Annotated in this window: 57 protein-coding genes and 3 pseudogenes (2 of these 60 running past the window's edge); 28 read left to right on the forward strand and 32 right to left on the reverse strand. The window is 61.6% G+C overall.

Annotated features, from left to right (window positions below; all coding sequences use genetic code 11):
* Window positions 1-1,146, reverse strand: the 5' portion of a protein-coding gene (locus tag LB533_RS17995) for a metal-dependent hydrolase family protein (protein WP_224677861.1). 93 nt of this gene lie to the left of the window's left edge; only the first 1,146 of its 1,239 coding nucleotides appear in the window; it begins with the start codon at window positions 1,144-1,146; the stop codon falls past the left edge of the window.
* A gap of 35 nt (window positions 1,147-1,181) precedes the next feature.
* Window positions 1,182-1,934, reverse strand: a complete 753-nt coding sequence (locus LB533_RS18000) for an SDR family NAD(P)-dependent oxidoreductase (protein WP_224628808.1) — start codon at window positions 1,932-1,934, stop codon at window positions 1,182-1,184.
* A 253-nt stretch (window positions 1,935-2,187) separates the two neighbouring features.
* Here LB533_RS18000 and LB533_RS18005 point away from each other — a divergent pair, with 253 nt between their 5' ends.
* The 4 genes and pseudogenes from LB533_RS18005 (at window position 2,188) to LB533_RS18020 (ending at window position 5,985) form a co-directional block, all read left to right on the forward strand.
* Window positions 2,188-3,081, forward strand: a complete 894-nt coding sequence (locus LB533_RS18005; RefSeq protein WP_224677862.1) for a LysR family transcriptional regulator — start codon at window positions 2,188-2,190, stop codon at window positions 3,079-3,081.
* 191 nt (window positions 3,082-3,272) lie between these two features.
* Window positions 3,273-4,367 carry a 3-isopropylmalate dehydrogenase gene (gene leuB / locus LB533_RS18010; protein WP_224677863.1) on the forward strand — a complete coding sequence of 365 codons (1,095 nt, stop codon included), beginning with the start codon at window positions 3,273-3,275 and terminating at the stop codon, window positions 4,365-4,367.
* A gap of 113 nt (window positions 4,368-4,480) precedes the next feature.
* Window positions 4,481-5,322: pseudogene (locus LB533_RS18015) on the forward strand (fumarylacetoacetate hydrolase family protein).
* Window positions 5,323-5,376: 54 nt separating this feature from the next.
* Complete coding sequence (locus tag LB533_RS18020) at window positions 5,377-5,985, forward strand: flavin reductase family protein (RefSeq protein WP_224677864.1); 609 nt, start codon at window positions 5,377-5,379, stop codon at window positions 5,983-5,985.
* Between the two features lie 63 nt (window positions 5,986-6,048).
* Here the strand turns inward: LB533_RS18020 and leuD are convergent, their stop codons facing one another.
* The 6 genes from leuD to LB533_RS18050 all read right to left on the reverse strand — a co-directional run bounded on the left by leuD (window position 6,049) and on the right by LB533_RS18050 (window position 13,149).
* Window positions 6,049-6,675 carry a 3-isopropylmalate dehydratase small subunit gene (gene leuD / locus LB533_RS18025; protein WP_224677865.1) on the reverse strand — a complete coding sequence of 209 codons (627 nt, stop codon included), beginning with the start codon at window positions 6,673-6,675 and terminating at the stop codon, window positions 6,049-6,051.
* 7 nt (window positions 6,676-6,682) lie between these two features.
* Complete coding sequence (gene leuC / locus LB533_RS18030; RefSeq protein ID WP_140643125.1) at window positions 6,683-8,089, reverse strand: 3-isopropylmalate dehydratase large subunit; 1,407 nt, start codon at window positions 8,087-8,089, stop codon at window positions 6,683-6,685.
* Between the two features lie 386 nt (window positions 8,090-8,475).
* On the reverse strand, window positions 8,476-9,168 hold the full coding sequence (locus LB533_RS18035) for an ABC transporter ATP-binding protein (RefSeq protein WP_140643123.1): 693 nt from the start codon (window positions 9,166-9,168) through the stop codon (window positions 8,476-8,478).
* A gap of 2 nt (window positions 9,169-9,170) precedes the next feature.
* Window positions 9,171-9,968 (reverse strand): ABC transporter ATP-binding protein, encoded by a 798-nt coding sequence (locus LB533_RS18040; protein WP_140643121.1) that lies wholly within the window; start codon window positions 9,966-9,968, stop codon window positions 9,171-9,173.
* Window positions 9,961-11,856 carry an ABC transporter permease gene (locus tag LB533_RS18045; RefSeq protein WP_140643119.1) on the reverse strand — a complete coding sequence of 632 codons (1,896 nt, stop codon included), beginning with the start codon at window positions 11,854-11,856 and terminating at the stop codon, window positions 9,961-9,963. Before LB533_RS18045 ends, LB533_RS18040 begins: the two co-directional genes overlap by 8 nt.
* 78 nt (window positions 11,857-11,934) lie before the next feature.
* Entirely contained in the window at window positions 11,935-13,149 is a 1,215-nt protein-coding gene (locus LB533_RS18050) for an ABC transporter substrate-binding protein (RefSeq protein WP_181169521.1), read from the reverse strand.
* A 523-nt stretch (window positions 13,150-13,672) separates the two neighbouring features.
* Here LB533_RS18050 and LB533_RS18055 point away from each other — a divergent pair.
* Window positions 13,673-13,966 (forward strand): annotated as a pseudogene (locus LB533_RS18055) (NAD(P)H-dependent oxidoreductase); the annotation flags it as partial.
* Window positions 13,967-14,019: 53 nt separating this feature from the next.
* On the opposite strand, the gene LB533_RS18060 reads toward LB533_RS18055, so the two are convergent.
* The 3 genes from LB533_RS18060 to LB533_RS18070 form a co-directional block, all read right to left on the reverse strand.
* Window positions 14,020-15,225: an ROK family transcriptional regulator gene (locus LB533_RS18060; protein ID WP_224677866.1), complete on the reverse strand. Its 1,206-nt coding sequence runs from the start codon at window positions 15,223-15,225 to the stop codon at window positions 14,020-14,022.
* A 139-nt stretch (window positions 15,226-15,364) separates the two neighbouring features.
* The gene (locus tag LB533_RS18065; RefSeq protein ID WP_140643112.1) at window positions 15,365-16,387 is read right to left on the reverse strand and encodes an SIS domain-containing protein; all 1,023 of its coding nucleotides are present in this window, start codon (window positions 16,385-16,387) and stop codon (window positions 15,365-15,367) included.
* Window positions 16,388-17,311 carry a BadF/BadG/BcrA/BcrD ATPase family protein gene (locus tag LB533_RS18070; RefSeq protein ID WP_224557523.1) on the reverse strand — a complete coding sequence of 308 codons (924 nt, stop codon included), beginning with the start codon at window positions 17,309-17,311 and terminating at the stop codon, window positions 16,388-16,390.
* 152 nt (window positions 17,312-17,463) lie between these two features.
* Between LB533_RS18070 and LB533_RS18075 the strand changes: the two genes are divergently transcribed.
* The 5 genes from LB533_RS18075 to LB533_RS18095 are packed head-to-tail and all read left to right on the forward strand — an operon-like array spanning window position 17,464 to window position 22,536.
* On the forward strand, window positions 17,464-18,714 hold the full coding sequence (locus LB533_RS18075) for an extracellular solute-binding protein (RefSeq protein WP_140643110.1): 1,251 nt from the start codon (window positions 17,464-17,466) through the stop codon (window positions 18,712-18,714).
* Between the two features lies 1 nt (window position 18,715).
* A complete protein-coding gene (locus tag LB533_RS18080) occupies window positions 18,716-19,651 on the forward strand; it encodes a carbohydrate ABC transporter permease (protein ID WP_140643108.1) in 936 nt (311 codons plus the stop codon).
* Window positions 19,652-19,656: 5 nt separating this feature from the next.
* Window positions 19,657-20,496, forward strand: a complete 840-nt coding sequence (locus tag LB533_RS18085; protein ID WP_224557531.1) for a carbohydrate ABC transporter permease — start codon at window positions 19,657-19,659, stop codon at window positions 20,494-20,496.
* A 30-nt stretch (window positions 20,497-20,526) separates the two neighbouring features.
* A complete protein-coding gene (locus LB533_RS18090; RefSeq protein ID WP_140643104.1) occupies window positions 20,527-21,459 on the forward strand; it encodes a 3-keto-5-aminohexanoate cleavage protein in 933 nt (310 codons plus the stop codon).
* 12 nt (window positions 21,460-21,471) lie between these two features.
* A complete protein-coding gene (locus LB533_RS18095; RefSeq protein WP_140643102.1) occupies window positions 21,472-22,536 on the forward strand; it encodes an ABC transporter ATP-binding protein in 1,065 nt (354 codons plus the stop codon).
* 576 nt (window positions 22,537-23,112) lie between these two features.
* On the opposite strand, the gene LB533_RS18100 is transcribed toward LB533_RS18095, so the two are convergent.
* Both LB533_RS18100 and LB533_RS18105 read right to left on the reverse strand, forming a co-directional pair.
* Window positions 23,113-23,535: a BA14K family protein gene (locus tag LB533_RS18100; RefSeq protein ID WP_224677867.1), complete on the reverse strand. Its 423-nt coding sequence runs from the start codon at window positions 23,533-23,535 to the stop codon at window positions 23,113-23,115.
* Window positions 23,536-23,561: 26 nt separating this feature from the next.
* Window positions 23,562-23,984, reverse strand: coding sequence for an EF-hand domain-containing protein (locus LB533_RS18105; protein ID WP_140643099.1), 423 nt, complete (start codon window positions 23,982-23,984; stop codon window positions 23,562-23,564).
* Between the two features lie 234 nt (window positions 23,985-24,218).
* Between LB533_RS18105 and LB533_RS18110 the strand changes: the two genes are divergently transcribed.
* The 10 genes from LB533_RS18110 (at window position 24,219) to LB533_RS18150 (ending at window position 31,513) form a co-directional block, all read left to right on the forward strand.
* Window positions 24,219-24,653, forward strand: a complete 435-nt coding sequence (locus LB533_RS18110) for an EF-hand domain-containing protein (RefSeq protein WP_140643097.1) — start codon at window positions 24,219-24,221, stop codon at window positions 24,651-24,653.
* A gap of 29 nt (window positions 24,654-24,682) precedes the next feature.
* The gene (locus LB533_RS18115) at window positions 24,683-25,066 is read left to right on the forward strand and encodes a hypothetical protein (protein ID WP_140643095.1); all 384 of its coding nucleotides are present in this window, start codon (window positions 24,683-24,685) and stop codon (window positions 25,064-25,066) included.
* Window positions 25,067-25,124: 58 nt separating this feature from the next.
* Window positions 25,125-25,754, forward strand: a complete 630-nt coding sequence (locus LB533_RS18120; protein ID WP_224557521.1) for an RNA polymerase sigma factor — start codon at window positions 25,125-25,127, stop codon at window positions 25,752-25,754.
* Window positions 25,751-26,182, forward strand: coding sequence for a hypothetical protein (locus tag LB533_RS18125; RefSeq protein WP_140643093.1), 432 nt, complete (start codon window positions 25,751-25,753; stop codon window positions 26,180-26,182). Before LB533_RS18120 ends, LB533_RS18125 begins: the two co-directional genes overlap by 4 nt.
* A complete protein-coding gene (locus tag LB533_RS18130) occupies window positions 26,179-26,583 on the forward strand; it encodes a periplasmic heavy metal sensor (RefSeq protein WP_140643091.1) in 405 nt (134 codons plus the stop codon). The genes LB533_RS18125 and LB533_RS18130 overlap by 4 nt, the downstream gene beginning before the upstream one ends.
* Window positions 26,580-27,803 carry a hypothetical protein gene (locus LB533_RS18135; protein WP_224557518.1) on the forward strand — a complete coding sequence of 408 codons (1,224 nt, stop codon included), beginning with the start codon at window positions 26,580-26,582 and terminating at the stop codon, window positions 27,801-27,803. Before LB533_RS18130 ends, LB533_RS18135 begins: the two co-directional genes overlap by 4 nt.
* On the forward strand, window positions 27,796-28,533 hold the full coding sequence (locus tag LB533_RS18140; protein WP_140643089.1) for an ATP-binding cassette domain-containing protein: 738 nt from the start codon (window positions 27,796-27,798) through the stop codon (window positions 28,531-28,533). The genes LB533_RS18135 and LB533_RS18140 overlap by 8 nt, the downstream gene beginning before the upstream one ends.
* Window positions 28,534-28,783: 250 nt before the next feature.
* A complete protein-coding gene (locus LB533_RS30160; protein WP_411970897.1) occupies window positions 28,784-28,858 on the forward strand; it encodes a hypothetical protein in 75 nt (24 codons plus the stop codon).
* A gap of 17 nt (window positions 28,859-28,875) precedes the next feature.
* Complete coding sequence (locus LB533_RS30165) at window positions 28,876-29,190, forward strand: hypothetical protein (protein WP_348641710.1); 315 nt, start codon at window positions 28,876-28,878, stop codon at window positions 29,188-29,190.
* 787 nt (window positions 29,191-29,977) lie between these two features.
* Window positions 29,978-31,513, forward strand: coding sequence for an FAD-dependent oxidoreductase (locus tag LB533_RS18150; protein WP_140643289.1), 1,536 nt, complete (start codon window positions 29,978-29,980; stop codon window positions 31,511-31,513).
* An 828-nt stretch (window positions 31,514-32,341) separates the two neighbouring features.
* On the opposite strand, the gene LB533_RS18160 is transcribed toward LB533_RS18150, so the two are convergent.
* The 3 genes from LB533_RS18160 to LB533_RS18170 all read right to left on the reverse strand — a co-directional run bounded on the left by LB533_RS18160 (window position 32,342) and on the right by LB533_RS18170 (window position 35,376).
* Entirely contained in the window at window positions 32,342-32,962 is a 621-nt protein-coding gene (locus tag LB533_RS18160) for a Tim44/TimA family putative adaptor protein (protein ID WP_224677868.1), read from the reverse strand.
* 55 nt (window positions 32,963-33,017) lie between these two features.
* Window positions 33,018-34,613 (reverse strand): cytochrome c oxidase subunit I, encoded by a 1,596-nt coding sequence (gene ctaD / locus LB533_RS18165; RefSeq protein WP_224677869.1) that lies wholly within the window; start codon window positions 34,611-34,613, stop codon window positions 33,018-33,020.
* 100 nt (window positions 34,614-34,713) lie between these two features.
* Window positions 34,714-35,376, reverse strand: coding sequence for a 5-formyltetrahydrofolate cyclo-ligase (locus LB533_RS18170; RefSeq protein WP_140643075.1), 663 nt, complete (start codon window positions 35,374-35,376; stop codon window positions 34,714-34,716).
* A 125-nt stretch (window positions 35,377-35,501) separates the two neighbouring features.
* On the opposite strand from LB533_RS18170, the gene LB533_RS18175 reads away from it, so the two are divergent.
* A complete protein-coding gene (locus tag LB533_RS18175; protein ID WP_140518333.1) occupies window positions 35,502-36,347 on the forward strand; it encodes a LysR family transcriptional regulator in 846 nt (281 codons plus the stop codon).
* A 65-nt stretch (window positions 36,348-36,412) separates the two neighbouring features.
* Window positions 36,413-36,958, forward strand: a complete 546-nt coding sequence (locus LB533_RS18180) for a DUF488 family protein (protein WP_224677870.1) — start codon at window positions 36,413-36,415, stop codon at window positions 36,956-36,958.
* Here LB533_RS18180 and LB533_RS18185 read toward each other — a convergent pair.
* Together LB533_RS18185 and rnk are read right to left on the reverse strand one after the other, a co-directional pair.
* Window positions 36,941-37,522, reverse strand: coding sequence for a nucleoside-diphosphate kinase (locus LB533_RS18185; RefSeq protein ID WP_224677871.1), 582 nt, complete (start codon window positions 37,520-37,522; stop codon window positions 36,941-36,943). The genes LB533_RS18180 and LB533_RS18185 overlap by 18 nt on opposite strands.
* A 160-nt stretch (window positions 37,523-37,682) precedes the next feature.
* On the reverse strand, window positions 37,683-38,147 hold the full coding sequence (gene rnk / locus LB533_RS18190) for a nucleoside diphosphate kinase regulator (protein WP_224677872.1): 465 nt from the start codon (window positions 38,145-38,147) through the stop codon (window positions 37,683-37,685).
* A gap of 702 nt (window positions 38,148-38,849) precedes the next feature.
* On the opposite strand from rnk, the gene LB533_RS18195 reads away from it, so the two are divergent.
* From LB533_RS18195 to LB533_RS18210, 4 genes are all read left to right on the forward strand, one after another.
* Window positions 38,850-39,176 carry a low affinity iron permease family protein gene (locus LB533_RS18195; RefSeq protein WP_224677896.1) on the forward strand — a complete coding sequence of 109 codons (327 nt, stop codon included), beginning with the start codon at window positions 38,850-38,852 and terminating at the stop codon, window positions 39,174-39,176.
* 93 nt (window positions 39,177-39,269) lie between these two features.
* Window positions 39,270-40,520: a phospholipase D-like domain-containing protein gene (locus tag LB533_RS18200; protein WP_224677873.1), complete on the forward strand. Its 1,251-nt coding sequence runs from the start codon at window positions 39,270-39,272 to the stop codon at window positions 40,518-40,520.
* A gap of 166 nt (window positions 40,521-40,686) precedes the next feature.
* Window positions 40,687-40,866: a hypothetical protein gene (locus tag LB533_RS18205; RefSeq protein ID WP_140643065.1), complete on the forward strand. Its 180-nt coding sequence runs from the start codon at window positions 40,687-40,689 to the stop codon at window positions 40,864-40,866.
* 85 nt (window positions 40,867-40,951) lie between these two features.
* Entirely contained in the window at window positions 40,952-41,161 is a 210-nt protein-coding gene (locus LB533_RS18210) for a hypothetical protein (protein WP_140643063.1), read from the forward strand.
* A 467-nt stretch (window positions 41,162-41,628) separates the two neighbouring features.
* Here LB533_RS18210 and LB533_RS18215 read toward each other — a convergent pair whose 3' ends face one another.
* Window positions 41,629-41,928: a DUF1236 domain-containing protein gene (locus tag LB533_RS18215; RefSeq protein ID WP_224677874.1), complete on the reverse strand. Its 300-nt coding sequence runs from the start codon at window positions 41,926-41,928 to the stop codon at window positions 41,629-41,631.
* A gap of 92 nt (window positions 41,929-42,020) precedes the next feature.
* Window positions 42,021-42,236: a hypothetical protein gene (locus LB533_RS18220; protein WP_181169516.1), complete on the reverse strand. Its 216-nt coding sequence runs from the start codon at window positions 42,234-42,236 to the stop codon at window positions 42,021-42,023.
* A gap of 617 nt (window positions 42,237-42,853) precedes the next feature.
* Here LB533_RS18220 and LB533_RS18225 point away from each other — a divergent pair.
* A complete protein-coding gene (locus LB533_RS18225; protein ID WP_140643057.1) occupies window positions 42,854-44,821 on the forward strand; it encodes an AI-2E family transporter in 1,968 nt (655 codons plus the stop codon).
* A gap of 282 nt (window positions 44,822-45,103) precedes the next feature.
* Here the strand turns inward: LB533_RS18225 and LB533_RS18230 are convergent, their stop codons facing one another.
* From LB533_RS18230 to LB533_RS18265, 8 genes are all read right to left on the reverse strand, one after another.
* A complete protein-coding gene (locus LB533_RS18230; RefSeq protein ID WP_140643055.1) occupies window positions 45,104-45,784 on the reverse strand; it encodes an HAD family hydrolase in 681 nt (226 codons plus the stop codon).
* 26 nt (window positions 45,785-45,810) lie between these two features.
* The gene (locus LB533_RS18235; protein WP_140643053.1) at window positions 45,811-46,596 is read right to left on the reverse strand and encodes an inositol monophosphatase family protein; all 786 of its coding nucleotides are present in this window, start codon (window positions 46,594-46,596) and stop codon (window positions 45,811-45,813) included.
* Entirely contained in the window at window positions 46,593-47,426 is an 834-nt protein-coding gene (locus LB533_RS18240; protein WP_140643051.1) for a phosphodiesterase, read from the reverse strand. The genes LB533_RS18235 and LB533_RS18240 overlap by 4 nt, the downstream gene beginning before the upstream one ends.
* A 110-nt stretch (window positions 47,427-47,536) precedes the next feature.
* On the reverse strand, window positions 47,537-48,811 hold the full coding sequence (locus tag LB533_RS18245) for an ABC transporter substrate-binding protein (protein WP_140643049.1): 1,275 nt from the start codon (window positions 48,809-48,811) through the stop codon (window positions 47,537-47,539).
* Between the two features lie 120 nt (window positions 48,812-48,931).
* Window positions 48,932-49,792, reverse strand: a complete 861-nt coding sequence (locus LB533_RS18250; RefSeq protein ID WP_140643085.1) for a carbohydrate ABC transporter permease — start codon at window positions 49,790-49,792, stop codon at window positions 48,932-48,934.
* A 29-nt stretch (window positions 49,793-49,821) separates the two neighbouring features.
* Window positions 49,822-50,736 (reverse strand): carbohydrate ABC transporter permease, encoded by a 915-nt coding sequence (locus LB533_RS18255; protein WP_411970898.1) that lies wholly within the window; start codon window positions 50,734-50,736, stop codon window positions 49,822-49,824.
* 2 nt (window positions 50,737-50,738) lie between these two features.
* Complete coding sequence (locus LB533_RS18260; RefSeq protein ID WP_224677876.1) at window positions 50,739-51,944, reverse strand: ABC transporter ATP-binding protein; 1,206 nt, start codon at window positions 51,942-51,944, stop codon at window positions 50,739-50,741.
* A gap of 39 nt (window positions 51,945-51,983) precedes the next feature.
* Window positions 51,984-52,790 (reverse strand): metallophosphoesterase family protein, encoded by an 807-nt coding sequence (locus LB533_RS18265; RefSeq protein WP_318012455.1) that lies wholly within the window; start codon window positions 52,788-52,790, stop codon window positions 51,984-51,986.
* A gap of 354 nt (window positions 52,791-53,144) precedes the next feature.
* Here LB533_RS18265 and LB533_RS18270 point away from each other — a divergent pair.
* Window positions 53,145-53,350 (forward strand): annotated as a pseudogene (locus LB533_RS18270) (glycerol-3-phosphate dehydrogenase); the annotation flags it as partial.
* Window positions 53,351-53,519: 169 nt separating this feature from the next.
* Here LB533_RS18270 and LB533_RS18275 read toward each other — a convergent pair.
* From LB533_RS18275 to LB533_RS18290, 4 genes are all read right to left on the reverse strand, one after another.
* On the reverse strand, window positions 53,520-54,446 hold the full coding sequence (locus LB533_RS18275; RefSeq protein ID WP_224677878.1) for an alpha/beta fold hydrolase: 927 nt from the start codon (window positions 54,444-54,446) through the stop codon (window positions 53,520-53,522).
* Window positions 54,424-55,104, reverse strand: coding sequence for a GntR family transcriptional regulator (locus tag LB533_RS18280; protein ID WP_224677879.1), 681 nt, complete (start codon window positions 55,102-55,104; stop codon window positions 54,424-54,426). The genes LB533_RS18275 and LB533_RS18280 overlap by 23 nt, the downstream gene beginning before the upstream one ends.
* A gap of 81 nt (window positions 55,105-55,185) precedes the next feature.
* Window positions 55,186-56,166 carry an aldo/keto reductase gene (locus tag LB533_RS18285; protein WP_140643037.1) on the reverse strand — a complete coding sequence of 327 codons (981 nt, stop codon included), beginning with the start codon at window positions 56,164-56,166 and terminating at the stop codon, window positions 55,186-55,188.
* Window positions 56,163-56,357 carry the end of a GntR family transcriptional regulator gene (locus tag LB533_RS18290; RefSeq protein ID WP_181169513.1) on the reverse strand. It continues 528 nt past the right edge of the window, so the window shows 195 of its 723 coding nt (coding positions 529-723); its start codon lies beyond the right edge, outside the window — the gene reads right to left on this strand; it ends in the stop codon at window positions 56,163-56,165. Before LB533_RS18290 ends, LB533_RS18285 begins: the two co-directional genes overlap by 4 nt.

A 56,357-nucleotide genomic window follows, 5' to 3' on the forward strand; every position in this document is an offset into this window, starting at 1 on the left:
CGGATCGCCGTCGATTACGATCATGTCAGCATAAGCACCCGCGGCAATGGTGCCGACCTTGCCGGGCATCAGGCACAATTCAGCCGCGTTAAGGGTGGTCGAGCGTATTACCTCGATGGCCGGCAGCGCCTCTGCGCGGATATTGAATTCCAGGTTCTGGTACGGGTGCAGGAAGCCGAGATGGTCCGAGCCGTGGCAGATCTTCACGCCGGCCTTGTGCATAATCTCCAGCGATTCCGGTCCACGATCGCGCACCCACTTCAGGCGCTCGACGGCACCCGCGTCAAGTCCCAGCCTTTCTGCTTCGATGATCTGCGCCTCGTACGCGCTGATCGTCGGTGTCGAATAGGCTCCCTTCTCGGCCATGATCGCGGCCGTCTCGGGGGTGATCAGCGTACAGTGCTCTATCGATTTGATCCCGCAAGCCAACGCGCGTGCTATCGATTCGTCGGAGTGGGCGTGCACGCAAACATAGGTCTTGGCATTGTCCGCCTCCTCCTGGAAGGCGCGAAGCTCGTCCATCGAATAGGCATTCCATGAGCGTGGCATCCGCAGCTGCGCCGCGCCACCGCCGGCCATCACCTTGATGAACTGCCCTCCCTTGCGGATCTCCTCGCGCGCAGCGCGGCGGCATTCGTCAACGCCGTCGACGATCTTCGACACATTGCCGAGCCGGTTGTTGAAGGTCTCGGCCGAGATCAGTTCGCCCCGCTCGCGCGGGTCGGTATGGCCGCCGGACTGGACAAAGGCCTTGCCGCACATGGTCAGCCTCGGTCCCTCGATCAGACCAGTCTCGAGCGCATGTTTGAAGCCGAGCGTTGCGCCTCCCACATCGCGGATCGTCGTGAAGCCGCGCGTCAGCATGCCCTTGACGATCTTGGCCGCATGCAGCGCAACCAGTTCGTTGGGCATACGCGAACTGGTGGACGGATCTTCAGCCGCCGAATAGACGTGGACGTGGCAATCGATCAGGCCGGGCATTAGCGTCTTGCCCCTTAGGTCGATCCTGATCGCGTTTGTGTCCTTGATCGGCGCGTCGGAAACTTCGTCGATCAGACCTTCCGAAACCCGCACGTGACGGTCGTACTCCCCTTCCTGCGAGGAACCGTCAAGCACGCGCGCGTTTTCGAAAACATATGAATGCATGGGGATCTCCTCTTCGATTGTCTGTTATAGCCGACCTAGTACGTCGCCCGTCCACCCGACAGGTCGAAGACCGCACCGGTGGTGAATGAATTCTCCTCGGTCGCCAGCCAGCAGATCATGGACGCTGCCTCCCTCAGTTCGAGCATGCGCCCGCGCGGGATCTTTCCAAGGATGTAGGCAATGTGTTCGGGCGCCTGGGCCATCGCCCCCGGTGTCTTGGCGACGGCGGGGGTCACGCAGTTAACGGCGATGTTGCGGTCTGCCAACTCCTTACCCAGCGACTTGGTCAGCGCGATCACGCCGGCCTTCATCGACGAATAGGCGACCGCGTTGGGATTGCCTTCCTTGCCGGCGATGGAGCTGAGATTGACGATGCGTCCGTAGCCCTTCTCCATCATGTGCGGCACGATGGTACGGCAGCAGTGGAAGGTGCCATTGAGGCCGACCTGGAACACCTCTGCGAAGGCGTCCGGCGGATACTCCCAGGTCGGCATATTAGGGCCAACGACAGCGGCGTTGTTAATTAGGATGTCGACCCTGCCATAGCGCTTGAGCGTCGCCTTCGCCGCCGCCTCCACCGAGGCAAGCACACCGATATCGGCTTTCAGGCAGTGCACACGGTCGTGCTGTCCCAGTTCGTCAGCGCAGGCGCTCAGCACCGTCTCATCGCGGTCCCAAATGGAGACATGCGCACCCGACTCGAGCATACGCTCAACGACGGCAAAGCCGATACCTTGAGCACCGCCCGTGACGATCGCGGTGCGGCCTTTGAGATCATATTGGTTCATGTATGGATGGATCCTGTCCTTTCCGGTGGCATCCCGGCTTCACCGCATCGGGCAATTTCGTTTTGTGTTTTCTGCCAAACCGGAATACGACCTTATTGGAGACAGGGCGGCCAGCGCGAAGACTTGATTGGGAATGCGTGCGTCGTGATCCGCGATGAGCCCGCGCAACTGAACGGTCGCGATCGTCGGTCCCTTCCTGGCGTGAGGATCGTGAATAGCGGTCGGGCAATCCAAGCATGGAGCTGTGTGACGAGTGCGTTTCGACCTGTTGTCATTGGAATTGTTCGTTGCCGTTTGTGAAGAGCAAAGCATAGCCAAGGCCGCCGATCGCGAACACATAGCTGCGTCGGCAGTCAGCAAGCGCATTTCCGATCTCGAGGTCCGGCTGAAGACTCCGTTGTTCGTGCGCAATTCCAAGGGGCTGGAGCTGACCGCAGCCGCCTATTCGCTGCTGCATCACGCGCGTGTGGTCTTGCGCGATCTGCGCCAGATGGAATCCGAACTGTCCCACCATGCCAGCGGCATGCGCGGCCACGTCCGCGTCCATGCCAGCGTTTCCACGATCATCCAGCACCTGCCGCGCGATCTTGGCGAGTTCCTCGCCCTGCATAACGGCGTGCGCATCGACTTGCAGGAAGGCACCAGCCAGCAGGCCGTCGAGGCAGTGGCGGAGAACGCCGCAGACATAGGCGTGTTCGGCGGCGTTGTGCCGCGCCAAGGCTTGAAGGTCATTCCCTATCGGGTCGACCGCATTGTCGCTCTCGTTCACAAGGACCATCCGCTGGCGGACCGGGCGATCATCAAGTTTGCCGAATTCACGGATTTCGATCTCATCGGACCGATGAAGGGATCCTTCCTCGACTCGCTCGTGCTACGCGCTGCCTCCGAACTCACCCGCTCGTTGCGGATGCCGGTCCGCGTCAACGGTTTCGAAACCGTATTCAGCATGGTCGAAGCCGGGCTGGGCATCGGCCTGGTGCCCGAGAAGTGCGCCGAGCGCTACGTGACCAGCGGCAACACCGTCGCCATCGTCCTTGACGAATCCTGGGCCGAGCGACAGTGGAACCTTTGCGTGCAGGAAAGCCAGACCATGCCGGCGCCCGTGCGCCTGCTGCTCAACCACCTTACCAACAGCGAGAGCCGGTAAGGCGCGCTCATCTCAGCCACCTTCGTCGTCGGAGCGGTGGGCCGGCGGCCGTCGAGGCGCATTCGCCTATGGCGATGGACGGCTTCCGAAGGACGACTTCGAGAATTCTAGCGGCAGACCTATAAGACGCCGGACAGGGCGCGGGCCGTGGTGGATTGCGCTCCTGTGAAATCTATCTGGAGAAACAGGACGTGAAAATCGCGGTACTTCCCGGCGACGGAATCGGCAAGGAGGTGACCGCCGAGGCGGTCAAGGTGTTGCGCGTACTCGCCGGCGAGGGCCTCGCCTTCGAGATGATAGAAGGCGTCATCGGTGACGAAGGCATTCAGACGGTCGGTGATGCGTTGCCGAAAAAAACGCTTGAGCTCTGCCGCGAGGTCGACGCCATTCTGCTTGGCGGCACCGGTGTGCCCGCCGACGAACACCGTCCGCCGGCCGAGGGTGCTGGCAACGGGCTGTTGCGGCTCCGGCGGGCACTGTCGCTTTATGCCAATTTCCGTCCGGTGCTGCTCTATCCCGAATTGCTCGACGCATCCACACTGAAGCCGGAAGTGGTCGAGGGGGTCGATATGTTGATCCTGCGGGAGTTGAATGGAGACCTCTATTTCGGCGAGCCGCGCGGCATCTCGGTCAATTTGGCCGGCGAGCGCGAAGGCATCAATACAATGCGCTACACCGAGAGCGAGATAGAACGTATCGCCCATGTGGGATTTCAGGCGGCGCGGAAGCGCAGCAAAAAGCTGTGCTCTGTCGACAAGTCGAATGTGCTGGAGACAATGATGCTGTGGCGCGAGGTGATGACCCGCGTCGGCAAGGACTATCCGGATGTGGAACTGACACATCTATATGTCGATGCGGCTTCCATGGCGCTGATCCGCAATCCCAGGCAGTTTGACGTCATCGTCACCGGCAATGTCTTCGGCGACATCCTCTCCGATGCCGCGGCGATGCTGGCCGGTTCGATCGGCATGCTGCCGTCGGCCTCGTTGGGTGCGGGGAACAAGGGGCTCTACGAGCCCGTCCACGGCACCGCGCCGGACATTGCCGGCCGTAACATCGCCAATCCGCTTGCGGCAATTCTCTCGGCAGCGCTGATGCTTCGCTATTCCTTCTTCCTGGAACACGAGGCGGCGCGTATCGAGGCGGCAGTCCGCTCGGTGCTTGGCGCCGGCTACCGCACCGCCGACATCATGCGGCCCGGCTGCCGTCAGGTCGCCACCAGCGAAATGGGCGACGCCGTTGTGGAAGCCTTCCAGGCTCAAGCCAGCACGCGGGCGGTCGGCTGAGCTTACCCTATCACGCGCGTCGGGAGGAGGCTGCCCTGCCCGGGCATATCGATTTCACGCTTCCTGACAGACCGAAAATCCCGGGCAGAAATTCAACTGGAGTGGGACACGCGATGAAATTGCTGCGTTATGGCGAGCCGGACGCGGAAAAGCCCGGCATTCTCGACAGCGATGGCCGGATTCGCGACCTTTCCGGTCATGTCGCCGACATTGCCGGCCGGACGCTGTTTCCCGAGGGGCTCGATGCGCTGCGCACCCTCGATATGGCAACCCTCCCGGTCGTCGGCGGCAATCCGCTCGTCGGTCCTTGTGTTGCCGGCACCGGCAAATTCATCTGCATCGGGCTGAACTACTTCGACCACGCGGAAGAAACCGGCGCTGCGGTGCCGCCTGAGCCGATCATCTCATGAAGGCGACGTCGGCGATCATCGGGCCGTGTGACCGGGTCGAGATTCCGCGCGGTTCCGAGAAGACCGACTGGGAAGTCGAACTCGGCGTCATCATCGGCAAGATGGCGACGTATGTCTCCGAAGACAACGCGATGGACCATGTCGCCGGCTATTGCGTGGTCAACGATCTGTCAGAACGCGCCTTCCAGGCCGAACGACAAGGCCGGTGGACGAAGGGCATGTCAGCCGACACTTTCGGCCCGATCGGTCCATGGCTGGTCACAGCCGACGAGATCTCCGACCCGCAAGCCCTGAAAATGCATCTCGAGGTCCAGGGCAAACGCTTTCAGCACGGTTCGACGGCGACCATGGTCTACGGCGTGCGCTACCTGGTTTCCTATCTGTCACAGTTCATGAGCCTTCGTCCCGGCGACATCATCTCCACCGGCACGCCGCCCGGCGTCGGGCTCGGCCAGAATCCCAATGTCTTCCTCAAGGCTGGCGACATTATTACCTTGGGCATCGAGGGCCTTGGCGAACAGCGACAGGAATGCATACAGCCGTAGCGGACCCGGCGAACGGACGCCGAGACCGCCGATTTCGAACCTACCGGAGCAGGCATGCATTTCAATTTTTCCGACCTGAAGCCCATCGAGCGGTACAAGCTCCTGTCCTCCACCATCACGCCCCGTCCGATCGCCTGGGTTTCCACCATCAGCGAAACCGGCGAGCGCAATGCCGCGCCGTTCTCCTTCTTCAATGTCTTCGGTGAGGAGCCGCCGGTGGTCGGATTCTCGATCAACGACCGGACGCCGGGTGACCGCAAGGACACCGGCCGTAACGTCCGTGCCACCGGCGAATTTGTCGTCAACCTGGTCGATGAGGACCGGTTGCAGGCGATGAACGCCACAGCGACCGAATACGGCCCGGGCATCGATGAATTCAGCGCCTCGGGACTGACCTCCAGCCCGTCGCTGTCGATCGGCGCGCCACGGATCGTAGAAAGCCCGGTATCCTTCGAGTGCAAGCTGATGCAGATCGTCGAGCTCGGCCCGTACCGGTCCCTGATCCTCGGCCTCGTGCAAGTCATGCATATCCGCGACGATTTGCTGATCGATTCGGAACGATTCTATGTCGACACAGAGAAGATGCGCATCGTCGGACGCATGCAGGGTAACGGCTACATCATTTCCGACGACATTTTCGACGTCGCCCGCCTGCTGCCCTGAGCCGGACCACCGTTCAGGTTTTGGATATGGGACGCGGCCGGCAACGCCGCTCGGCTCTTGGGATTATTTGACTGGAGAGCCGAGATTGAGCCATGGCACCGCTTCCGCCGAGGCTTTCTCATGATTTTCGATCGCCGGAAGTTCCGCCAGCGTATCGTCGATAAAATCGTTGCCCTTGAGCAGCCGATCGCGGTCGGAATCTGAAATCTCGAACGGCACTGTGCCGAGCCGTCGATTCCTGAGCTCACGCCTTTCCAGGTCTACGGTGAAGTGCGCCTCCTGCGGGTTGGCGGCCGCGCGCAGGCATTCTGCCAACGCCTCTTCGCTGATGGTCGCGGGAACAATGCCGTTGTTGATGCAGTTCGCCTTGAAGATATCGGCGAACATGGAAGAGATCAGGCAGCGTATGCCGAACGATTTCAATGCCCAGGGCGCGTGCTCGCGCGACGAGCCGGAGCCGAAATTGCGGCCGGCGATGAGGATCGTCGCCTCGTCGTAGGGTTCCTTGTTGAGTATGAAATCCGGATTCGGCGTGCCGTCCGATCTGTAACGCAGGCTGTGGAACAGGAACGGTGCCATCGCGTTGCGATCCGGCTTACGCAGGAATTGCTGGGGATAGATCAGGTCCGTGTTGACGTCGGACATCGGAAAGGGCGCGGCGATGCCGCTGTGCCCGGAGATCGGTTCCATGTTTGCCTCAGATCAGTTCGCGCACATCTGTTAGGTGGCCCGTGACCGCCGCGGCGGCGGCCATGGCTGGGCTCATGAGATGCGTGCGCGCCCCGCGCCCCTGTCGCCCTTCGAAATTGCGGTTCGATGTCGAAGCGCAGCGTTCGCCGGGCTTCAGCCGCTCGCCGTTCATCGCCAGACACATCGAGCAGCCGGGCTCGCGCCAGTCGAAACCGGCCTCGATGAATATCCGGTCGAGACCCTCCTGCTCCGCCTGCTCCTTGACCGACCCCGAGCCGGGCACGATCCAGGCGCTCGTGCCATCGGCCACCTTGCGCCCCCGCACCACGGCGGCCGCGTCACGCAAATCCTCGATGCGGCCGTTGGTGCATGAGCCGATGAAGACGTGGTCGATGCGGATGTCGGTCAGCGCCTGCCTGGGCTGCAGGCCCATATAGTCGAGCGCCCCCTGGGTACTGGCCCGCTCGCTCTCGCTATCGCAGGACGATGGATCTGGGACCTTGCCGACGATCGGCAGCGATTGACCGGGGTTGGTGCCCCAGGTGACGAAAGGTATCACGTCGGCCCCGGCGATTTCGACATCCGTGTCGAAGATCGCGTCCGGATCGGATTTCAGTGAGCGCCAGCATTCCGCCGCCCGCTTCCACATGTCGCCCTTCGGGGCGTATTTGCGCCCCTCCAGATAGGCAATGGTCTTCTCGTCGGGTGCCACCATGCCGGCGCGCGCACCGCCCTCGATCGACATGTTGCACAGCGTCATGCGCTGTTCCATGGTCAGCGCCCGAACCGCCTCGCCCTGGTATTCTATGACGTGGCCGGTGCCGCCCGACACGCCGATCGTGTGCAGGATCGACAGGATCAGGTCCTTCGCCGTGGCGCCGCGGGGAAGCTCGCCCTTCACGTTGACACGCATCGACTTGGACTTGCGCTGCACGATGGTCTGTGTCGCCAGCACATGCTCGACTTCGGAGATGCCGATGCCGAAAGCGAGTGCCCCGAAGGCGCCGTGGGTGGAGGTGTGGCTGTCGCCGCACACAAGCAGCGCGCCAGGCAGCACAAAGCCAAGTTCCGGCCCGATCACGTGGACGATGCCCTGGCTGCGGTTGCCGACCGAATAGACGTCGATGCCGGCCTCGCGGCAATAGGCCTCGATGTCCTGCACCATCTTGCGGGCGTCCTCGTCCTCATAGGCGATCCCATTGACGCGGGGAGTCGTGGGGACGACGTGGTCGGCAACGCCGATGGTCAGGTCGGGGCGATGCACCTTGCGCCCGTGCGTACGTAGGCCTGAAAACGCGTAGGTCGCGACACCTTCGTGAACCAGATGCCGGTCGACGAACAGAATGGCCCTGTTGTCGCTCAGCGGCTTGACGACATGTGCATCCCAGATTTTTTCATACAGTGTCTTCGCCATGGTAACCTCTTCGCGACGGCGCCTGGCTGCACACGTCGCGGACGCTCGCTGGACGGCGCTTGCGGCTGGACACCAGACGCTCGTCGCCGGCGAGTTCCCCGCAGGTAGCAGGCCACCAGCAATCTAGAAGTCGGCTCAGACGTCTTGAAGGCTCATTTCGACATGCGTCCGTCGCGAACCACGATGCAGATCACGTTATCGCCCAGTCGATCGTGCCGGCCCAATCGCCTCGGTAAGTCAGCAAGTTGGCCGGATGGGTTCGCTCTCTCCGGCCCCATGAAACGCATAGCGCCGGCATTGCCCTGGTAAGGCTCCCAGCGACCTTGGAAGATTGGTCCCAAGGTCAATTCGGGCGCGGCTTTTCAATGGGAAATCCGACGAAGCTGTCAAACGCCAAGATGATCGAGCAGGCTTTGTTCCTCGTCGGCCATCTGGAGCTTCGTCAGTTCCTTCAGGATTTTCCCGTTCTCGATCACGTAGTACCTGTCCGCGACCTCGGCCGCGAACTGAAGATTCTGCTCTACGAGCAGAATTGTCAGCCCGGTCGACTTGACATCCTTGATGATCGCGCCGATCGCATCGACGATCACCGGGGCGAGGCCCTCTGTCGGCTCGTCAAGCAGCAGGAACGACGCGCCCATGTAAAGAGGGCGCGCTATCGCCAACATCTGCTTCTCTCCTCCGGAGAGCGACGCCGCCTTTTGCGAGCGCCGGGCCTCGAGGATTGGAAAATGCCGGTAGATCCGCTCGAGCGGCCATCCCATGCTTCCATGTGGCCGACCGATCGTCAGGTTCTCGTAGACGTTCAACGTCGAGAATATGCCGCGGTCCTCCGGCACGAAGCCGATCCCCGTCCTGCAGATTCGCTCGGGTGAAAGGTCGATAATTTCCGAACCGTCGAAATGGATGCTCCCCGTTCGGCGCGGTATATCGCCGATGATGGATTTCAGCAGAGTGGTCTTGCCGGCGCCGTTGCGACCCACCAGCGTAACGACCTCGCCCGCTTCGACGGACAGTTCGACGCCCTGCAATATATGGCTTTCGCCATAATAGGCATCGAAATTTCTTATCTCCAGCATGCTCAATGGCGTTTTCCCAGGTAGGCTTCGATCACGCGGGTGTCTTTGCGCACGTCGTCATAGCGCCCGCGAGCGAGGAGAGCGCCCTGTTGCAGCACGATGATTTCGTCGGCGACGTCGGCGATAACTCCAAGGTTGTGCTCCACGACGATGATCGTGCGCTCGGCTGACAGCTGAGCGATCAGCTCGGTCGTGCGGGACACGTCCGTGGTCGTCATTCCGGCAGTCGGCTCGTCGAGAAGAAGGATCTTCGGGTGTGCCGCCAGTGATATCGCGAGTTCCAGAGCCCGCTTGCGACCGTAGGGAAGATCACTCGCCGGCCGCCCGCGCAGAGATGGCGGAATGCCGACCTGATCCAGCAAGGCGTTCGCTTCAGGTCTGTGATTGTCGTGCCAGTCGGCCTTCGCGAATGCCTTTATGCCTCCATCCGCCCGCTGCTGCACCGACAGGACGACATTGTCGATGACCGTCAAGTTGGGAAAGATGCTGGTAATCTGGAAACTTCGCACGATCCCGCGCCTGGCAAACTGCTCGGAACGAAAAGGCGTCATGTCTTCACCGTTGAACAGCAGACGGCCACGCCTGGGTCGATAGAAACCGCTCAGGATATTGAACAGGGTCGTCTTGCCGGCGCCGTTCGGCCCGATGATCCCGTAAACCGGCTTCTTCTCGAACGTCAGGCTGATGTCGTTGATGGCTGTGAAGCCACCAAAGCTCATTGTGACAGATTGCAATTCGAGCAGGGGCATGTCCGTCGGCCCCACCCCGCGCACGGAGCTACTAACGCCAGGATCAGGCATCGGCCACGTCTCCGGTTGCTACGATGCGCTTCGGTTTTTCCGCCATATCGGATGAAGCGGCGCGGTCGACCGAATGATGCACGAGTTCGCCCAGTATCCCGCGCCGGAACAGCAGCACGACGGCCACGAACAGAAGGCCGAGGAACAGGCTGCCGTTGTCTGTGATCGACGACAGCGTGTTGCGCATGAGCAAGACGATGCTGCTGCCGAGAAACGGGCCGAAGATGGTGCCGGCACCGCCGAGAAGCGTCATCATGATAGGCTCGCCCGAGGCGCGCCATCCGACCATCTCAAGCGTGACGAATTGATGGTTGAGGGCATAGAGGCCACCACCGATCGAGCACACCAGGGCCGAAGACACATACGCCTTCACCCTCAAGCCGTAGACGCTGTAGCCGACACTCGTCATGCGCTGCTCGTTCTCGCGGGCGCCGAGAAGCGCAAGGCCGAAAGGCGACTTGAGAAGCCGGAGGATGGCGTAGATCACCACCACTGCGGCGGCCAGGCAAAAATAATAGAAGATCCGGTCGTTCTTGAGATCCAAACCCAACAGGGTCGGGCGAACAAGTCCGTGCAGCCCGTCCTCGCCGCCCGTGTAGTCGGGGAACTGATTGACGACGAAATAGACGATCGACGCGAACGCAAAGGTGATCATGGAGAAATAGATCCCCTTCTTCCTTGCGACGACGAAGCCGAAAAGCAGGCTGACGATCGTACTCAGGACGACACCGCAAAGCAGCGACAGCACCATCGGAACCCCGAACTTGACCATCAGGATCCCGGTGACATAGGCGGAGGTGCCCCAATAGGCGGCCTGTCCGAACGAGAGCAGCCCGCCGAACGCGAACAGCAGATCGAAGCCGAGCGCAAACAGTCCCCAAAGAACGATGTCGGTCGCAAGGACCGGATAGACCAGCCAGGGAAGCACAAGGGCCGCCGCCAAGGCGATGAGAGCGGCAGGCCGACTAAGGAACACACGCCGGGCACGCTCGGTCATGGGCGTGTAATGCAGTGCGAAATGCGAGATGTCGATGCCTTGGAAAATCCCGCCGGGACGCACCAGAAGCACGCCGAGCATGAGGATGTATATGACCGCGGAGGCCGCCGGCGCGTAGAAGATCGCCGCGATGGCCGAGACTAGGCCCGACGCAAAGCCCATGATCGCCGATCCGGCGATCGAGCCCATTCCGCCCGCGACGACCACGGCGAAGACGAAATTGATCATCTCCTGTCCCATGAACGGCGACACGTTGCGCATCGGGGCGGAAAGCGCTCCCGCCAGTCCTGCCAGGGCGGAGGCGAAGAAGAACGTGCCGGAAACAAGAAGGGGCACGTTGCCGCCGAAGCATTTGAGGAGATTGGGCCGCTCCGACGCCGCCCTGATCAGCGCGCCCAGGCGCGTCCGTTCAAGCGCGAAATACGTGCCCACGCACAGAACGATCGACACCACGACGACGAAGAGACGGTACTTCGGATACGAGGCGAAGCCGAGGCTCACGGCGCCCTTGAGTAGGTCCGGCACAAGGTACGGTGCCGACGTTACGCCGTAGAATATCCGAACGACGTCCTCGATGATGAGCGAGAGACCAAAGGTCAGGATCAGGATGTAAGCGAGATCCAGGCCATAAAGACGGCGGATGAGCAGGCGCTCCATAAGCACGCCGAACAATCCGACCAGAACAGCCGAGATAAGAAAGCCCAGCCAAAGCGAAACACCGAGATGCGACCCCAGAATCACCGCGATGATTGCGCCCAGCATGAACATGGCGCCATGCATGAAATTGACCACGCGCATCATGCCGAAGATGATGCTCATTCCCAGGCTCATCAACGCCAGGACGCCTCCCGTCACAAGTCCGTTGAAGAGCAAAATCGCATAATAGGACATTAGCCGGCCTCGGTTGCGTTACGGATGAATGCGCCCCGCCTTCGGTGGTAAGCCGACGGCGGACCACATGTTCTTCCGTTACCAATCGTGCTTGCAGGTGCTTTCTGCTTCCGGGTAATATGCTTCGCCGCCTGGAACCGATCCGACGATGTTGAAGAAGTCGCTGTCCTTCTTGACCTCCGACGCGGGCTTGACCTGGCCGATGAAGGTACGCTTCACCACAAGGTGGTCGCGTTTGCGCATGAGCGCGTCCTTCGTGAACATGTCGCTGAAACGCCGGCCTTCGAGGGCCTCCGTCACCTTGTCGGGATCATCCGTGCCGATGTCCTGGACGGTCTTCAGTACTTGATAAACGGCGGAATAGTTGCCCGCGTGTATGTCACCAGGATAGAAGTTCAGCTTATCGTGGAAACGTTTCGCGAATTTTCGGGCTTCGTCGTCTAGATCCCAATACCAGATCAGAGCGGCGTTCACGCCGGCCCAGGTGTCGGGCCCGAGAGCCTTGACATCGGACAGGTTCAACTGCCCTGGAACGATCTTAATGCCGGCATCCATCAAGCCGAATTCCCGAGCCTGCTTCACCGCGTTGCGCAGATCCTGCCCAGACTCGAGTATGCCGATAGCCTCGGCGCCGGCCGCCTGCGCCTTGAGAAGATAGCTCGAGAAATCATCGTTCGGAAACGGCACCATGTCCACGCCGACGATCTCACCACCATTCTCCTTGACGGCCTTGGAGAATGAATCCAGCAGCGACTTTCCGAAGGCAAAGTCGGCCGTGATAAAATACCACTTTTTTGTGCCGTCCTTGGTCATTTGCTTGACCGGCGCCGACATGGCCGAGGTATCGTACCCGTAGTGCCAAGTGTATTTGCCGCAGGCTTCATTGGTTAGCGCCGTGGTGCCCGGGCTGACAAAGGTCGTCAGAATGTGCCTTTCGTTGGCCAGCTTGGCTATGGCGATGGCGGCAGCGGAACTCGACACGTCGGTTATGAGATTCACACCCTGCGAGTCTATAATTTCGCGCGCCTTGTTAACCGAGAGTGCCGGATCAAGCTTGTTGTCAACGACGATGACGTTGATCGGCACGCCATTGACCTTTCCGCCGAAGTCGTCGACAGCCATCTTCGCAAATTCGACGTCACCGGGACCAGATGTCTCCGAATAGACCGACGAAAGATCGGTCAACATCAGAATATTAAACTGCTTGCTCTTCATCTGGGCGGACGCCGGGACAACACCGGCGGCAGCGGCAGCCACCAGAAGACCAGCGGCGGCCAATGATTTTATCTGCATTTCAACTCCTCCTCCTTGGAAATGGGCATCCCCAGCCGTGAGCCACTCCAGTGACCTCATCTTATTGTCATCCAGTTTCTAGCGGCAACGGAAGCAACGGGAGAAGTCGCATATGGGCAGCACGTCATCGCGTTTGGAGATGCACCGTACGGTGCCCATCGCATCGCCGTGACAAGTTCTGCAACATCAGCGGTAGAACCTCCAAATAATTTGCACGTGCGCTGAGCGTTGCCGCGTTTCGCTGCTCGCGGCGACCCTCCGATGGCCTAGCCACACTGGCAGGCGGGCCGTGGCCGTATGTAGTTTTGCGGGCCGACCCGGCGGCAGGCCGCGTGACGGATCATTGGAATCCACTCGCTAGGACGTGGAGCAGAAAGTGACGGATAAGCTCCTGGACATGACTCGAGAGGAGGCTACGCCACCAAGCGTGAAGGGAGCGAAGAAGGAGTGGGTTCCGTAGCGATAGCGCTTGTAAACGCCGCGACCGGCATCTAAACGCCGGCCGATGCCCCGCATCCTGGGCCGGGCTGAAGCGATGGGCGTTTCCAACGCCGTGCTGGACGAGTTGTTTGCCGCCGAAACAGTGATCCTGGCCACCGGCTTCATCAACTTCAACATCTCCTCGACGCTGAAGTTCTGGGTCGATCACTTCGCCCGTTCCGGCAAAAGTTTTGCGTTGGCGACGACGGCCACAAGGCCTCGTCATCCACCTCGAAGGCGTCGCCCAGGAACCTGAGGCGGTCACCGAAGCATTCGCCAAGCGACCGCCAAGGTCGACGCAGTGGTGGCCAGCCAGCAGGTTGCTGCGGCTGCGTAAACCACCGACCATCCGATCTCGAAAGGCAGGCGCTCCGCGCCTGCCTTTTTTCATCAAGTATCCCTTGCGTCCGCCTGCAACCCGGACAACGGCGGCAGCACGACAGCCGGATGCCGGCCTTCGCGTAGCATCAGTCCGAGGCTGTAGTCGACGGCCAGTTTCACCGCCCCCAGCGCCGTGCCGCCATCTTCAAGCGAACTGACGGCGATCCGTGTGGGCCATGCAAGTTCCGCTGCCACGTTTCTAACGCTTTCCGTCATCAGCGGGTTTCTGCCGACGCCGCCGCCAAGCACGATCAAGCCGGGGTCAAGCATGCCGATGCAGCCGGCCGCCAGCCTGCCGATATCGGCGGCATGACGCTCGACGGCCATCATAGCCGGCTGTGAACCTTCAAGCGCGCGCGCGAACAGACCCTTCGCCGAGTCCGGCGGCGGACCGTCCCCTGTGGGCCAGTCGACACGGCAGCGCTCGATCAGCGCCCGCGAGCCGAGATAATGTTCGAGCCCCTCACGATAGGGCGTTTCGTTGGCTGACCACGGAAACGGCATGCGGCCAATTTCGCCGGCCGCACCCCCGGCGCCGCGAAATAAGCGTCCCTCGGTGATGAAGCCGAGCCCGACCCGCACGCCAACCTGCAGGAAGGCGAAGGTCTGGTGGCCTTGCGCGGCGCCAAAATGCATTTCGCCGATGGCCGCGCAATTAACGTTGTTCTCCAGGATGATCGGCACCTCGATGCTACGGCGCAGCAGGCCAAGCACGGCCGCCGGCCCACCGGGGCGGTCGAAACGATCGTTGGAGACAATGCGTGGCACCGCCACGGCAATGGCGCGCAGCGCGCGAAAACTCTTGCCGACCTTGGCCATTGTGGCATGCGCCACCGACAGGACGATGGCGCCGACCTCGTCGGCATCGCCGGCCTTGGCTTCTGGAATCGGTTCTTCTGCCGACGCCAGCTTCTGTGTGTCCATCGAATAGGCAATCGCCCGCACCTGGGCGGCGCCGACATCGACGCCGATCGCGTAGCCCGCACCCGGGCCGATGCCGTAGATCGTCGCCGTGCGGCCAATGGCGCCGCGTTCCAGACCGCGCGAGGCAACGAGGCCGAGCGCGCTCAGTTCCGACACGGCGGCCGACATGGTCGGCTTCGACAGGTCGAGCATGGCGCCGAGCTTCGGCCGCGTGACCGGCCCATGCGCGGCGAGCACGCGCAGCACGGCTCGGGCGCTGTCGGTCAGATTGGGGATTTCCGCAGCCGCCATCTCAGCCGTTCGACCTTTGCCCTGGAATCCTGTCTTGGGTCGGTGCAGCCAATACGCCGCCACGACTCAAAGTCGCATCCCGTCCTCAATGCCCCATTGACGACCGGTTTGGCAATTTCCCCGATGTCCGCAAAGGATGTCAGACTTCCGTCGGCGACCATGGCTTCAGCTTGGTATCGGTCTGCCGGTAACGGAAAACGATGTCGGTCAGGCCGGCAGCGTCCTGCATGTCGCCGACGACAAGCTGGATGGCGATGATCTCCAGAATGGCATCGGCGATGTTATTGCCAAGGGCCGGGATGGAAATCACCACCAGCCTGCCGGTCGAAACGACATCCATACGCCGCGTGATCAGCACCGATGAGCAGCCGAAGCCGGCGACATCCTGCGCGATCTTCACCTCACGGCCATCGCCGATGGCGATCAATCCCGTCGCCGCATCCTGCGATTCCATCGGTCCATGCAGATAGTTAAGCGTATCCCATCCGGATGCCGGCACGCGGACCGCCTCGCGGATCAGCATCGCCGCCTCGCCGGCATTGGCGAAGCCGACGTTGGCGCCGACGATATCGATCGACGTTCTGCCCTGCAGCAGCCGTGCCGCCTGGCCGGCAACGTGTTCCGCACCGGAGAGGAGGGTGGTGACCGCGCCGGGCAAACGCGACCAGTCGAAGCTGTTGCCGGCAAGCCGGTCGATCAACATGCCAAGCCCAAGCAAGGTTCCGGTATAGCCGGTCGAGCTGGCGCCATTGTCGTCGCCCGAATCCGTGGCAAGAACGGCACCGATCAAATCAGCCAGCGGATTGTCGCTGCCACGGCAGACTGCCAGGCGTGGCGACGCGGATGCCTCGTGCATGACATCGAAAATTTCACGGCTCTGCCCGGAGGCCGACAACGCGATAAAGGCATCGGCGGCCACATCCGTGCAGCCATAGAGATCTGTCGGCGTATATGCGAAGGCCCTTATGCCGGAGGCGCGCAGATAAAGCGCGCCGGCCAGCGCCGCCTGGTAGCTGGCGCCAATGCCGGCAAGCCCGATCGTCTTGCCGGCAAAGGCTTGGAGGTCGAGGCCTTCGAGAGCCGCGGCGACTGAGCGCCTGCCGATCTCGAGGCTTTCCGTCTGGCGCGCCACCGCCTGGCGATAGCCAATACGCTTCATCATTCAAACAGCTCCAATGTGTGAGGATAGCCCTTGGTCGACGAGCAGCCGCCGGGCCAGGGCGACGCCGCCGAGCACCGGCGGCTCGCGCAGCAGCAAAATCTGGCTCGACGGCGACACTTTCGCCATGGCCTCGACGAATGCCGTCATCAACATCGGCTGCTCCGAGATGACACCGCCGCCGGCCACGACCAGGGCAGGATCGGCGCCGCGTTCGATCAACAGTTCGACCAGCGCGGCAAGTCCTGCCCCACCTTCCCTGATAACGCGGATGGCCAGAGCCGATCCTGCGATGGCCGCGCCGAACACGGCATTGGCATAGCGCCCCCAGACCGCGGCACCGCGCGTTTCGTTGAGCAGGATGCCGAGCTTGGTCTGGTCGTCGGTATTGAGTTCGCGCATCAGTGCGGCAATCAGCGGGTCACCATCCTCGCCCCTGTCGAGGCTGTGGCGGATCGCCTTGGCGGCTTCGCGTACCAAGGCCGGCGCACTGCCCTCATCGCCGAGGATCCAGCCCCAGCCGCCCGCCGCCAGCATCTTGCCTTGGGCCGTGCGCGCCACCGCGATGGAACCTGTGCCGGCGACGACGCCGATGCCGTCGGCATGGCCGGCGGCGGGCACCATCAGTTCGGCATCGTTGACCACCTGCACCGCGCCGCCGGTCCTGCTCGCCAGCAGCGCCTCGAAGCGCAGGCATTGTTCACCCGTATCGCAGCCATGCGCGCCGACCGCCAGCGCGGCGGGCGAGACGCCACCACACAACCCGGCAACGATGTCGGCGAGCCTCGTGGCATCGGTCTCCATCTGGCGAATACGCCAACTCTCCGTCACCAGCACCTCGTCGGCGATCGTGCGCTCACCCAGGCACGCCATGATGCGCGTCTTGGTGCCGCCTATATCCACGCCTGCAATGATTTTCTCAGCCACCGATATCCACCGCGCATGCCGGACGAAGCGGGCTGCCGCGTCCGATTTCGTATTAGTTAGGAAACTTTACAAACTATCTTTGCAGACGGCAAGAACTATGATTTGATAATCGTCGTAAAAAGCGCATCAAGCGCGATTGGGAGATTGCAAACATGAGCAGGAGAAGGATTGGTCTGGGCCTCGCGGCCGCTTCTTTCGCATGGGGATTGGCAGCCGGCGTGGCGCATGCAACCGACATCTCGTTCTGGACCTGGCGCCAGGAAGACAAGGCCGCCTACAACGAACTTTTCGCCGATTTCACCAAGGAGAACCCGGACATCCATGTGAAGTTCGAGTCGTTCCCGGATGAGAACTATCCGACCATCGTCTCGACGGCGCTGGCCGCCGGCAAGGGCGGCGACGTCATCCATACCCACGCCTACGGCTGGCTCGAGCAGTTCGTGAAAGCAGGCTATTTCGAGCCGCAGGATCTGACCACAGTTCCTTCACTCGCCAACCAGCCCGCCGATGCGCTGGTGGCCGGCACCTACCGCGCCGACAAGAAGGTCTATTCCCTGCCCTTCGCTTCGCAGACGCTTGGCCTGTTCATCAACAAGGACGTCTTTGCCAAGGCTGGGCTGACCCCGCCGACCACATGGGACGAGTTCATAACCGTCAGCAAGGCGCTGAAGGACAAGGGCATCTATCCCCTGGCCAACGGCATGGGCACAAGCTGGTTCAACGAGATGTTCGTCGCCATCTTCACCAACCCGTTCCTCGGCCAGGACTTTGTCACAGACCTGACGTCGGGCAAGACTACTTTCAAGGACCCACGCTACGTCGCGGCACTCGGCAAGCTGCTCGAATTGCGCGACTACATGCCTCCTGGATTCGAAGGCATCGATTACGACACCGCTGGCCAGCTGTTCATCAGCGGTAAAGCGGCGATGCTGGCCGGCGGCAGCTTCGACATCGCCAGCTACCGGACCCAGAACCCGGCCATCAACATGGACTTCGTCGCCCCGCCGATGGCCAAGGCCGGCGACGTGCCTGAGGTGACCAAATTCTTCGACGGGGGTTATGCCGTCAACGCCAAGTCGGCCAACAAGGAGGCCGCGCTCAAGCTGGTCACCTGGATGGGCACCAAGGAGTTCGGCGACAAGTTCTCGGCATTGCTCGGCAACATCTCGCCGATCAAGGGCGTGGTCATCAAGGACGAGCTGCTGGCCCACGTCGCCAAGTTGAACGAGACCGCCATGCCGCATATCAATGTCGTCTACTTCCGTTTCGAGAAGCCGACGGGATCGGAGCTGCTGCAGGGCGACATCACCAAGATGATGTCGGGTTCGATCACCCCGGACCAACTGGCCGCCGACCTGACCGACGGCCTTGCCAAATGGTACAAACCTTTCCAGGGCAAGTGAAATGAACAGCGGCCGGCGCCACACCACAAAAGCCTTTCCCTGGCGCCGGTCACTCTGGATCGCGTCCCTGCTGACACCGGCCCTGGTGGTCATGGTACTCTTCGTGCTGTGGCCGCTGCTCTCAGCCTTCCGCCTTGCCTTTTATGAGTTCAACGGCCTGCAGCCGACCGGATTCATCGGCTTCGAAAACTTCCGCAAGGTGCTGTTCGAACAGCCTTATAGCGGCTGGACCTACAATGCGCTGAAACACAACATCATCGCCTTCGTGGCCCTGATGGTGTTCGAGAACGGCACCGCCTTCCTGCTTGCCTACGCATTGCTGAAGGCGTTGCCCGGCCACCGCATCCACCAGGTCATCGTCTTTCTGCCTGTCGTGCTGTCGGCCGTCATCGTCGGCTTCCTGTGGAAACTGTTCCTGCATCCGCTGTTTGGTCTGGTCAACCAGACACTGGCGCTTGTCGGCATCGGCGCCATCCCGTGGCTCGGTAATGAAAACACCGCGCTGGGCAGCATCCTGTTCGCCAATGTCTGGCACTGGCTCGGCTTCCCGACGCTGGTGTTGCTCGCCGGCATGCAGCGCGTGGGCAGGGAGGTGATCGAGGCCGCCCGCCTCGACGGCGCAGGCGATTATGTGCTGATGACGCGCATCATTTGGCCGCTCATTGCGCCGAGCGTCACCATCGTCACCATCCTGACCTTCATCGGCAGCTTCAACTGGTTCGAAATCCCCTATGTGATGGCCGGCCTCACCGGTTCGCCCGGCGGCGCGACGGATGTCCTCGGCCTCTATTTCTACCGCACGGCCTTTGGCTCGACGACAACAGGCATCCAGGATTTCGGCCAGGGCAGCGCGCTGGCGGTGATGATGTTCATCATCGTTGCCGGCGTCACCGCAATCGCGCTTCGCTATCTGCGCCGTCGCGAGATCGAACTGTGAGCGCAATGGTCGGCACCCGGGAACCCGGCGAGTTGTTGAAGAACGGCGGCATCCAGCTGATGCTGGCGATCAACGCTGTCATCATGATCTATCCGCTGTTCGTTATGGTGATGTCGTCCTTCAAGACCAATGCCGAGATCTTCAGCTCGCCCTTCGCCCTGCCGGCGCACTTTTCGCTGGCCAATGCCGAGCGTGTGTGGAGCGAAACCAATTTCGTCCGCTACCTCGCCAATTCCCTCGGCATCACCATGGCCGCGGTAGCACTGATCCTTCTGTTCAGCACCATGGCCGCCTATGCCATCGCCCGCTATCAATTCAGGTTGAGCGCACTGGCGCTGATGTTCTTCCTCAGCGGCATGACCGTGCCGCTGAAACTGGCGATCATTCCATTGTTCATCCAGCTGGATTCGCTTGGCCTGGTCGACAGCTATGCCGGCCTGGTGCTGGTCTATGTTGCCATGGGTATTCCCTCCGCGGTGTTCATCATGACCGGCTTTCTCAGAACCTTGCCGCGCGAACTGGAGGAGTCGGCGCGCATGGACGGTGCCAGCGAATTTCGCATCATGCGCTCGATCATGCTGCCGCTGGCGCGCCCGGCGCTGGTCATCGTCGCAATCCAGAATGCGGTGCCGATCTGGAACGATTTCTTCTTTCCGCTGGTGCTGATCACGTCGGACAATCTCAAGACGCTGCCGCAGGGCCTCACGGTCTTCGTCGGCGAATTCACCACCGATTGGGGCGTGCTGTTCACCGGGCTGACGCTGGCGGCCCTGCCGATCACCTTGCTCTATATCGTGCTGTCGAAGCAGTTCATCTCAGGCATCACGCAAGGTGCGGTGAAATAAGGCGCGATCAAAGGACGAGGATATTTTCAAGTGGCGAACCAGAACAAGATCATCATCACCTGCGCGGTCACCGGCTCGATCCATACGCCATCGATGTCGCCGTATCTGCCGGTGAGCGCGCAAGAGATCGCCGACGCCGCGATCGGGGCGGCGGAGGCTGGTGCAGCCATCGTCCACCTGCATGCGCGTAATCCCGTCAACGGCCGGCCCGACCAGTCGACCGAAGCCTTTGCACCCTTCCTGAAAGTGATCAAGCAGCGCTCCAACTGCGTCATCAACATCACCACCGGCGGAGCTGCGACGATGACCGTCGAGGAGCGGGTCAAGCCGGCAGCCACCTTCGCGCCGGAAGTCGCCTCGCTGAACATGGGCTCGATGAATTTCGGGCTCTATCCGATGCTTGAGCGCTTCAAGACCTTCGAGCATGATTGGGAGCGCCCCTATCTCGAAGGCTCCCGCGACCGTATCTTTCGCAACACCTTTGGTGACATCGAGCATATCCTGCGCACCTGTGCGGAAAACGGCACGCGTTTCGAGATCGAGTGTTACGACATCGGCCATCTCTATACGCTTGCCCATTTCGTCGAACGCGGCCTGGTCAAGGCGCCGTTCTTCGTCCAGAGCGTGTTTGGCATCCTGGGCGGCATCGGCACCCATCCGGAGGACATCGCGCATATGAAGCGCACCGCCGACCGCTTGTTCGGCAATGACTATCATTGGTCCGTGCTGGGCGCCGGGCGCAGCCAGTTGCCGATCGCCACCCAGGCCATCGCGCTGGGCGGCAATGTGCGCGTCGGGCTGGAGGACTCGCTCTGGATCGGCAAGGGCCAGCTGGCAAAATCCAACGCCGAGCAGGTGAAGAAGGTGCGCCAGATCATCGAGGGGTTCGGCGCCTCGGTGGCCACCCCTGACGAGGCGCGGCAGATCTTGCAGCTCAAGGGCGGCGACACGGTTTCTTTCTAGGGGAAAACACCAATGAGCGCGGTCACCATATTGGGTGTCGAGAAGGCCTATGGCAAGGCGCGGGTCATCCACGGCGTGTCAGTGGATATCGCGTCGGGTGAATTCGTCATCCTGGTCGGTCCGTCCGGTTGCGGCAAGTCGACCCTGCTAAGGATGATCGCCGGCCTCGAAGACATCAGCACCGGCGAGATCGCGCTCGACGGCAAGGTCATCAACGACGTCGCCCCAAAATCCCGCGATATCGCCATGGTATTCCAGAACTATGCGCTCTACCCGCATATGACGGTCCGCGAGAACATGGCTTTCGCGCTGACGCTGAAGAAGACCGACAAGGGCGAGATCGACGCCAAGATCGTGCGCGCCGCAACGATCCTTGGACTGCAAGATTTGCTGGAGCGCTATCCGCGCCAGCTTTCCGGCGGCCAGCGCCAGCGCGTCGCCATGGGGCGCGCCATCGTGCGCGACCCGAAAGTCTTCCTGTTCGACGAGCCCCTCTCCAACCTCGACGCCAAGCTACGGGTGCAGATGCGGTCCGAGGTCAAGGCGCTGCACCAGCGCCTGGGAACCACCATCGTCTACGTCACCCACGACCAGGTCGAGGCCATGACCATGGCCGATAAGATCGTTGTCATGAATGGCGGTGTCGTCGAACAGGTCGGCGCCCCGCTCGACCTCTACGACCAGCCGGCCAATCTGTTCGTTGCACAGTTCATCGGCTCGCCGTCGATGAACATCCTGCAAGGCAGCACCACAGCCGATGGGTTTACCGCCAGCGACGGCACGGTCTTTCCTTTACCGCTATCGGGAAAGACGGAAAGTGCTCTCGCCTGGGGCATCCGGCCCGAACATCTCAGGCTAGCCGACAGCGGTGTGCCGGCCGTGGTCGAAGTGGTCGAACCGACAGGTGCGGAAACCCTTGTCATGGCCAAGGCCGGCGACAACACGCTAAGCGCACTGCTGCGCGAACGGATTCGTGTAGCGCCAGGTCAGCTTGTTTTCCTGGCGCCGGACCTGACCCAACTCCATCTGTTCAATGCCCAGGGTGGGCGTATCCCGTCCACGGTCCAACAGACATAGCCGCGCGCGCCGGCTTTGATTGGACGCCATCCGATGAAATTGACCTGCCACCGCACTTTTTCCAGTGCGCTGAGATGGTCCGGATGGTCGACGCGACTGAGAAGGGCGTGGTCATCTCTTCGCCGCGATCCGTAGAACAAAACCCGGAAAAGCCCGCACTTTTGCCGGCGGCATGTGGCGTGACGGATGATAGGCGCAAAGCGGAAACTGCTCGTCGACCAGTCCGCCAGGATCGGCGTGAGCGCCCCGCTCTCAAGCCACCCGCCCAGGCCGATGGCAAGGCTCGACAATGCGCGTCGACGTCGGCGACGCGCACCATTGCTGAGATCGCTTCGCCGTCCGGCGGCAAGCGTCCGCCCCTACCGATGACGACGACAGCCCCTTCGCCGAAGCCGAGTTGGGCGCGGTGATTGGCGATCGTCAACCGCAATTCGAATCCGAAGGCCTCGCAAAGCCAACGGCTGGCCGCTTCGACGTCGGGGTAGGAAAGCACGGGTATGACCGCACTGGCTGGCATGGACCGGTTGTGCATCGGCGAGCCTCCTTCCGGCGCCGATGAGGGGCGGGCGCCGGGTTTCAATTATAGGGCGACCGGCATTGCTGCCGAGGACCGCCATAGGGCTGGTAGCTGTTGTCCCAGGCGCGGTAGGAGCGGTAGCGGTCATAGCACCAACGCACATGGGCGGCCGCCAGGCGCGCCGCGGGGGGCGGAGGTGGCGCAACCGTGGCGGCCGCCACGCCGGCCGCGAAGGCGGCGGCCGGGAACCAGTAGCCATTGTAGTAATGGTAGCCGGGCCGCGCCCGCCAGTAGCCTCGATGGCCATTGTAGTAGTAGGCGCCGCCGACGACGTAGAAGCCCTGCCGGTACCAGACCGGCGTCGCCTGGCTGGTCACGGCCACCGGGGCCGCCGGCGTGGCAAGCGGCATGGCATCGGCCGGCGAGGCAAGGGTCGCAGTGCTGAGCATCACGCCGCACAAAGCAGGGATCATTCTCTTCATCGATTGTCTCCTCTGGTCTGGTGTGGTCACTGGCGCCGCAACGCCCGCAACTCGGTGATCGACAATGCTTTGTCGCCGTCGGTGTCCGCCTGCAGCAGCCGGTCGGGGATGGCGGCCGTGAATTCGTCGCGCGAGATTTTGCCGTCGCCGTTGCGGTCCATGCGGCTTGCTTCGACCTGCAGGCCGGTGAACCGTGCGGCCTGGACGTCGCGTCTCGACTTGACCTTTTCCATTGCCGCCTGCACCTCGCCAGGATCGAGCACGCCATTGTGGTTGGCATCTAGCCGGTCGAACATCCGCGCTCGCGCGGCCTGGATTTCGCTGAACTCGAGCTTCCGGTCGCCATTGGTGTCGATGCGCCGGAACGCCTCCCTGGCCCCTTGTTCGGCTGCGAATGCGCTGCAGCCGCACAGAAGCAGCCCCGCAAGGGCGGTCAAGATCTTGGTCATCTGGGTCTCCATTGTAGTCGACAGCCCGCCGCGGACCGTCCCTGCAGCATCTCTTACGCGGGAGTTCGACGGCTCCTACGCGCCGGCCCCGAATTTTTTCGGGAGCTCGATGCGCGGGACTGACGCTGTGGCGGCCAACGAAAAAAATCCGGCCGACGGCGTAGGAGCACGGACCGGGCTGCGTATTGGCCGATAGTCGCTCCCTCGCGACGTCACAATCGAAAGGAACCATCCATGAAACGCTCAGCGATCCTTGCGGGCCTGTTTCTAGGCCTCACGCCGATCTGCGCCGCCACGGCCAAGGACATGCCCGGCCAACGCATCCTCCAGCGCCTCGACATCAACGGCGACGGTGCGATCTCGAAGGCCGAAATACTCGCCGCCCGCGAACGCATCTTCAAAAGGCTCGACCGCAACGGCGACGGCGTCATCGACGAGAAGGAGATCGAAATCGCCAGGCAAGCCATCGAGGATCGCGCCGAGGCGGCCGAGGCCCGCCTCGGCAATCGTTTGCGGCGCTTGGACAGGAATGGCGATGGCGAGGTCACCGGGAACGAGTTTCAGGCGAGCACGCCGCTCTTCGATCTCGCCGACCGCAACGGCGACGGCAGGCTCTCGGCCGACGAGATTGCAACCATTCGCAACGTCGTCTCCGCTCACGCCAACTGACCGATGCGCGATCTGAAAGGAAAAATGACATGATTTCCAAAGCCAAATTCGCACTGCTAAGCCTCTGCGCAACGGTGGTCTGGTCGGCCGCTTCCCCTGCCTCGGCGGAGGACTGGACACGCAAGACCGCTCAGGGCGGCGAGTTGAGCCGCAGCGTCAGCCGGGACGGCAACATCTATACCGGCTCGACGACGCGAACCGGACCGAACGGCGGCACTTACACGTCCGGTTCCAGCTGCAAGGCCGGCGTTGTTGACCGCTGCTCCAGGAGCTATTCTGCCACGGGGCCGAACGGCAAGACCGTTTCGGGCCAACGCTATTCCGCGGCCGGGCCGTTTCGCGGCCGCTCGGTCGGCAGCTTCACAGGCCCGAACGGCAACACGGTTCACGGCTTTCGCCGCTGGCGCCGCTGACATCTGGTGAGGGACTTGACGTCGGAATTCGCTTTTCTGCCGAACCGGACCGTCGCGGATGTCGTCCTCGCCGTCGATGCTTCGTCAACCGGTGCCGGCCGCCGTGCCGGGTGAAGCATCCTGCGGCGACGACGAGCTTTTGGCCCACATCGCCGCGGGCAACCAGGCGGCTTTGGCCGAGTTCATGGCACGCCACGGCCGTGGGCTGCGGTCTTTCGCCACGCGTTATCTCGGCTACGCCGCCGACGCCGAGGACGTGGTGCAGGAGGTGTTCGTGACCGTCTGGAAGCAGGCCCCTCGATTCGACCCCGGCAGGGGACGTGCCTCGACGTGGCTCTACCGGATCGCGGCCAACCGCTGCATCGACCAGCGCCGGCGCCGTGCGTTGCGCAATTTCTTCGGCCTGGAGGACATCGGCGAGGAGCCCGCGGCGCCGGAAGCAAATGCCGAGACCGTGACGGCGGCCAGGCAGGAACTGGCGATCGTGCGCGATGGCCTGTGCCGCCTGCCGGAGCGTCAGCGGATGGCGCTGCTTCTAAGGACCGTCGCCGAGATTGACATCGGCGGCATAGCCGACGTGATGGGCACCAGCACGGGTTCGGTCGAGCAGTTGCTCGTGCGAGGGCGCCGTACGCTCAGGGATCTTTTGGCAGATGCGGCCCCGGGTCGCGAAAGGAAGTCCTCATGACACGCGAGGAATTCGAGAAGAACCGGCGCCGTTTCGGCGACGATATCGACGCCTGGCCAGCGCCCTTGAGAGGGCCTGCCCTGGCGTTCATGGCGCTTGACGGCGATGCCGGCGCGCTCCACAGGCTGGTGCGGCAGGCAGCGCTGGTCGATGGAGACGATCGCGCCCTGGCGCGCGAGGTGATGGCACGGATCCAGCGCGGCGCGGCGCGGCCGTTCCGGCTGCCGCGCTTCCTTGTTACGCCGGCGGGCCTCGCCGCTTGCACCGCAGCCGTCCTCGTCGCCGCGACGCTCGCCGGCTACCAGGTGGCGCGCCTTCAGGACCAGCCGCAGGATTCCGAACTTCTGGCGCTCGCCGCGGGCGCCGGGCTTGCAGATGATGGAGGCTCGGCGATCGCGGCCGATCCGGGCGAGGGGAATCCGCTATGACCAGGCGCTGTTGGATATGGGCGACCGTGCTGGTTGTGCTCGCGCTGTCGCTTGCCCTCAACTTCTTCTTGATTGGCTATGCCGCGCATGGCCTGCGCCAGGCGGCCGTTGCGCGCGGCTTGCTCGCGGAGGTCGCTGGCGCCTACTCGCCAGAGGTGCGCAAGACATTCCGCACGGTCATGCGCGACAACCGTGCGCGCACGTTCGAAGCGCTGCGGCAGCTGCGCGCGGCGCGCGCCGACCTGACGGCGATCGAAAAGGCGCAACCCTTCGACGAGGCGGCGGTCAGGCAGGCGATGGCCGCGGTGCGCGCCGCCACGACCAATCTTCAGGCAACGGTGCAGGATTATCTGCTTGCCGCCATGAAGAACGTCAATGCAAAGCCGGCCGGCGGCGGATGAGCCGTCGCCGCACTCGCGGCACAATTGCGGTGACCTATTTCAACATCGAAAAACATGATGACGGTCCAATGCGGAACGACGGGCTTGTCCTGATATTGCTCTGGCGAGAGCTGGTCGCCGGCCTGCGCGCGATGCGGCGCCACGATCTTCTCTGGATTGGGTTTGGCGGCGGTGGGCTGCTGGCCTATGCGGTCGCCGATATCGTGATCGCGCTGCGCGCGGCCGCGCCAAAACTCCGCCACGACGAGCTTCTGTGGACTCTCGGCCTGCCACTTGCCTTGGCGGTGCTCGGGATGCTCGCCGGCAACGCGGTGTCTGAGCTCTGCCTTCAACGCGCCTTCGCGCCCTTCCTCAAAGCGCTGCCGTTTGCCCCCGGGCAGCGCCGCCGCATAGCGGGCGAGGCAATGTTCGCGCTTGCGGCGCCGCTTGGCGTTCTGGTTGCCGTTTTGATTGGAAGCGCCTGCATCGTCATTGGAAAGCAGTTGGCGCTTGCCTGGGGCCTGGGCGCTGCGATCCTGTTTTCCATCAGCTTCGGCGCGGCAGCGCTTTGGCGCCTGCGACGGCCACGTCTTCTCCTCGAAGAGGCGGGAAGCGAGACGGCGCCGATTGGAAGGCCCTGGCTGCGCGGCCTCGACCAGGCCCGTCCGCGCTGGCTGTCAAGTTGGGCCTGGAAGCTGCCGGGCGGCAATATACGGCCGTCTTGGAAGCTGGTGACCGCCGGCCTGCTGCCTGCGCTCGCGGCCATCGTCGGCGCATCGGCAAGCCTGGCCGGCGGCACGGCCAAGCCAGCGGCGGCCGCGGGCCTGGCCGGCGGCATTCTTGTCTTCATGCTTAGCCTGCATTGCCAGCCGCTCGGGTCGCCGGTGCTACGCACGGCGCCCATCGGCTTTACCCGCGTCTGGTTGCGGCTGATGCGATTGCCGCTGCAATTGTCGCTCGCCTTCTTCCTGTTGCCGGCCGGCGCGGCGCTTGCGGCCGAGCCGTCGGCTTGGCCGGTGCCGGTCGCAAGCGGCCTCTGGCTGCTGGTGCTGAATGGCGCCTATGCGGTGTTCGGGGCCTATTTCCTAAACGCGCCCTTCGTCGCCATGCTGAGTTTCGCCGGCGCGCTCACCTATAGCAGCTACGAGACGCTAGAATATGGCCGCACCGTGCTGATCGGCCTGGCCGCGCTGGTGTTCTTCCTGTGGCACCGAACCCGACAGAGGTATCGCAATGGATGAAGTCCTCGCCGTCAATGAGCTCAGCGCCGGCTATCGCGGGCGCATGATCGTTCGCGGCATCGATCTTTCGCTCCGCCGGGGCGACATAATCGGCCTGCTTGGCGCCAATGGCTCCGGCAAATCGACGCTTATCAGGGCGATCACTGGCCAGATCCCGTTGCTCGGCGGTAGGGTGGCGATCGATGGTATCGGGCTTGCCGGCGCGCCGGAGCGCGCCAAAGCTGGCTTCGGCCTTGCTATCGAGCCGCATGAATTGCCGGCGCCGCTTTCAGGGCGCCAATATATGGATCTCGTCGCTTCGATCCGCGGCTGCGCGCCGGACGACCTGCCCTGCGGCGACCTTCTGGAGCGGCTGGATCTCAGACGCTGCATCGACCTACCGATCGCCGAATACTCGCTTGGCACGCGAGCCAAGTTCGCGATTCTCGCCGCCCTTCTCGGCAGGCCGCCACTTCTGATCTTCGACGAGACGCTGAACGGCCTCGATCCATGCGCCGCCTGGGAGGTGAAACGTGTGATCACCGCGCTCTGCGCGAGCGGGCGGCATGCCGCCATCGTCTCGACCCATGTGGTGGAGGCCGTCCCGACGCTCTGCAACCGCGCCGTTCTGATGGCCGACGGAAGCCTGAGCCGTAGCTGGGACGCGACCCAGCTGGTCGAAGGGGGCAGGGTGCCTGGGGCCTTTGAGGAAAGCGTCATGCAGGCGCTGCGTACGCGGGCCGACGCCTGATGTCGCAGACCGAACCGCTCCGCCCCACTGTGAATGTTTCTGAACCAAAGCCGCCTGGGCAGCATGGTGACGATCGAGCTTGGCGGCGCCCGCCGCCTGCGGGTCGAGAGTGACATCGGACAGTGAGGCGCTCGGCAGAGTCCTGGATGTGCTGGAGCGACGATGATCCCGGTCCCGCGCGATGCGAAGGTGTCGCTGACCACTGGTTATACATACGGACATGCGCCAGGGCTTCCCCGGCCTCGCATTGATGGTGCATGAGACCTTGAAGTGGCATCCGCACAGCGGCCACTTGTTCTCTTTCCGCGGGCGGCAGGGTGCTTGATCAAAAGGTGATCTGGCATGACGGGTGATTGCCTGTTCACGAAGAAGCTTGAGCTCGGCCGCTTCATCTGGCCCTCGGCCGCCGACGGCACTGTGGTGATGACGCCCGCACAACTCGGCTATTTGCAGGGCAGCGACTTGCGAATGCCGCAAAAAGCCTGGCATCCAAGCTCGGCTGCAGGATCGTGCTGCCCCCGGACCGCCCACGCTACTTTTTCGCGGGCGGACGACGGGCCGATTGCAGGCGGTCTTCCCAATGCTGATTGGGTCGATTGCAGGGCAGCGATGCAGCGCTCCAGCCGTTCAAGTCGCGACTTGCAGGAATGGATGTGAAAGCCGGTCTCGATGAGCCTTCTTCGCTTCGAGGCGCCTCTTTCGGCAACTAGGTCCGTTTCGAGCTGGGCGATCTGTTCCCTGAGTCGTTGGGCGTCAGCAAGCCGCTGTTGCCGGATCCAGTCTCGACTGCGCATTCTCTACGTCCTCCGAATGCTCTAGTCAAAAGCCTCGGAGTCGCTGCGGCTGCTGTAGCGAAGTTCGATTTGGGCAGTTCGGAGTCTCGCAATGTTCCGTCACCTTAATCACGTGTTTGTGGCTCGTGCCCAGCGAACCGCACTCCATACCCGCGTCCCAATATGCGTCCGCATCCGTAATGGGCAACCCTTTGAGCGCGTTTTTTTGGTGCTTCGGTCTGGCCGAAGTTCGAGGTGCGCTCGCAGGAAGCACGGCTATCAATGGCGGAGAAGATGATCGTGGCCGGACGCGGGGGCAGGGCGTCTCATTCTGTCTCGACGGGGTGGCCGACCGGCTCGCAAAAAACCGTCAAACAAGGGCCTGCGGGGTTGATTGTTCCAACAGCGCTTAGGCTTGTGCGCAGTGGAATCGCGGAGGGAAGCCATCATGAAAACTGCACTCAAATACCGATTAAATTCGTTTGCATGATGAGCGCCAGAGCGGGAGACTGCGGTCTGAAGCCACTCAGACCAGTGCGTGACGCAGTCGGAATGTTGGCGCAGATAATGCTGAGAATCTGAAGGCGCACTAGCCAGGCAGAAGGTATCCTGAAGCAGTGTGCCGCTTCGCCGCACGAGTGGTTTTGACCCGGATCGCCAAGGAGGCGAATATGGCTGAAGCTGATACTAAATTAAACGGACCGGATCTGGTCCAGGGGATCGCGCTGTCCGACCTTCCCGATGGCGGAAAGCTTGTCGGCCATTGTGGCGACGAGCAGGTGTTGCTGGTGCGCCGCGGGGCCGAGATATTCGCCATCGGCGCGACATGCACACATTATAGCGGACCGCTCGGTGACGGTCTTGTGGTGGCGGATACCATTCGGTGCCCGTGGCATCATGCTTGCTTCGATTTGCGCACAGGCGAAGCCTTGCGAGCGCCTGCCTTCAATCCACTCGCTTGCTGGGCGGTGAAACAGCGCGATGGGCGGATATTCGTGGGCGAGAAACTCAAACGGACCGCGCCGAAGCCGCGCGGCGCAAGCGCTGGCCGGGCCCCCGAGAGAATCGTCATCGTCGGCGGCGGCGCGGCCGGTTTCGCGGCGGCCGAAATGCTGCGGCGAGAGCAGTACCAGGGCAGCATCGTCATGATCAGCGACGACCATGCGCCGCCCGTCGACCGGCCGAATCTCTCCAAGGACTACCTCGCAGGGAAGGCCCCGGAGGATTGGATCCCGCTGCGCGGCGAGAAATTCTATTCAAAAAACAGTATCGACCTGCGTCTTAATATGAAGGTCGTCGATATCGACCTGCGTTTTCGGGAGGTCATTCTGGCTGATGGAACCAGGATTCCTTACGATAGGATGCTACTTGCCACGGGGGCCGAACCAGTGCGCCTCTCCACCCCCGGCGCGGATCAGCCACACGTTCACACGCTGCGCTCGTTTGCAGATTGCAAGGCGATCATCGAGCGAGCCACGACTGCGCGCCGCGCCATCGTGCTTGGCGCCAGTTTCATTGGCTTGGAAGTTGCCGCAGCGCTGCGCGCGCGCAATATCGAAGTTCATGTCGTGGCGCCGGATAAACGACCCATGGAACGGGTCCTCGGTCCCCAAATGGGTGACTTCATCCGCGCACTCCATGAGGAGAAGGGCGTCGTCTTCCATCTTGAGAACACGCCGACCAGCATCGATGGCAGGAAGGTGAAACTTAGCAGCGGCGATACGTTGGCGGCGGATTTCGTCGTCGTCGGCATCGGCGTGCGGCCGCGGACCGGGCTTGCCGAAAAGGCGGGCCTCACTCTTGACCGCGGCATCGTCGTGAATGCCTTTCTGGAGACGAGCGCACCGGACATATTCGCGGCCGGCGACATTGCGCGGTGGCCGGATCATCACACTGGCGAGAACATTCGGGTCGAGCATTGGGTGGTTGCAGAGAGGCAGGGGCAAACCGCGGCCCTGAACATGCTCGGGCATCGCGAGAAATTCGCGGCCGTGCCGTTCTTCTGGAGCCAGCACTATGACGTTCCCATCAACTATGTCGGCCATGCCGGGCAATGGGACGAGATTGCTGTCGATGGAGACATCGGTGCCAGGGACTGCCTGCTGCGCTTCAAGCGCGAAGGGCGCACGCTGGCTGTCGCTTCGATCTTCCGTGACATCGAAAGTCTAGGGGCGGAGATGGAAATGGAGCGCCAAATGGCAAGTTAGCAAGCGCTCTTGGGCACCGCGATCCATAGAGAGCGCAACCCGTATGGCGCAGCGGTGCGTCGCTGTGACTGAAAGGAGTTCGACCAATGTCCACAATGCAACAGGAACCGAGCACCACCAGCGGATTGGACGCGGTTCAGCATCATTCAAAGATCGTCAAGTTCGCTACAGGTGTGGCCAGGGAAGCGTCCGATGAGGCGCCGACCTCGGTCGAAATTTTTTCGGACAGGGGCCGCTGGTACTGCAGGGTCCGTCGCGGCGATGAAAAGACTCGGCCAATGGGTCCCTATTCCAAACAACAGGCTGAGCGGATCCAGGAGGCTCGGAGACTGTTGATTGCCAAAAGAGGCACCGCTCGGATCATGTTCGAGTAGGGAGGACATTCACGATCACGCCGGCCGGCGTACTTCTCACAATAACTTCGTCCATCATCGACTTTTTTGAAACTGTGCAGGTAGACCTCCGGCTTTGGGGGTTGTCGCGTTGTGAAGCCGCGTTGCGCGGCAGGGTGTCTGTGGACGTTTTCCTCTTGGCCAAGCCGGCATCGTCACAGCGTCCGCTGATGTGGCCGATGCGATGCATGCGGATCTGACCATATCCGGCGCCTACGGCCACAGCAGGTTCAGGGAGTGGATCTTTGGTGGTGCTACCCGCTCGCGGCTTGAGAATGATCACTGACCGGTCATGCCGATTTGATCGTGATACACAAGTCGTGGATGCACATTGTCAAAAGCTGAAAATTCCGCGCGGCTCGAGCGCTCCGGGTTGACCGCCCATCTATAGTGACAAGGCTGTCAGGCAGGCATCGGATGAGCATTCATTCACTCGTTACTCGCCTTCCGTGGCGATCAACATCCAATTGCGCTTTGTTGACGGGGTGTCGCAGGAGAACGTCCACGTATCGATCACCTCAACGATCTGCTGGGGATCGCCGGCGACGATCGCATCGTTGGCCGAGCGTGTAACACTGACCACGCCGGAAACGAAGCGAACGGCAATCTCAGCGGTGCTGTTCTCCGCAAGAGCGTCGACGACCTTTGCTTCCTTCGTGCCGATGAAGGTGAGTTGCAGCATCTCCCCCCGATCCCGGCGGCCGGCAATCGCTCGTTCGAAGATATCGAGCACTTCCGGCCCGACGAGGCGCTTCAACGTTGGGATGTCGCTGTCGGCATACGCGCGCAGGATAGCTTCATAAGCCATCTTGGCGCCGGTCAGAAACGCGGCAAGGTCGAAAGTTGGGTCGATCTCTCGGATCGCATCCAAGCCTGTGTCCGCGTAGGATATGTCGTCGATACTGCCGGTTCGCTGCTCTGTCGGCGCATCGTCCCGCTTGGCCGTGTCGTTGTCTGAGCGCGGCAGAGTTTGGCCCCAGCTGCCCAGCAATGCCCAATAAAACGCTATGATCGCCACGAGCAGGATCTGGTTGTTTGGATCTGTGGTTTCGTTCATGACGTTCTCCCGACAGAATGTCGAAACAGGCGCCGGTTCGGAACCGGAGCGAACACTAGGCAATGCGCGGCAGCTTCTCCCATTGATGGAAGGGCGGCGGCGATGGCAGCTGCCATTCCAGCGTCGTCGCCCCTTCGCCCCAAGGATTGGCGCTAGCCTGGCGTCTGCGGCTGAAGGCCTCCGCAACCGCGATGAAGAAGACGACAAGCCCGGCCGTTGAGATATAGGAACCGATCGACGAGACGAAATTCCAGCCGGCAAAAGCATCGGGATAGTCGGCGTAACGTCGCGGCATGCCAGCCACGCCCAGAAAATGCTGAGGGAAAAAGACGAGGTTGACGCCGATGAACATCAGCCAGAAATGCAGCTTGCCGAGCGTTTCGCTGTACATATAGCCGGTCATCTTCGGGAACCAGTAGTAGAAGCCGGCGAAGATCGCGAAGACCGCCCCCAAAGACAGCACATAGTGGAAGTGAGCGATCACGAAATAAGTGTCGTGGTACACGCGGTCGATACCGGGGTTCGCAACCATGATGCCAGTGACGCCACCAATGGTGAACAGCAGGACGAAACCGAGAGCCCACATCATGGGTGTCTTGAACTCTATCGATCCTTCCCACATGGTCGCCAGCCACGAAAACACCTTCACGCCGGTTGGAACGGCGATGACCATCGAGGCGAAGGCGAAGTAGCGCTGCGTGTCGACCGACAGGCCGGTCGTATACATATGATGTGCCCAGACGACAAAGCCGATCGCGCCGATTGCCACCATTGCATAGGCCATGCCGAGATAGCCGAAGATCGGCTTCTTGGCGAAGGTCGAGATGACGTGGCTGATGATGCCGAAGCCGGGCAGGATCATGATGTAGACTTCGGGATGGCCGAAGAACCAGAACAGATGCTGGTAGAGGATCGGATCGCCGCCGCCGGATGGCGAAAAGAAGGTCGTCCCGAAGTTGCGATCGGTCAACAGCATGGTGACCGCGCCGGCGAGCACCGGCAGCGACATGAGAAGCATGAAGGCTGTGACCAGCATCGACCAGGCGAAGAGAGGCATCTTGTGCATGGTCATGCCGGGTGCGCGCATGTTGAAGATGGTGGTGATGAAGTTGATCGCGCCGAGGATCGAGGAGGCCCCCGAAAGGTGGATGGACAGAATAACGAGGTCGACGGCGGGACCTGGCTGGCCATCCGTCGAATAAGGCGGATAGAGCGTCCAGCCGCCGCCATGGCCGAGTGTACCAGGCGCTCCCGGAACGAACATCGAGGTGATGAAGAGGACGAATGACACCACCAGCAGCCAGAACGAGATGTTGTTCAAGCGGGGGAAAGCCATGTCGGGTGCGCCAATCATGATCGGCACCATCCAGTTGCCGAAGCCACCAATCAGCGCCGGCATGAGCACGAAAAAGATCATGACCAGCCCATGGGCGCTGACGACGACATTGTAGACGCCCGGATCGCCAAATATCTGCAAATCCGGTTCCTGCAACTCCATGCGGATCAACACGGAAAGCGCCGTACCGAAGACGCCTGCCATGATCGAGAACAGCAGGTAAAGCGTCCCGATATCCTTGTGATTGGTCGAGAACAGCCATCGGACGAGAAACCGGGGCTTGTGATCATCCAAGATCGTGGCTGGATTGGACATGATATGCTTCCTGCTCTTCACTGCCGGCAGGCAGACGGACTCAACGATGGACGGCACCTGCGATCCGCCATCACACGGGGCCAGGTCTTGCCTGCGCTCTTCATTCATCCGTGACGATCGCATCCATCGGAATGTCGTGCGGCTGCGGATAGATGGTTCGGATCCTGCTGCGGGCGTAACCGACGCCGACGACGAGAGGCCGCCTGGGCGCCGCGGCCAGGGTCCGGTCGAAGAAGCCGCCGCCATAACCCAGGCGATAATTAGCCTCGTCGAAACCGACAACGGGCGCGATGACCACATCCGGTTGGACGGCAGGTCCATGAGAGGGGACAAGAATATTCCAGACTCCGCGTTCGAGCGGGTCTCCCGGCCGCCAGATGCGAAACTCCAGCGGCCAGCCTTTCTTGATGACGACTGGAAGCGCAATCCGCCCGCCGCGCTCGATCACGTTTATCGCCCAGTTGCGGAGATCGGGCTCACCGCGGAATGGCCAATAGCCGCTGACGATCCGCCCGCTCACCCGACCGACAGCTAGGTCGAGAACGGAAGCGATGCGTAAAGACCTCGCATTGCGTTCCTCGGCGTCAATGGCGAGACGCTCATCGATTAGACGCTTGCGTTCCGCCTTGCGCCATCGGCAGACATCGGGCCATGCGTCCTGAACGGCCGGCTCAGTGCCGTACCCGGGGACCAGCTCATGCATGAAGCATGGCGGAGAGGCGTATTCTCTCGTCTCCGGGTAAACATCCTCCTGATCAGACATTGCACGCTCCATATCCGTTGCAGCGGAGACCCGCCTGCCTGGACGTTGCGCTGCGTAAAACAGGAAGGCAAACGGAATTAAATGCTGTATTGATGCAAGATTATTGCACTAATCCGGGAACCAGCATGGACATCGACCGCGCGCGCACGTTTTTGGAAATCGTCCATTCCGGCAGCTTTCTGAGAGCTGCCGACCGACTCCACGTCACCCAGACCACTGTCAGCGCGCGGATACGCACGCTGGAGGAAGAGCTCGGACGTCAGCTCTTTGTCCGCAACCGCAATGGTGCGCAGTTGACGCAGGCGGGCCGGGAGTTCGAGCGGTTCGCGCAATCATTCGTGCAAATCTGGGAACGAGCACGCCACCAGCTCGCCATCCCATCGGGACGGACAAGCGTCGTTGCCCTGGGCGGAGAGCTCAGTCTGTGGAACCCGCTGCTGCTCGATTGGCTGGTCTGGATGAAGAAGGCCAGGCCGGAAATCGCCATCCAAGCCCAGGTCGGCGTGCCGGACCAGCTCCTCGAGCAGCTCAGGACTGGCGTTCTGGATATCGCGGTCCTCTATGCGCCGAAGCTGCTGCCGGGTTTCAGGGTAGAGCTTCTCGTGGAGGAGCAGCTCGTCCTGGTTCGGAGCACGGACAGAGACTCGGAGTTGGACGCCTCAAGGGACTATGTCTATGTCGATTGGGGGCCGCTGTTTGCGGCCCAGCATGGTGCCAGTTCCTCTGCCTTCGGTGAGCCGGGATTGATGGTCGGCCTTGGTCCGCTTGGGCTGAGCTACATTCTGCGCGCCGGCGGAATGGGCTATTTCCGGAGGGGCGCGGCAGCGCCCCATATCGAAGCCGGGCAGCTGGAGGTCGTGGAGGGCGCGCCGGAATTCACCTATCCGGCCTATGCAGTCTATCCGGATGCAAGCGCGTCGCGAACCGACGTACAGGAGGCGCTACGTGGACTGAAGCAGGTGGTGAAATGATAGCGTTCTTCCAACTCACTGATCATGCGGCCGGAAAGAAATCCATCGCCATGGATTGATCGAATATGCCTTATCCGTTCCACACCATCGGTCACTCGACCCGGTCGATCGCCGAATTCGTCGCCCTGTTGCGGGGTTGCGCGATTACCCTGGTGGTCGACATAAGGACCATCCGGCGATCGCGGACTAACCCGCAATTCAACGGCGAAACGCTGCCGGACAGCCTTGCGGATTTCGCGATCGGATATGAGCATATTGCCGAGCTTGGCGGCCTGCGCGGCAAGGCGCACGACATTCCACCGACGCTCAACGCATTCTGGCTCAACCAGAGTTTTCACAACTACGCCGACTACGCGCTGTCAGCGGAGTTTCATGGCGGTGTGGAGCGGCTTGTGTCACTTGGCAGGCAGCAGCGGTGCGCCATCATGTGCTCGGAAACGCTTTGGTGGCGTTGCCACAGAAGAATCGTCGCGGACTATCTGATCAGTCGTGGCGAGTCCGTTTTTCATCTGATGAGCCATGACAAGGTCGAGCCGGCGAAGCTCACCGACGGTGTGGAGGCAAGGCTCGACGGAACGCTTGTCTACCCGCCTTCACGGCGTTTTGGATAGTCGAGGCTCAGGCGGCCGACGGCCCGGGTCATCGAACCCGTCGTTGAATGCGCCATGACCCTTTTCCGCTTTGGGTTGTGCCTCGTCAGAGTGATGGACGACGCGCAAAACCGGTCCATTCGGTCGCCACGGGTCCGGCGCTGCACCCCCCGTCAGCTTCAATCTCTCCCGCCTTGCCGCTTCCGGCTGGTAGACCACTTCATGCACAGTCAGCGTTTCATGGCCGCCCTGCGCGGTCGGAATGGACATGGACTGACCTTCGGCCAGACCAAGCAGCGCCAGGCCGCGCGGGTTGGTGATCGGCAAAAGCATGCCAACCAGGCCGCGCATCTCGTCATGTGCGACGATGCGGGTCTCGGCAGCGCCGTCGTTTACACGATAGGTCACTCGGGTGCTGAGCGTCACGACCGTTGGCGGGATGTCTTCTCGAAACATCACAATTGCGCTCGAAATCTTCCGTTGAAGGACAACGGACAAGGCATCGCCGCGGGGATGGCGCTCCTGCATCACTTCAAGAATCGTGTAGTCCTTTGTGGTCAGTCGGCAGCTATCGATAGTGGGCATGGTGCGTCTCCAAGACGGACCCGTGAAAGGATCCGGCGTCAAGCATTTGATCGGATATGGAAGCTACCCCTGTGCCGGACCAGGACAGGCCGGCGCAGGGGTCACACTCCCGCGATCAGGCTGCCTGCGTGATTGAGAAGACGGATGGAAACGACCATGTCTACGCGTCTGCCGGGATCGCCGAAGACGCCGGTGCGCGCCGATCGACTGCATCGCCTTCCGCAGCGGGTTGGCCTACGGCAAGCACCGACAGTTCGTGCCGGCGCCCATCGCGCGCGGTCCACATGATCGACTGTCCGGCCGAGAGGCCGATCAGGGCCGTGCCGATCGGCGTGAGGACCGAAACCTTGCCTTCGGCGATATCCGCGTCGCCAGGAAAAACCAGCGTGACTGTTTTGGCATTGCCGGTATCGGGCTTGAATGTCACCGTCGAACCCATCTGGACGGTGCCGGCGGAGACCCAACCATCGGCGACGATACGTGCCCGCTCGAGTTCGGCGAGCAGTTCATCGGAGGCCTCCGGATTGCGCGTGGCCACGGTGCTCGCAACCGCCGACAGACGCGCATGGTCTGACTGTGAGATGCGGATGTTCGGCTTGCGCCGGGTTTTCGTTTTGTCTTGCATTTGAATACTCGTGCTTCCGCTCGGACCAGCCGCCCACGGAGGATGCCGGAATCGAGCCAATTCGCGAAAATCTTGATGGAACGCCGATGCTCCGGAGGCTTGAGGCCTGCGGAACCATCCCATGTGGGTAAACGCACCGCCCCTCGGCTCGGGGTGCGCATGGCAGCCGAGCCGGGGGCTACATTCCCGCTATGGGGCAAACCCGGAAAAGAAAATCGCGACGAATTCTGACTGCGGCGTTCATAGGATCATAGTTGGTGAAGCAATCTGGGAAGTCAAGTCAGCCACCTCGGCGGGTACGGCCCGTATACCGTCGGTAGCCTTTACCTGAACCTCATTGGGTTCGCCCTGCACCATGGCCCCGCCTTCTTGGAACAGTATGCAAAGCCTGCTTAGCCCGGACTAACTACATGGGCAATGGACCAGACAATCGCTGATCAGGTCAGGAAGGAGGACGATGGGGGGCCACGTTTCCTGATTGAACGGAGCAAGCAGAACCAGTGGTTTTGTACCGCGCCAAGCCTCCCAACGGAGAACCCTCCGTCGGTCGCCATTGACGAGCACCTCCGGCCCCAATCGAAGCCGTCTATCTACGCTGCTTGGAATGGAACATTCGCTACCACCACTGCTTGGCGCTCCGCCGGCATGCGTTGCAGAGCTTGGCACGACGGGAACCTGCGTTGCAGTCGAAAGTTCTTGATGATGGCAAATCGCCCGATCACGAGCGTGCTCACCTCAATTGGCACGTTGACCTCGCGGCCGGCAGCATTCCTGGTGCTGCTGGCTTACGCGGCCCTTTGGCTATTTCTCGACAGGGAGAGTTTGAACTGGCACGGCGCGGCGACCCTATTCACCTGGGCCATGACACTGTTCATTCAACGCGCAGAGCATCGCGACACGCAGGCTATCCATGCCAAGCTGGACGAGATGTTGCGAACGAATAGCTCGGCATCAAACATCACCAGAATCGATGATGAAGAACCAGAGGAAATCGAAAAGCATCGCAATCGTGAGCAGCAGGGCGATTGAGATGTACCATTCGTCCTCGTGGCGCCACGGGCGGGCGCGCACACAGTGAGGTTTGGCCTGAACCTGCGAAGGCTGCTTAGGAGCCTCAAATACGTGGCCGTTGCCGTTATCGCCAGCCTGATCACGTTGCTCAGCATAAACTTGGCACCAGAGCCACGCATCTTGCGAACGCTTGTCCCGCACCGTTTCGACGCGTCGGATCCCGAATTTGTAAGGAGCATGAGCAGTTATTCGCAAGGACAGCTGTTCGATTCAAACTCGGTACAAACCCTTGTCAACGGAGATGAGATCTTTCCTTCAATGCTGCAGGCGATCCATGCGGCTCGCTCTACAATCGATTTCGAGACCTATATCTATTGGTCGGGCGTCGTCGGTTATGAATTCGCGACCGCCTTGGCCGCCAAAGCCCGAGACGGTGTCGAAGTCCGTGTGCTCGTTGACTGGGTCGGCAGCCTGCCGTTCGATGAAGACCTGATCGAGATCATGACAAGCGCCGGCGTGCGGTTTCAGCGCTATAGACCTATCCATTGGTATACGTTGGATCGTATAAACAACCGAACCCATCGCAAGCTGCTCATCGTTGACGGACTGGTCGCGTTCACCGGCGGCGTCGGTATTGCCGACAACTGGCTTGGGAACGCCCGCAACCCAGATGAGTGGCGCGACACGCACTACCAAGTCAAAGGACCCGCAGTGTCTGCCTTCCAGGCGGCATTTGCGGAAAACTGGTTGGAAACGGCGGGGGAGACATTGCAGGGTCAGAAGTTCTATCCACCCTCCGAACCTGCGGGGGCGCTTAGAGTTCAGTTGATCTTATCCTCACAGCCAAATGGCTCGGGGAACATGGAACTGATGATGCTGGCCGCGGTAGCCGCCGCCAAGGAGCATCTTCGCATCGGAATGGCCTATTTCGTGCCCGACGATATTGCCCTGCAGCAGATATTGGACGCCAGGAAGCGAGGGGTAGAAGTCGATGTAATCGTGCCCAATTGGCTGACGGATGTGCCCCTGGTCCGAAAGGGCTCGCGGTACTTCTGGGGCGACCTGCTCAAAGCTGGGGTCCGGATCTTCGAGTTCCAGCCAACGATGTATCATCCCAAACTCCTAATCATTGACGACGTCTGGACGAGCTTTGGCTCTGCCAACCTGGACGAGCGCTCTTTGCGCCTGAACGATGAAGCCACGCTAAACGTCTACGGCCAGGATTTTGCCAAAACGCAGATCGACCTGTTCAACCAGGATCTTGCGCGATCCAGGCAGATCAGTTTGAGCGAATGGGAAGCGCGTCCCCTGACCGAAAAAGTAACGGACTGGCTGGCCAGCCGGTTACACTCGCAACTTTAGAACCCTCTTGGTGGGCAAGTGCCCGCAAACGGGTATCCGCGCCTGTCATCGTCCTTCGCTGGCCGGCTCCCTCAAGCCCGTCCCTGCTTCTCAGTGGCGGCCTTTTTTCTTGTCCGAGAAACGAAGGGCCAGTTGGCTAGTTTGGATGCGAAGGAGGATCGATCCGATGCAAAAGGATAGCGATGGGCACAAGAGGGAGAATCAGCAATTGCTCGCCCGACGGCTCGCAAACGAGGTCGGCATTCCCGAAGAGGATGCACTGGATCTGATCAAGCTCATCGGGACAGACTGGAACTCGCTGCTGCGCGAAGCCCTGTTTCTAAAAAACCAGCGCCGGCCATTTTGATGTCGGCCAGGATCGCGGCCCGTGAGCCCTTGCGCGACCGGAGGTCCTGCTGCATGTTTTCGCGGTTGAACTCCTGGAGAAAATCATGCCAATTCAACGAAAGGCGGCCGAGGCCGGTATTTTCGATGAATCCGAGTTGGCACTGCTTGGGCGGGTTTTCGACGAGCTTAAGCTACACAACCCATCGCCTGATGAGCGCGACTCGATTGCCTCCCGGATCATTGCAAATTACATGGCAGGTGTGGTCGACGAGGCCGAGTTGATTTCGCTATCGAAGCAGCCGCTGGGCCGTTAACCAAAGTCATGGAAACTTACCGCCTGCCCCATTTTTGCGTTTAAGCGCGTCTCTCCCGCATTTCGCCTACGTCTTTTTTCGGCCAAAGCGATGACGCCGCCCGAGCTTGGGAACATGCAGACCCGGCTCCCTTTGCTGTTTCAGCGTTCGATGCCGATGTCCTCCGCGCAGCGTTCAGAGATTTGGTCCTGGGAACGAACGTGCCCGAGTATCAATGACGCGATCTGGCTCCCGAATACGCCGGTGCGATCAGGTCGAAGTTGGCTTGCTGGATTGGATCACCAGGAAGTAAGTACCTGTGCCAAGTCGAGTTGAGCGAGTTTCTAGAGATCGACCAGGCGCGCCACGAGGGTTTTCGACCGTCTCGGCTTCAGGAGTTCACGATTTCATTTGTCCGGTTGAATGGCGATTTGACATACACAACCCGCCGCCAAGGTGGCGCCGGGTTGTAGGTTTCGTTCGAGGATTCAGTCGTAGGCCTTGACGATCTTGCGGGTGCTCGGGTCCACCAAAACCGTGCGGTTGTCGACCACCACATATTGGTATTTGACATTCGGAACTTCACGAAGCTCGACCGTGTCCGGCAGAGCCGTGCCGACATTCAGCTCAAGTCCGAGAAGGTTCACGGAAGCCAGCGGTTGCTTCTTCACGTATTCGCGCACGACGGTGTCCTGTTCCGGTGTGATGACAACATCCTGTGCCGCAACTGCGCCGCCGCCGGCCAAAAGCAATAGCGCCGCTGCGGTGCTGGTAAGGTGTATCCTCATGGTTTTTCTCCTGTTGTTCCGGCGACAGCACAAATCTTCTGCGCGCCAGCCACCTGAACACGTCGGCAGGCCCAACGTTCCTCTAGCGGGCTTCAGTCTGAACCCTGACCAGACCAAAGGCCGATCACAAAACGCAATGGTCTTACCTCTTGAGACTGGGCGGAACGGCTTAGGGCCAGGGTAGTTGCTTCCCCAAATTCGGAAGAAAGCAGATGGATAAAAGCATTGGCCAAGCGCGTTGGTTGCTCGCGCCAATTTTCGCGATAGCCGTCGGATTTTTGGTGATGGGCATATTCCTTGGCTGACATGTCGGCACAGCTGCGTTCCCTTCCTGTGCTGATAGGACCCGCAAGTCGCCTCGGTGGCTGGCGGGTCCTCTATTTTCAGTCTGTTTGATGAGCAAAAGACAATGACACCGATCCAGGGAACGACGGGGAGTGGCAACGCAAACCAACCGCCAAATGACCACGATGATCATGCGCCTGGGCTACTGAGCGCTGTTTCTTTGATGAATGAGGAAAACATTGCCGCCCTCGTAAGGCGGACCGAGCGCGTGGCTATTTTGGTGATTCTGGGGATGGGGGGATGGTTGATGTTAGTCCCCGCCATTTACCATGTACTGAGCCACGGAATATGAACGAACAACTACGCCAGCATATGATCGCGCGTCGCTACTGATGTCCCAGTCGCGATAGGCTCTTCGCGCCAGTTCGCGCAGGGCCTGCGAGGGACGCCGCGGATGTTCCGATGATCCACACCTTTGGGCTACATGCCCTGAAAAAGTTCGAGATCATCACACATGCGGTGTAGCGAACCAGGTCATTGGCCAGAAGCTGAGGAGGTGCCAGTATATGGACTAGCGCACGCTTTGCGCGGTTAGGCCATGGTCGTCCTCTAGATCGCGAGATTGCAGATAGGTCCCATCATGCCCCCTGCTTTCATGACATCGAAGTTGGCAACCGTCGTGGCGATGATTGCTACCGTCGCCATCCTTTACGTCGCCAAGGAGGTCCTGCTGCCATTGGCAATAGCGGTCCTTCTCACATTTGCATTGGCGCCGATTGTTTCTTTGCTCCGAAAGTTGAAGCTGCCGCGAATGATCGCTGTGCTTGGCGCGGTTGCATCGGCCTTCGTCCTCGTGTCGCTGTTCAGCCTGATCGTTGCCACGCAGGTGAGCCAGGTCGCGCAGGACATTCCGACATACCAATCCAACATCCTCGAGAAGATTCGGACCTTGAAAGAGACGGGATCCGAAGACGGCCTTATCAGCCGGCTCGGCAAGGTATTCGAACGCGTCAACACTGAAATAAACAAATCCCAACCCAACGGGCAAGCAGATGTGGAGCAAACCACGAAGCAGCAGGATCCGCTTCTGGTTCAGATATTCTCGCCCCAGCGTCCGATAGAGACGCTGAGGAACATCATCGAGCCGCTGATCGGACCACTCGCCACGACCGGCCTTGTCATCATCGTGGTGATTTTCATGCTGCTCGAGCGCGAAGAATTGCGGGATCGATTCATTCGCCTTGTGGGCTACAGCGATCTCCATCGCACGACCCAGGCATTGCAGGATGCAGGCAGTCGCGTTGGACAATATCTGCTCATGCAATTGGTCGTGAACATCGTCTACGGCGTCCCCCTTGCAATAGGTCTTTGGTTTCTTGGCATTCCCAATGCCCTGCTATGGGGCATGTTGGCCGTTGTCTTGCGGTTCGTACCCTTTATCGGTCCGGTTATCGCGGCGGTGATACCTTTGTTTCTTGCCTTCGCAGTGGCTCCCGGCTGGAGCTTACTGGTATGGACTGGCGCTCTCTTCATCTTGGCAGAGCTTGTAATCAGCAACGTCGTCGAGCCATGGCTTTACGGCTCGCACACGGGCCTCTCGCCGCTGGCGATCATCGTAGCCGCCGTTTTCTGGGCCTGGCTATGGGGCCCGGTCGGCTTGGTGCTGTCGACGCCGTTGACCGTCTGCCTTGTCGTGCTTGGACGGCACGTGCCCCAGTTCGAATTCCTGCAGATCCTGTTTGGCGATGAGCCGGTACTTGACCCGAAGGAGCGTCTGTACCAGCGGCTTCTTGCTGACGATATCGACGAAGCCACCGACAACGCGGAAGAAATGCTCGAGGAGAAATACCTGATCGAGTTCCACAGCACGGTGGCAATTCCGGCGTTGCTGCTTGGTGAACAGGACCGGGCCCGGGGCGCCCTGACGGCAACTCAGTTGGCGAACCTTGCCGAAAACGCCCGCACCCTGGTGGCCAACCTCAACGAGATCGCCGCGGAGGAAGAAGAAGAGGAAGAAGACGAGCACGCGGAAAAAGAAGGCGCGAGCGCAGATCCGGGCGAAGAGGATGAGGATCAAGCCGAGTTTGCGCCTGATCTCCCGGATGGTGCTGGGAAGTCAGTGCTGTGTATCGGCGGGCGCGGAGACCTCGACGATGTGGCCGCTGCGATGCTCGCACAGGTCATTTCGATCGAGGGTGCGGATTGCGTGGCCGCGAGCCACCGTGACCTCCTCCCCGCGCGGATCCGGAAACTTCCGCTTGAAGCTCGCGACGCAGTCGTCGTGGGCTTCCTCAACCGCGATTCATTCAAACACGCGGTGTTCGTCGTGAGGCGCTTGAGGCGACTCGCACCGCGTGCACGCATCGGAATCGCGCTCTGGCACGATACCCATGACAAGCCCAGGGAGGATGCGGCGGGCCTCGCCGAGCAATTGGAAGCGGACTTTGTTGCTTTCAACGTGGTCGACTGCGTGACGGGTGCGCTTTCAAACGAAGAACCGCGTCAAGTGAAAAAGAGAAAGCAGAGAAATCTAAGGCGGCCTCGCGTTCGTCAGGGCGTGGCGGCGACGGTGCAATTGGACGATTCGTTGGCTCAGCCGGTGCGGTGATCGTCAACGGCACGGCCTCTTTTGGACCAACTTCGGCTACCTGGCAATGATCGTGTGAGCGGTACCTCTGGCACCGGCAGGTAGTTTCGAAAGTTCGCTGGCAAGCGCGTATCCACAGCGAACATCCGGGTGTTTGCTCTCCGTTCGACCTTAGCGCAAGATTCTGAACAGCTCTTGTTCCGGCCCATCTGTTACATTCGACGACGCGGCGCTTTCGACGGTGTTCGAGCAGGAAGGGCGGTGCCAGATTATCTGCTGCCCGGCTTTCGCTGGGCCTGAAATCTAAACGGAGACGGGCGCGATCAGCTCCAGAGAAACGAGTTCGCGCGCGACTTCGTCCCAGTCGGCGCAGATGGTCCGGGCGCCGGCCAAGCGCAGTTTCTCGGCATGCCCCGGATAGGTGTGGCCGCCACCGATGAAGCCGATCGCCGTCATGCCGGCGGCGATTGCGCCCTGCACGCCGAAGGGCGAGTCCTCGATAACCGCACAGCGCTTCGGCTCGATGCTCATCCGATCCGCGGCGAACAGGAAGATGTCGGGGGCGGGCTTCCCGCGCGCGACCATTGACGATGAGAATATGTTCTCGCCGAAGAATTTCGCGAGCCCCGTGACCGAAAGGCTGTGATGTATCCGCTCCAGCGAGGAGGATGAGGCGACGCAGCGGGAATTGGACAGCCGTTCAAGGAAGGGCTTCAGGCCCGCCATCGGCTGCAGACTTTCGGTGAAGAGCGCTTTCACCTCGTCCCACAAATCCGTGGTCTGATGCTCCTCAAGACGATGGCCGGTCGTGAGCCTGATGCGCTCCAGGATATCGGTCTGCTTCATGCCGACGCATTGCAGGACCGCCTGCGGGTCGAGTTCCATGCCGTGTTTCGAATAGACCCGCCGGTAGGCAAGCGCCGCCAGCGGTTCGCTGTCGACCAGCACGCCGTCGCAGTCAAATATGATCAATCCGTCTTGCATGCTCGCTCCGGTTTGCGCGCCAGGTGTCACAGGCCGCGTAGCGCTTCAAGAAGTTCGTCGTGAATGAGCCCGTTCGAGCCGACCTTCTGCGTGTCCTCGTCTGTGGAGTCGGCACCTGAAAGCGTGGTGACCTTGCCTCCTGCTGCGCGTAGCAGCGGCATGGCAGCCGCGTATGACACGACGTCGGCCTTGATCGAAACCGCCGCATCAAGCTGGCCGGCGGCGGCCATCGAATATTCAAAGGCCCCTGAGACGATGACGCGCACGCCACGCGCGCCGACGCCGAGCCGCCGCACGATCTCTGCGGTGCGCGCCACCTCCTCGGCTGAAAAGTGCGACGTCAGCACCACGGCAATGACCGCATCGGCCAGTCTTGCAGTTGTCGACACCTTGGCCGTCTTGCCGTTGACGGTCGCGATGCCGTCGCTGGTGTAGTGCGCCTCGAAGCCGGCGGCGGGCGCGACGGTCAGGCCGACCTTCGTCGCACGCTGCTCCTGATAGGCCATGGTGACGGAGAACCACGGCAGGCCGGACGCGTAGTTTATCGTGCCGTCGAGCGGGTCGACGATCCAGCGGCTTTCGCCCAAGGTTCCCGTCGTGCCGGCTTCTTCCGACAGGATGCAAGCTTGCGGTGTAAGCGCGCGCAGCCCGTCGATGACAATGCGTTCCGAAGCGAGGTCGGCGGCGGTTACAATGTCCAGCCCTTCCTTGCGCGTGACGTCGAGGCGCTCCTCGCGCATCGACATCAACGTCGCGGCTGCCCTGCGTGCGATGGCATCGGCGTCTTTCAGGATTTGGTGGTAGTCGCTCATGTCTCGTTTTTCCCGGGGTAGTCGACATCGGTGATGAAATCGCGGGCGGGGCCGAAATTGCCGATCGGGACGACGTGCGAAACGACACCGGTCTGCGGCGACCAGGCGTGCAGGGCGAAAGCCGGCGGTTCGAAGATGAAGCGATTGGGCTCACCCGGACGAAGATCGAGCGCGACCTGGTGCGCGACGCCCGGCGCGACGAAGCCGACCGTGCCGGCAAAGCGCGTGGTGATGGGCCGGTGATAGTGCCCGCAGGCCACACGCTCGATTTCGGCGTGGGACCTGATCATGTCGCGGAAGCCGTCGCCGACGACGCACATCATGATGTCCATGCCGTGCGCGCCGACGGGAAAGGGCGGATGGTGCATGAAGACGAAGGTCGGGCGGCCGTGGCCCTCGGCGAGACGCTCACCGAGCCAGGCTTCGCGCCGCTCGCAGATCGCACCACCGTCCTCGCCCGGCTGCACCGTGTCCAGCCCGATGAGGCGGACCGGAAGGTCCTCGATCGTATAATGCAGGAAATCCGGCGACTGGCTCAGATAGGGGAATTTCGGCGCCATCACCTCGCGCATTGTCTCACGCCGGTCGTGGTTGCCAGGGATGACGAAGACGGGCATGGGCAGGGCCGACAGCATGTCGGCGACCAGCGCATACTCTTCCGGGCGACCGCAATCGGCGAGATCGCCGGTGACGAGGACGCAATCGGGCGCCGGATCGAGCGCGGCGACGGTCGCGATGGCGCGACGAGTCATGGTGTTGGTCTCGAGACCCTCATAGGCCATCTGGCCGTCGGGTCGGATATGAAAATCGCTGATCTGTGCAATGAGCATCGGGAGGTCCGGCAGTGTGAAGGGAGGGCTGACACAAGAAGGGCGCCACATCGGCGCCACCTTAAAACAGGCGCGCCAGCCGAAGCCGGCCGGCGCGCGTGCATGGCGATTTATTTCATGAGTGCCTGTGTTTCGGAGACGAGGCTGTTGAGCCCGTCCTTGATCGATACGTCGCCGCTCATGACCTTGCTGATGATCTCGCGCTGTGTGCGCCAGATGCGGACCGTGTTGCCCGCCGAATAGCCCGGCCACGGGCGCGACAGTGCCATCTGCTTGGCAACGGTGGCGTAATTCGGGTTCGCTTCGTAGAACGGGCCGAGATAGTCGGTCCCGGTGGCGGCCTTGTTGGTCGGGAGGTAACCGCTCATCTTGACGACCTGCTCCTGCGCCTTGGGGCCGGTGACGAATTTAAGGAATTCCCAGGCCGCCTTCTGCTTGGCCGGGTCGGAGGCCGTGATCACCGCCGCGTTGCCGCCTGTGGGCAGGCCACCCTTTTCCTTGTCGTCGACCGGGAAGACCGCGGTACGCAGCTTGAATCGATCGCCGATCAGTTCGGTATCCTGGCTGAGACGGGCAGGCGTATCGAAGAAGATGCCAATCTGGCCGGCGATAAAGGCCTGGCGCGACTGATCCCAGTCGATCAACGGCATGCCGGCATCGGTGACGAAGCTGCGGAAATATTCCAGCGCCTTCAGGCCGTGCTCGTCGCCGAAGGCCACTTTGCCGTCCTTGGTCAGCTCGCCGCCGCCCTGCATCAACATGGCGTCCCAAAGCCATTCGTCGGGCCAGTCATGAATATTGTAGGCGAGGCCAGCGATGCCGGAACCGGTAGCCTTGATCTTTTTGGCGAGTTCCATGATGCCCGGCCAGTCGGCGGGCATGTTGTCGGGATCACCCCCGGCCTTTTTAACCAGGTCGGCATTGTAGAACATGATCGGCATGGAAGCGTTGAAGGCCAGTCCGTAGAGCTTGCCGTCCACCCGGCCGAGGTCGAGAATGTTGTCGGCGTAGTTGGCGTCGCGCCATTCCTTCGACTCGGCGTCCATCATCGTGCCGAGGTCCAAGATCTGGTTGCGCGCCTTCAGCTTGCCGACCAGTTCATGCAGGACGTGATAGCCCGAATAATAGACGTCGGGCAGGTTGTTGGTGATGGAGGCCCGCAGCATGGCCTGGTGGCCTTCGTCGTAGCTGGCCGCCGGTGCGCGGAACTGGATCTTGATGTCGGGATGTTCCTTCATGAATTCCGCGGCCAGCGGCTCATGGAACTTCGCGAACGCCGGGAATGCGTAGTAGACGTCGAGCGTCACGGGGGACTGGGCCAGCGCTGTCGACGCCGCTCCCAGCAATACGGCCGAGGCCGCGATGATTTTTGACAGGAATTTCATTAAGGCTTTCCTCCGGTTATGCGATTTGCCCGATGCTCTTGAGGCGATGATGCCGCCTTGCCCCGCGAAAGGTGTGGGGGAACGGCGCGACCGGGCTTCTAGCCGCGCCAGTTGTCAGTTTTATTTCACACCGGTCATCGTGACGCCCTCGATGAAGCGGCGGCGTGCGAACAGGAACGCGAGCAGCAGAGGTGCGGTCAGGATGGTCGCGGCGGCCGTCAGTGCGCCGTAATTGGTGCCGGCTTCGGCGTCCGAGAAGAACATCATGCCGAGCGGCGGCGGTGCCAGGTTGACGTCGGAGATGACGATTAGCGGCCAGTAGAGGTCGTTCCAGTGCGCGACGAAGGAGAACACCGCGAAGGCGGCGATCGCCGGCATGGCGCTGGGCGTGACGATGCGCCACACGATCTCGAACTCGCTCATCCCGTCGAGCCGCGCGGCATGAATGATGTCGTCGGGGAAGGAACGGAAAAACTGCCTGAACAGGAAGATCGCGAAGACTGAGAGGAAGAAGGGCACCATCATGGCGAAATAGGTATTCAGCAGGTCCATTTTCGCCAGCGCGATGTAGATCGGCAGCGCCGGCACCTGTTCGGGCACGCATAGGCCGAGCAGGACGAGGACGAAAAGCAGGTTGCGGCCCGGGAACTCCAGCTTGGCCAGCGCGTAGGCGCATGGGATGGCGACCAGAAGCTGGATGAGCAGGATGCCGCCGCACACTATGATGCCGTTGAGCGCGAAGCGCAGCAGCGGCGCACTGGTCAGCGCCATCGCATAATTCTCGAAGCCGTAGAAATGTTTCGGCCAGATCCTGAGCTGGGCGTTGAACACCTCTTCCGGCGGCTTGATCGAGGTCACCAGCATCCACAGGAAAGGCAGGAGAATGAACGCCGCGCCGGTGATCAGGATGCCGTGAGTGATGAACAGAGAGGCGAAGCGCCGGCCGGCGGAGCCAGCCGGTGTGGTTGTTGTGCCCGCCATCGCGGGAGCAGTGATGGTTGTGTCGGTCATCAGTAATGCACCCTGCGGTCCATGACGACGGTCTGGAGGATCGAGAAGACCAGAATGAAAATGAGGAAGATGAAGGTGAGAACCGACGCATACGCCATGCGGAAGTACTGGAAGCCTTCGAGGTAGACTTTGTAGAGCAGGACCTCGGTCGATCCCACCGGACCGCCATGGGTCAGCACCGCCACCGTGTCGAACACCTTGAAGGCGGTAATCGAACTGGTGACGATGACGAACATGGTCGTCGGTCCCAGCAGCGGCCACGTGATCGTCAGGAAGCGGTCGATTTCGCCGCCGCAGCCGTCGATCTCGGCGGCTTCGTAGAGGTCCTTGGGAATGGTCGAGAGGCCGGCCAGAAACAGGATCATGTTGAAGCCGACCAGTTGCCAGATGCCGATCACGGCAAGCGTCGGCAGCGCCAGCGAGGGATTGCTCAGGAAGGCGACCTCGCCGATGCCGAGCCAGCGCAGCACCGCGCTCACCGGGCCGAGGCTGGGGTGCAGCAGGAACTGCCACACCGTCGCCATGGCGATGAAGGTCGAGGTCACAGGCAGGAAGTAGATGATTTCGTAGAGCGAGCGGGTGCGCTTGCGGCGGTGAACGAGGACGGCGACGAGCAGCGACAGGATCACCGAGCCGGGCAGGACGATCGCGACGTAGACGAGCGTGTTCTTGAGTGCGCGGCGGAATTCCGGATCGGTCAGCGCGTCAGTGATGTTTTGTAGGCCGACATAATGGACATCGACCTCGCCGAGCTCGTAGTCGGTGAAACTGAGATAAGCGAGCACGCCGAGCGGCACGAGGATCGTCAGCACCAGCAAAAGCAGGGCAGGCAGCGCGAAGCCGCCGGCGACCAGCCTCTCGATGAGGGCCTGCCGGGCACCGGGCCGGGCGGGCGGAGCGGGTACCGCGGTCAGGCTCATGATGCGCGCGCTCCCTCTGCGAGGCGCAGCTTTCCCTTGGCGGCGGTGGCCGCGTCCTGGGAAACTTGGGGGGCCACGCGGTTTCCGGCGGCATCGAAGACATGGCAGGCTGAGGGATGGAACATGAGTTCGGTGTTCTCGACCTCACTGTCCGGCACGCCCGCGCCTATGCGCGAGGTCACCAAGGTTCCGGGAAGCGAGGTAACGTCGAAATGCAGGATCTTCTCGGAGCCGAGATGCTCGCTGCGCCGCAGCTTCGCCGGAAGCGGGACCTGGTCCGCCGACTGGCCCGAGACCGCGCCGGGCAGGATCATTTCCGGGCGGACGCCGATCGTCGCGTTCTCTCCGGCGGGGAGGGCGGTGCCGATCGGCAGAGGCTTTCCGAGCAATTCCAGCCGCCCACCGACCCCCACCGTCGCGGGAATCAGGTTGATCGTCGGGCTGCCGATGAACTGGGCGACCTGGATGTTGGCCGGCCTGTCGTAGAGTTCGTCGGGCGTGCCGAGTTGAAGGATGTCTCCGCCTTCCATCATGGCGACCCGGCTCGACATGGTCATCGCCTCGACCTGGTCGTGCGTGACGTAGACGAATGTCGCGCCGAGTCTCTGGTGGAGCTCGGCCAGCTCGCTACGCATGTGGACGCGCAGCTTGGCGTCGAGGTTAGAAAGTGGCTCGTCCATCAGGAAAGCGGCGGGCTGGCGCACCATGGCGCGACCGAGCGCGACGCGCTGACGCTGGCCGCCGGAGAGCTGGGCGGGCTTGCGCTCTAAAAGGGGTTCGATCTGAAGTTGCGCCGCGATGCCCCTGACCTGCTTGCCGATCTCCTGCATCACCTTGCGGCGCCGGGACGAGAGTAGGCGGACGATCGGCAGGCGCTCGTAGAGGCTAAGCCCGGTCATCGTCAGGGGCAGCGCCATGTTGTTGAAGACGGACATATGCGGGTAGAGCGCGTAGCTCTGGAACACCATTGCGATGCGCCGCTCATGCGGCCTCAGGTGATCGATCGGCGCGCCATCGACGAGGATCGAGCCCGAGGTTTGCGGCTCGAGGCCGGCGATGATGCGGATCAGCGTCGACTTCCCGCAGCCGGAGGGGCCGACAAGCGTCAGGAACTCGCCATCGTTGATGGACAGGTTGATGTCTTTGAGAACCTGGTGGGCTCCGAAGGACTTCGAAAGGTTCTTTATTTCCACTGCAGCCACTGGGGGTTGCTCCGTTTCGCGAACAATTGGGTCGAGGCGCTATCTCGGTGGATAGACCTCATGCACGACATCACCGATGAAAAAGGGTGTGAGGCCCGGAATTTCATGAGGCCGCACGGTGAAATCGGACCCGGAAAAATCGTAGACGAGCACGCCCAAGGTGGCTTCTCCGGCCATGTCTTCCGGTTGCAAGTGCGCCTCGACGAGGAAGCCGGAGGACGGCCCCCACAGGTACCGGACGCCGCCGAGTTGACGATCGTAGAGTTTGTGCAGGTGGCCGCTGGCCACGAAGGCCACGTCGTAGCGGCGCACCATGTCGAGCAGTTGCGCGCGAGGCTCGGGAGTGGGCGCCCAGTACCCGACGTCGCCTTCGGTCGGCTCGCCGATGAAGAGCGGGCGATGGGTGAACCATCCGATCCGGCGTCCGGAGGCCTCGCGCATTGCGCTCTCCAGCCACGCCATCTGCTCCGTTTCGGCCGGCTCGTCGCTGCCGAACAGCATCGAATCGAGTCCGATCAGGCGCCAGCCCTCGATGTCGCGATGCCACCAGTCGGGCCCGAAATGACGTCGCCAGCGGGCCAGGCGTTCTGCGTTGACTGGCTGGTAGGGATGCTTGGGCTCGCCCACGTCGTGATTGCCCGGCACGGCGAGATAGGGCAGTCCGATGGAGTCCATCACCTCGGCGCAATAGCGCATGTCCTCCTCGACATCGGCGCCATCCACGGTGACGTCGCCTGTATGGATAACGAGGTCGGCTTCGCTTTCCTTCAGCCAGTCGAGGAGTGGCTGGCTATTGGCAAGGAAATGCCGCTTGCCCGGGCTGAGATGGGTATCGGAAATCTGCACTATTCGCGTCATCGGACGTTCTGGAACCTTTGCCACGTCTTGCGGCGTTGATCTCGTCGTGTCGAAAGAAGCGCCTGAAGGCGGACGCATTCTTTCCCCTGCATGTGAAGGTGTGACGACGACGTCGGATTTTTAGGTCCAGGACGCGGCGTCCTCCTGCATGAAAGGCTCACTCGGTTGAAACGGCTTGGACCGGCATATTGAACCTCCCATCGTGTTCTCCGTCCGATGCCCATTGTCCGGGCGTTCTGAGGGGCGGAAAACTTCCTCCAGCTTTCGAATGAAAAAAATTTCACAGCTTGATAAAAATATCAAGACAAAAATCGCGACCGTCGCCGCACCTCGGATTTCGGCGCCTATGAGGGTGCTGTCGAACCAGTGCAGATCGACCAGACCGAGATCGAATATTTGATCGCGGCCGTGAACCGCTACTTCAAAGAGATGCTGCGCCGCCAGGACTTGCTGCATGCGTTCTCGGGCGTACGGCCGTTGTTCGACACGGCAATGGGAACTCTTCGGCGGTTACGCGCGACTACGTCTTCGACCTTGACGAGACCGGGGCGCGCCACTGGCATGTAGCTCGACCTGGTGTCCTACCCGGATGGCAAGGCCGTGAGCGCGAGCCGTCGCTCTGGCATCCGGCGTTGCCTGACGGTAGGCCGGGGGCGGCATGGTGGCCCTCTTGGGACGACTTGCTGTGGGTCATAAGCTGGACGGCTTGGACTGGCGCTAACTGCCAAGCCAGTCCCGGACAACTCCATTGAATTCGCGTGGGCGATCGATCATGACCATGTGAGCGGCATTGGCGAAAATGTGCATGTCGGCTTGCGGCGCGCGTTCCAGCAGCTTGATGCCGCGCGCCACCGGCACGGTTTCATCGCAGCCCGACCAGGCTATGAACAGCTTGGCCTGCATGGTAGGCAAATGCGGAAGGAGGTGGTCCTCCTGGATCTGGGTATATTCGGTGTCGTCCTTTTTCCGGGCAGCCTGCCTGAAGCGCTCCAGCTGACCGGACTCGCAGGCCAGGCGGTAGTTCTTTTTCAGCAGCTCCACGAACTCCGGCGGATTCTTCATGCTTAGCCTTGCATTGGTGCGCAGAAAGTCTTCCTCGGTATCGCATCCATCGAGCACATTATACGCTGCTGCCGCTGCTGCCTGCCAAGCGTGGTCCTCATTTCCGCCGAGGCGCGGAGAGGTCGCACCGCTGCTCACGACGACCACCTTATCGACCAGACCCGGGTTTTCAACGGCGAGCATTGCCGCGATGAAACCGCCTTCGGAATGGCCGACCAGCGCGCATCGGGTAATGCCGAGCGCTTCGATGAAGGCTGAAACGTGATGCCGCCTTTCGAGGCGGGGAACGTGTTTCCCGTCTACCGGCGCATCCGAGAGACCGAAGCCGACCAGATCGGGCGCCAGCACCCGGAAGTCATGCGCGAGTGCCGGGATGGTGTTGTGCCAGGTGGACCAGGCATCGATTGCCAGTGACGAGCCGTGCAGAAGGATCACGGTCGGTCCGCTGCCAGCTTCGAAATAGCGCGTACGGATGCCGCCCGCCACGACATAATTCTCCGTCACCATCGCCGCGGGTAACGGCGGACGGGCGGCGTCTCGCGCTTTCAAGCGCCGCCGATCAGCTGACGGATTGGTTTTCAAGCTGTTCGATCATCCCGAGCGCGAATTGGGCGGCTTTGCGTACATGCTTTTTCGCAAGCCGCTCGGCATCCGATGCCCTGCGGTTCACCAGGGCGTCGAGCAGGGCCGCCAGCTCCTCCTGAGATGCCTTTCGCCGCTCTGCATCGGAAAGAGAAATCATGCGCAACTGTGAGGCCCGCATATGGATGCTGCGAAGCATCCGTTCCGCCTCGGAATTGTTCGCGCCCGCTATCAAGACGTCGTAAAATCGGGTTTTTGCGGCAATCATTTCGCGCGGCACACCGACGCGATAAGCTTCCATCAGCTCGTCATACACGCCCCTGCAACGCGTGATATGATCGTCAGTCGCATTCTCGCAAAACAACCTGCATACAAGCGCCTCCAGCGCCTCGCGAAGGTCAAAAATGTCCTTCGCGATCTTGGGATCGACGACAGAGACGATAAGCCCCCGGTTGGGCAGGTTCGTGACCAGGCCCTCGTTCTCGAGCTCGCGCATCGCTTCCCTGAGCGACGTCCGCGAAACGCCCATGCGCTCGCAAAGCGTGCGCTCCACCAGCCGCTCTCCCGGCGCCAGTTCTCCGACGACGATGGCGTTGCGGATGGTATCGGCCACCTGCGTGTACAGGCGCGGCGGAGCATGGACTCGCAGATCATACACGGCGGATTTGCTCCTTTGAAACCTGCGCGAACGAGTGCAATTTCACAAGCATATCAGCTTACCGCAAGCATTGTGCTTCATTCAGTGGCCTGAGGCGTTCAGCGGCCGTGGCTCGTAGGCCCCGTCAATGCGGTCGATATGTTCGGGCGTAAGCACTATGTCCAATGCCGCGACTGCCTCGTCGACATGGTCTGTCGAGGTCGCTCCGAAGATGGGCGCGGTAATGCCGGGGCGCGCCAATGTCCAGGCGAGAGCCACCTGCGCCGGTGTCTTTCCGATGTCGGCGGCAACGGCAGCGACGGCTTCGCGCACGGCGTGGTCGCCGTCGCGGTGGTAATATTTCTGCGTATAGTCGTCGCTTTTCGTGCGCGCCGTCTGCTGGCCGGGATCGCGGCGATCCGCGGCAAGGAAGCCGCGCGCGATGGGGCTGAACGGTATCAGGGCAACATCATCGTGGCGGCAGTAGGCAAGCAGTTCCCGCTCGCACTCCCGGTGAGCGGGATTGTATTCGCATTGCATCGAGATGAATGCCGGAAGGTCGCGTGCGCTGGCAGCCGCACGGCATTTTGCGAGTGTCCAGCCGGGCATCGTCGTGACGCCGACATAGAGCGCCTTTCCGGCGCGCACGATATCTGCCATGGCATCGACCAGTTCGTCGAGGTCGGCGTCCTTGTCCCAGATATGCGTCTGGAAGAGGTCCACGTGATCGGTTCCAAGGCGGACCAACGAATCGTCGATTGCCTTGAACAGGTGCTTTCTGGAGTAGCCGCGGCCGTTGCAATGCGCAGCCATAGGGTTTCCCGCCTTGGTGGCGATGACGAAGCTGTCGCGCGGCTGCTGGAGAACGAGTATCTGGCCGAGAATGCGTTCACTCTCGCCAGCCGAATAGAAGTCGCAGGTGTCGAAGAAGTTGATACCGTGGTCGAGGGCGCGCGCAACGATCGGCGCCGACGCCTTCTCATCGAGCACCCAGGCCCGCCATCCCGCGGATCCGAATCCCATCGCGCCGAGGCATAGCCGGGATACCTTCAGATTGCTCTTGCCGAGCCTGACATAGTTCATGTGTCGATCCGTTGCTTGCGTGATGAGGATTTGGCGTTCTGCCCAGAGTCCCGCAGCAGCGACAGCGCGAAAGCCGCGGATCTTTCGACATACCCGCGCGTGAGCCTTTCGGCGAGGTCGGCATCGCGCGCGCGCAGCGCGTCGAAAATGCCGTGGAGCAAGGCCATCGTATTCCTGCGCCGTTCAGCCGA

The organism is Mesorhizobium sp. BR1-1-13 (genome assembly GCF_020165515.1).
Taxonomy (GTDB): domain Bacteria; phylum Pseudomonadota; class Alphaproteobacteria; order Rhizobiales; family Rhizobiaceae; genus Mesorhizobium.

Coding starts and splice junctions, on each gene's coding strand:
- LB533_RS18205 (WP_140643065.1), top strand. CDS start 40,687: ATGCAAAAGGATAGCGATGGGCACAAGAGGGAGAATCAGCAATTGCTC.
- LB533_RS18000 (WP_224628808.1), bottom strand. CDS start 1,934: ATGAACCAATATGATCTCAAAGGCCGCACCGCGATCGTCACGGGCGGT.
- LB533_RS18125 (WP_140643093.1), top strand. CDS start 25,751: ATGACACGCGAGGAATTCGAGAAGAACCGGCGCCGTTTCGGCGACGAT.
- LB533_RS18150 (WP_140643289.1), top strand. CDS start 29,978: ATGGCTGAAGCTGATACTAAATTAAACGGACCGGATCTGGTCCAGGGG.
- LB533_RS18140 (WP_140643089.1), top strand. CDS start 27,796: ATGGATGAAGTCCTCGCCGTCAATGAGCTCAGCGCCGGCTATCGCGGG.
- LB533_RS18110 (WP_140643097.1), top strand. CDS start 24,219: ATGAAACGCTCAGCGATCCTTGCGGGCCTGTTTCTAGGCCTCACGCCG.
- LB533_RS30165 (WP_348641710.1), top strand. CDS start 28,876: ATGACGGGTGATTGCCTGTTCACGAAGAAGCTTGAGCTCGGCCGCTTC.
- LB533_RS18095 (WP_140643102.1), top strand. CDS start 21,472: ATGAGCGCGGTCACCATATTGGGTGTCGAGAAGGCCTATGGCAAGGCG.
- LB533_RS18050 (WP_181169521.1), bottom strand. CDS start 13,149: ATGCAGATAAAATCATTGGCCGCCGCTGGTCTTCTGGTGGCTGCCGCT.
- LB533_RS18075 (WP_140643110.1), top strand. CDS start 17,464: ATGAGCAGGAGAAGGATTGGTCTGGGCCTCGCGGCCGCTTCTTTCGCA.
- LB533_RS18235 (WP_140643053.1), bottom strand. CDS start 46,596: ATGAGCGACTACCACCAAATCCTGAAAGACGCCGATGCCATCGCACGC.
- LB533_RS18210 (WP_140643063.1), top strand. CDS start 40,952: ATGCCAATTCAACGAAAGGCGGCCGAGGCCGGTATTTTCGATGAATCC.
- LB533_RS18160 (WP_224677868.1), bottom strand. CDS start 32,962: ATGAACGAAACCACAGATCCAAACAACCAGATCCTGCTCGTGGCGATC.
- LB533_RS18240 (WP_140643051.1), bottom strand. CDS start 47,426: ATGCTCATTGCACAGATCAGCGATTTTCATATCCGACCCGACGGCCAG.
- LB533_RS18060 (WP_224677866.1), bottom strand. CDS start 15,225: ATGGCGGCTGCGGAAATCCCCAATCTGACCGACAGCGCCCGAGCCGTG.
- LB533_RS18120 (WP_224557521.1), top strand. CDS start 25,125: ATGTCGTCCTCGCCGTCGATGCTTCGTCAACCGGTGCCGGCCGCCGTG.
- LB533_RS18080 (WP_140643108.1), top strand. CDS start 18,716: ATGAACAGCGGCCGGCGCCACACCACAAAAGCCTTTCCCTGGCGCCGG.
- LB533_RS18180 (WP_224677870.1), top strand. CDS start 36,413: ATGCCTTATCCGTTCCACACCATCGGTCACTCGACCCGGTCGATCGCC.
- LB533_RS18045 (WP_140643119.1), bottom strand. CDS start 11,856: ATGTCCTATTATGCGATTTTGCTCTTCAACGGACTTGTGACGGGAGGC.
- LB533_RS18245 (WP_140643049.1), bottom strand. CDS start 48,811: ATGAAATTCCTGTCAAAAATCATCGCGGCCTCGGCCGTATTGCTGGGA.
- LB533_RS18035 (WP_140643123.1), bottom strand. CDS start 9,168: ATGCTGGAGATAAGAAATTTCGATGCCTATTATGGCGAAAGCCATATA.
- LB533_RS18285 (WP_140643037.1), bottom strand. CDS start 56,166: ATGAACTATGTCAGGCTCGGCAAGAGCAATCTGAAGGTATCCCGGCTA.
- LB533_RS18085 (WP_224557531.1), top strand. CDS start 19,657: ATGGTCGGCACCCGGGAACCCGGCGAGTTGTTGAAGAACGGCGGCATC.
- LB533_RS18135 (WP_224557518.1), top strand. CDS start 26,580: ATGAGCCGTCGCCGCACTCGCGGCACAATTGCGGTGACCTATTTCAAC.
- LB533_RS18105 (WP_140643099.1), bottom strand. CDS start 23,984: ATGACCAAGATCTTGACCGCCCTTGCGGGGCTGCTTCTGTGCGGCTGC.
- LB533_RS18130 (WP_140643091.1), top strand. CDS start 26,179: ATGACCAGGCGCTGTTGGATATGGGCGACCGTGCTGGTTGTGCTCGCG.
- leuD (WP_224677865.1), bottom strand. CDS start 6,675: ATGGAACCGATCTCCGGGCACAGCGGCATCGCCGCGCCCTTTCCGATG.
- rnk (WP_224677872.1), bottom strand. CDS start 38,147: ATGCAAGACAAAACGAAAACCCGGCGCAAGCCGAACATCCGCATCTCA.
- LB533_RS18230 (WP_140643055.1), bottom strand. CDS start 45,784: ATGCAAGACGGATTGATCATATTTGACTGCGACGGCGTGCTGGTCGAC.
- LB533_RS18225 (WP_140643057.1), top strand. CDS start 42,854: ATGCCCCCTGCTTTCATGACATCGAAGTTGGCAACCGTCGTGGCGATG.
- ctaD (WP_224677869.1), bottom strand. CDS start 34,613: ATGTCCAATCCAGCCACGATCTTGGATGATCACAAGCCCCGGTTTCTC.
- LB533_RS18185 (WP_224677871.1), bottom strand. CDS start 37,522: ATGCCCACTATCGATAGCTGCCGACTGACCACAAAGGACTACACGATT.
- LB533_RS18220 (WP_181169516.1), bottom strand. CDS start 42,236: ATGTCAGCCAAGGAATATGCCCATCACCAAAAATCCGACGGCTATCGC.
- LB533_RS18175 (WP_140518333.1), top strand. CDS start 35,502: ATGGACATCGACCGCGCGCGCACGTTTTTGGAAATCGTCCATTCCGGC.
- LB533_RS18215 (WP_224677874.1), bottom strand. CDS start 41,928: ATGAGGATACACCTTACCAGCACCGCAGCGGCGCTATTGCTTTTGGCC.
- LB533_RS18250 (WP_140643085.1), bottom strand. CDS start 49,792: ATGGCGGGCACAACAACCACACCGGCTGGCTCCGCCGGCCGGCGCTTC.
- LB533_RS18065 (WP_140643112.1), bottom strand. CDS start 16,387: ATGATGAAGCGTATTGGCTATCGCCAGGCGGTGGCGCGCCAGACGGAA.
- LB533_RS18170 (WP_140643075.1), bottom strand. CDS start 35,376: ATGTCTGATCAGGAGGATGTTTACCCGGAGACGAGAGAATACGCCTCT.
- leuC (WP_140643125.1), bottom strand. CDS start 8,089: ATGGCGAAGACACTGTATGAAAAAATCTGGGATGCACATGTCGTCAAG.
- LB533_RS18100 (WP_224677867.1), bottom strand. CDS start 23,535: ATGAAGAGAATGATCCCTGCTTTGTGCGGCGTGATGCTCAGCACTGCG.
- LB533_RS18195 (WP_224677896.1), top strand. CDS start 38,850: ATGGCAAATCGCCCGATCACGAGCGTGCTCACCTCAATTGGCACGTTG.
- LB533_RS18040 (WP_140643121.1), bottom strand. CDS start 9,968: ATGCCTGATCCTGGCGTTAGTAGCTCCGTGCGCGGGGTGGGGCCGACG.
- LB533_RS18020 (WP_224677864.1), top strand. CDS start 5,377: ATGCATTTCAATTTTTCCGACCTGAAGCCCATCGAGCGGTACAAGCTC.
- LB533_RS18115 (WP_140643095.1), top strand. CDS start 24,683: ATGATTTCCAAAGCCAAATTCGCACTGCTAAGCCTCTGCGCAACGGTG.